Here is a 57,671-nt window from a genome sequence, read left to right on the forward strand (position 1 = left end):
CCTGCTGCTGATTGGTCTAGTCTGTCTGCTGTATGCACTCTATAACGGCATGATCAGCGAACGTGTGTTATCCATGTTGAATACGGAAATCTCCTTTAGCACACTCTATAAATTAAAAGATTTCTGCTCCATGGCATGTCTGGGTCTGTTGACCTTTTACTTCTACCGATTCAAAACAGGCATCCTGTCCGGTCTGCTTACGACGGTGATTCTGATCATCTTCGGAGCTTACTTATGTATGGTCGCACTCCTGCCAATCTCAGTCTATGGGCTTGTTGCGCCTTACGTCGTCGTGATGTACACCTTGATGCTGCTCTGGTTGCTGTATCAATGCGCATCACAGTTTCTGACGAGTGAGAAGGGTGAACGACTGTCTGCTTTTCTGTGGTACGCGGCTCTCTTAAGCATCACACTGTACTGTCTGGACATTAACCTCTTCTCCATCTCACTTAAGGAAAATATGAACATCGGGCAGGTCTCGATTGTCCTGTTCAGCATCCTGATGCTGTTTCTGGCGGTCCTTCGATTCTTCGAGTCATATCGTACGGTACGCGCTCTCAAGGACCAGTTACTCTTGCTGGATAAAGTAAAGGACGACTTCCTGTCCAACACTTCGCATGAGCTCAAAACACCGCTGAATGCGATTGTCAACATCAGTGAGAGCCTGCTCAAAGGTGCCGAAGGCCCGCTTACCGACGATCAGGCCCATAACTTGGCGATTGTGACGGGAAGCGGCAGACGATTAACCTACCTTGTCGATGAATTGCTGGATTATTCGAAAATGAAACATGGCGACATCCCGCTCCACCGGTCTTCGACCGATCTCTACTCGTTTGTCGAATCGGTCTTGCGGATGCACTCCTTCCTGCTTGGCGCGAAAAAGGTGGAACTCATTAACCACATCCCGGCGCATTTCCCGCCGATCTATGCAGATGGCAACCGACTGATTCAGATTTTACATAATCTGATTGGTAATGCCGTCAAGTTCACGGAACGTGGCACGGTTAGCATCCGTGCTGCGGTTGTTCAAGGCAAAGCGGAAATTCGCATTGTCGATACGGGTCGCGGCATCGGTAAGGATAAGCTGGAGCATATCTTCCTGCCGTTCGAACAGGAAGCAGATACCGGTCCAGCCGTTGCTGGGGGTACGGGTCTTGGACTAAGCATTACGCGCAAGCTGGTCGAACTGCATGGCGGAACCATTCATGCGGAATCGGAACCCGGCATGGGGGCCACGTTCATCCTGACCTTTCCTCTCGCAGATGGCAAAGGAGAGAAACGATCCAACGTCATGCCACTTACGATAGCTCCTACAAGTCATGGTAATCAGCTACTAAGGTTCGAAGAACCAACGATTGTGGAAGGGCATCTCAACGAATGGATCATCGTTGTGGACGACGACTCGGCTAATTTGCAGACCATCGTGAATCTCTTGAAGTTGGAGGGGTACAGTTATGCGGTAACCTCACGTTCCCCTTCTGTAATGGAACTGCTCGACCAGCTTCCTGCCGTACATCTGGTCATTGCCGACATCATGATGCCGGACATGTCGGGTTACGAATTGCTGGAACGGATCAGGGAGCGCTACTCCCCTTCCGAGCTGCCCGTGCTCATGCTGACGGCGAGTAATAAAGCCAACCAGTTGAAACTGGCCTTGGAGAAAGGGGCCAACGATTTTGTATCCAAACCGTTCGAATCGGAGGAACTGCTGGCCCGGATCGGCGGTTTGACCCGGATGAAAACGTCTGTTCAGGCCGCGCGAGATGCCGAGATCTCCTTTTTGCGGTCACAGATGAACCCGCACTTTCTATATAACGCCCTGAATGCCATCGCCGAATTGTGCGTAGATGCACCGAATCGGGCAGAACAATTGATTTTGCAATTATCGAGTTACTTAAGGCGCAGTGTGCACTTTAAACATCTCGACTCCAAAACCAGCCTGATGAACGAACTGGAGATGATTGAAGCCTACGTTGCCATTGAACAAGCTCGCTTTGGCTCACGGCTGGAGGTCATTATTGATGTCGATGCGGACGTGAACCGGAACATGGATATTCCACCCCTCACGTTACAGCCGCTGATAGAAAACGCGATTCGTCACGGCCTGATGTCCAGCATTGCCGGGGGTCGCGTCATATTGTCCATTCGTAATCTGAATGATACGGAAACACGTTTCACCATCGAGGACAACGGAATTGGCATCACTAAGCAACGAATGGACGAAATTCGGCAATCCACGGACGGCAGCAATGGCGTGGGCCTATGGAATATCTCCAGTCGGTTGAACCTGCTGTATGGCAGACACCTTCAGATGGAAAGTCTGGACGGCGAGGGAACACGGATTACATTTGATCTTCCAAATCAACGTATAAGCACAGATGGGAACGGGGGGTATGAACATGATAAAAGTCATCATCGTGGATGATGAGGACCTGTCGCTGAAGCGACTGAATCGTATTTTGACAGAAAGCGGAGAAGTTGAGGTGTGTCGTGCATTCCATGACCCGGAGGAAGCTTGCGAATATGCGGCGGAGAATAGCTTTGATGCGGCATTTCTGGACATTACAATGCCTCGTATCTCGGGTATGCACCTCATTGGTGAACTGCGTAAACATCACCCTTCGCTCCCCATCGTGCTGGTGACCGGATATGAGGAGTATGCCGTGCAGGCTTTCGACAAAGAGGTGATCGATTACGTCATCAAACCGGTCACCGCAGAGCGATTAACCCGCAGTATCAATCGGTTGCAGGAAAAGCTTCACAAGTCCGTGACAACTCCCGAACCAGCGGTGCCTGAACTCAAACTGAACGTTCGTCTCTTCGGTGAATTCACCGTGTTCGGCGGAGCCGGAGCAGATAATCCCATCAAGCTTAGAACGCCCAAAACGGAAGAGTTACTCGCATTTTTGCTCTATACCAAATCGACCACCCGCGATGCGCTGGCCGATACGTTGTGGAAGGACCTCAGTCCGCAGAAAGCCTGGACCAACATCAATTCCACACTTTACTACGTGCGACGAGCCATCGGTGATAACAGTGACGTGCCAATCATTCTTAAGGACAGGAATGGCATCCGTATCGACCGGGAAGCGATCAACTGTGATCTGTACGAGTTCGAGGTCTTGTTCCGGCAGATGCGTCAGGCCTCGGCACATCGACCCGAGCTCTTCGAGCGGATGGACACGTTGTATACGGGTGAACTCCTGAAAGGAAGGCACTATGAGTGGGCTTTCGCTTGGTCCAGACAGCTGGAACTGGATTTCATTATGACGATGGAAACTGCTGCCCACTATCACGCGAAGGCAGGCGAGCCGTTACGGGCGCTGTATTATTTTGAACGGATCCTCCAGATTGATTCAATTCGGGAAGATATTCATCGTGAGATCATCCTGTTGTATCTGTCCCTTGGACGAAGAACAGAAGCGCAGCGACAGTATCTGGTTCTGGAGGAATTGCTCAAAGAGGAGCTTGGCTCCAGTCCGGCGGCGGATATCAAACAACTCCTGCGACATTCTTGAAACAGCAAAAAAGCCCATGCCTTGGCGATGCTGAACTGCTCCCAGCATAGTCTTCTATGGTCTACTATGACAGGGCGTAATTCAGCGTCGCTTTAGGCTTGGGCTTTTTTTCAATAGATGGACGTGCATTGGTTCTGGTCCGATGATTTTACATCATCATGATCTACAATTCATTACTCATTGATAAGTTTTTCTGTATTAAGCGTAAACCCTTCAATCACAACATCTTCGTCCACTTCGATCATGATGCAACGTCTGCCTTGATAATTCACCTGTTTCACATATCTCAAGTCTTGCGGGCTAACCGAAATCGTAGCAACCTTGGTTTCAATCTTAATCGACTTGGACGTAAACTTCGGCATAACACTGGTTGCTTTCATCTCATAATTCTTGTTGTCAACGATGGTTTCGAAGGCACGTTCCACTTTCTCCGTTGTCACATCCTCTACACCGCTTGCGGTCAGTACACGTTCCAGATCTTTATAATCCAGCTTCGGAGGTTCTTCCTCATGGGACTCTTCGTTAATTTCGATCACGCGGTTGATCTCCTCATATACATGCGCAATGGTAGCTGAATCGAGCTGTTCACCGGCCACTTCCTTCACGATATCTTCGAAGATCGCACGTTCTTCCAGTGCGGTTACGGATCTTTCTCCATTCAGAACATTTTCAACAAAATGCGGGTCCGGGAAATTGGATTTCCCTGTGCAATATAACACCCGATTCACATCGGAGTAGTTGTCGGTCACGCTAGGGTACAAGAATCCTTGCTCTGGCGTGCTTAATTTGATAATCGGATCTACAATAATATTGTATTTAAATTCTCTCTCCACGTAATCAAACAATAGCGTTTTCCGCTGTTTCTCCGTGGAATTCACGCTGCACAGAATGAACGGATGGGCAAACACCTCATTCTTCTCACTCTCTTCTGTGGCTTCGTTTCTAGCCTTGGTTGGCAGATAATACTGTCCACGCACAAACGTAGCTACCATATCCCGCTCATACTTCGCATCTACCAACATTCGATCTACAAGCAGCAGCATCAGATCCTGCCATTCGTCCGGATCACCCGTGACCAGAGCCTGGTGAAGCAGTACCTGAGCCGGGTCCTCCGCCGCTTCCTGGAACTTCAACTCAAACAGCTTCTGATCCAGATCACCTGTCAGCAGCTTTTTGAAATTGCCCATATACAGCTCCTGCTTCTCTCTGTCCACCAGTTCGAACGGGTGACGCTCCCAGTGATAGACCTCGTTGGTTTCCTTCGTAATATACACGTTGAGAATATCGTAAATATTCAGTAGATCGTGATCGAGTTTAAACTGCTTGCGTATATGCGCGACTTCTTTTTTATTCATATTGGATTCGGCAACTCCTTAGATATGTTTCTGGCTTTATTAGTATAAAGGATCGACAGAGAATTTGTTGACTAACTTGTTGCTTGACGGTTACTAGATTTCAGTTACACACGTACGTAATATTCTCAACAACACAAAAAGGGAGACACTCTTTACATGCATACGAGCACCTCCTGTATGTGTTACATCCCTGATGTTCAAGTCTATCACATTACAGCGTTTACGATTAACATCTTACATATTTGCGTTTAAACCCCGTCCGCCCTTTATCCACTGCCTTTTGGATATTCTCTGAGGCATTCAGCAGCTTGCTCTTGGGCATGTCCTTGTTCACTTCGACAGGTCCCACAGCCCTGGCTGTCTCCACCGCCTGATCGTGCAACGGTTGATAGGATGTTGCAACGGTATACAGGAAGTTGTTCATCGAATATTTTGTTCGTTCCGGAGATTCGTGAATCGTATTTTTCACTTGTTCCAGCATCTCCATCAGTTTATTCTCGGAAAATTCAGCATCCTTTCGACTGCCGAGCAACCAACAGTAACAGCTCCATCCTGCTGACATTTTCAGCTCATCTCCGCTCGCAATCCACTTATCCGAAACTTCTTGAGCAATTTCCGTCTCAGCCAACGTGACGGCAACGATGAAGTCAGCGATCATGTAAAAATATGCAGCATCGATCCAACGGTCAAAATCAGCTTCTGTCATGGCTTGAGGATCAGCAATCACGCCTGCAAAGTACATCGCATCATAATTCCCCGTCGCGTATAGTTGCTCTGCCAGTGGCTGATCCTTTTTGATCTGCTTTGCCATGGGTTTCATCGCTCCGGTTGCCACGCCAAATAACGGTTCATGCGCACCGTTGGAGATATAGATTTTTTTCGTTCGTTCTTTACCCAGCACTTCCAGCTCTTGCATCACTTCATCCAGATTCACTGCGCGACACTCCCCATCCTATCAATTATATATCTGATCTTCCTGTATGAACCGAATCGTATTCAGATTTCCCTGTTAGATTCCCTGTTGCTCTGACATCTTTTTCGAGTATTATCACTGATCATATCATTCATACCATGGTTTCGCACAGATCCCTGAAAAGATAGATATAACTTCTGCGCAGACAGACATTTGTCCTTTCTTGCGTTTCTTCCGTGATCTTTTGAATACCTGCCCAGAGTCTTATTGGAAGTGATCATTCCCCCCAGCATAGCAGAGCAACATATGTCCATGTCCAAGCAACGTTACGCTATGGCAGGAAACATCGCTCATCGTTTATGTTCAATTTAGTATTGTTAACGAAACCAAGATGAGAAAGGATGCGAGATGATGAGCAACAATCAAGTGTTAGGCTTTGCCCCTGCTCTGGGCTGGAATTCGTGGAATACCTTTACGTGGGATATTAACGAACAATTAATTCGGGATGTCGCTGATGTGTTTGTATCGGAAGGTTACCTGGCAGCTGGCTACGAGTATATCGTCATTGATGATTGCTGGAGCCTGAAGGAACGGGATGCGGGAGGCAATCTGGTCGCTGACCCGGAGAAATTCCCGAGTGGAATGAAAGCGCTATCTGATTATATCCATAACAAAGGACTAAAGTTTGGCATGTACTCATGTGTGGGCACACATACTTGTGCCGGGTATCCGGGCAGCTTTGAGCATGAATTCCAGGATGCCGCCCTTTTTGCCGAATGGGGCGTTGATTATTTGAAGTATGATTACTGCTTCAAGCCGCGGCATATCTCAGGCGAGCTGCTGTACAAACGAATGAGCCTGGCGCTCAAAAACTGCGGACGTGATATCCTGTTCTCCGCCTGCAACTGGGGAGCCGATGACGTATACGATTGGATTCGGGAATCGGGTGCTCATATGTACCGCTCCACCGGAGATATCCGCGACAATTGGGATTCAGTGAAGGAACTGGCCCTGTCCCAACTCGGAAAACAAAGCTACACCGGCTCTTTCTGCCATAACGACATGGATATGCTAATCGTTGGTATGTACGGTGGAAGCAACAATGATTATATTGGCAGCATCGGCGGATGCAACGACATCGAATATAAAACCCACTTCTCCCTCTGGTCCATGATGGGTTCCCCATTAATGATCGGATGCGACGTGCGCAAGGCTAACCAGATTACCAAAGATATTCTCCTGAATCCTGACCTGCTTGCCATCAATCAGGATGTAGAAGCGCGCGGAGCATACCGTATTAAACCAGAGCCGCAATGGTTTCACACAGACGATGTATTTATGCTGGTGAAGGTACTCACAGATGGCGATCTGGCTATTGGTTTCTTCAACCTGAGCGACAGCCAGCGGGAATTGTCATTGCAATTCTGGGATATGGGTCTGCCGTACGCTTCCGGTTACGCCCTGTCTCTGTATGACTGCTGGGAACATCAAGAGCTTGGCGTGTTCCGTGAACGCTTCGCTCCGGTTGTCGCAGCACATGATTGCCTCGTCGTCCGGGCCAAACTGGTGAAATAGATGGCTCAACATCGCCTGTGCACTTCCTGTCAGGTTCCGCTCTCTTCAGATGATGTGGGCATATACCTCAAATTGATCTCGCGCTCTGCCCAGCAATTTCTATGTATTGATTGTCTTGGAGTGAAGTTGAACAGCGGACGTGAGCCTATTGAGAAGCTGATACGTTATTTTCGAGAGTCCGGGAACTGTGCCCTGTTCCGCTAATGTTATGCCTTGGTTCGGTGCAGCATCATGTACGCTGTTGGCGTATGTGAGGTTGCCTTCTTGAATACTTTGGAAAAGTATAACGGGTCATTATAGCCGACAGAGTATGCTACCGATTGAATCGGAAGACCTGACGTCTTCAGCAATTCACAGGCACGCTCGATTCGGCAGGATGTAATATACTCCAAAACAGACTTGCCGGTTGCTCCTTTAAACAGACGAAACAAATAGCTGCGCTCCAGATTAACTGCCTTTACGATCTCCGTAACAGTCAATGTCGGCTTCCAGTAGTTCTGCTCGATGTACTTTCTCGCCAGCCAGACATAGTCCTTGGCGTCCACCTGCGGTTCCTTCGGATAATATTCCATATAGTAGGATAACAGCAGACGCAAACGCGCATCCGCTCGCAGCAATTCATAGGATGATGCACCTGCGTTCCAGGCAAGGTGGTACAAAGGCTGCAATGTCTCCGGCGAGATCGGCACCACCGGTTGTACCTCTGAAAGCTGCGTCAGACCCAGCAATCTCCCGGCATCTTCACCGCTAAACTCCACCCAGACATACTCCCATGGATCTTGCGGATCTGGATAATAGTAAATCTCTTTTTGCGGAAATATAACAAAGCTTTCCCCCGTGACTAGCCGAAAAAAGCGGCCACCCGTCTCCAGCGTCCCTTGGCCGCGGATAATATAGTGCAGCGCATAAACGTCACGCACGCCTGGCCCCCATTGGTGAGTGTTGGCTGGCTTGTGACCACCGCTGATAAAATACAAATTACTGGCTCTACTGCTCTCATGCCAAATCGGATTCACCCTTGATTACCCCATTTCTACAGCTACTCGGTTCTCGCGTTTGGTTTATCTTAATATCATTGATCAGATGTTCGGTAACGCTTACAAGCTAAATCCAGAGAGGAGATTGTTGTTATGCTTAGAATGGTTAAGGTAGAACACGGACAAGTGCAAGGACTGCCCGCGGCGGACCCGCGGATTACCAGCTTCAAGGGAATTCCTTTTGCCGCACCTCCTGTAGGTGAGAATCGCTGGCGTGCCCCGCAGCCGCAGTCGAACTGGGAAGGTATACTGCAAGCTTTCCATTTTGCCCCTATCTCCATGCAAGCCCCAACAGTCATCGATGAACACAATATCTATACCCGCGAATGGGCCGTTGATCCCGACCTGCCCATGGACGAGGATTGTCTATATCTGAATGTCTGGACACCCGCCAAGCGCTCGGACGAGAAGCTGCCTGTCTTTGTCTGGTATTTTGGCGGGGGCCTGCAAGTTGGCCATACAGCCGAAATGGAATTTGATGGCGAACGAATCGCTCGCAGAGGTATTGTCGTTGTAACGATTAATTATCGACTGAATGCCTTTGGTTTCCTGTGTCATCCCGAGATTAGCGCCGAATCTCCCCATGCACCCGCCAACTTCGGTCATCTCGATCAACAAGCAGGCACGCAGTGGGTCAAACGTAACATTGCCGCCTTTGGTGGTGATCCGGACCAGATCACCATCGGTGGACAGTCGGCAGGCGGAGGAAGTGTACTCAGCCAGATGACCTCTCCGCAAAATAAGGGCTTGTTCCAGCGAGCCATCATTATGAGCGGCATGGCTACGGAGTTGTACCCGAAGGTCCGCGTACCTTCTGTCCGCTCCACACTGCGGGATGCAGAGCAGGCCGGGGTTGCATTTTTTGACTTCCTAGGGGTGTCTTCCCTGGCTGAGGCGAGACAACTTGATGCCGAGTATCTCCGTGACAAAGCACTGGAATACAAAAGCTTCTGGGGAACCGTCATCGACGAACAATTCTGCGCAGGTGATCCGTTTACCCGCTTTGTTCAGCAGGAGCGCGAGGCAATCCCCGTAATGCTTGGGCATACGTCTTCCGAATTTTGGACCCGTCCCGCCGCAGCCAATCTGGAAGAACTGAAGCAGATGGCTGTGGAGCTGTTTGGCGAGGATGCTCCTGCCTTTTTGCAGCGATGTGAGGCTGATACCGGTCAAATCGAGCATGCTCTGCAACAAGCATCGGTCCGTATGATCCAACATGCCATTCTGCTCGCCATCCGTGCGAACAGCGGTCATGCGTCTGAAACGCCTCTCTACTATTATAACTTCGACGCCGAGATTCCGGGTTGGGACCAACCGGGCACCTTCCACTCCGTCGATCTGTGGTTCTTCTTCGAGACACTGGCCAAGTGCTGGCGGCCTTTCACGGGCAAACATTATGATCTGGCCCGCCAGATGTGCAATTATTTATCCAATTTTATTGCTACAGGTGATCCAAACGGTTCGGACTCCACCGGAAAGCTGATGCCACATTGGATTCCTTGCACTACGGAACAGCCGTATCTCATGGAATTTGGCGATCAGGCTCAATTACAGCAAGCTGAGCCCGGACCAATGCTTGCATTTCTGATTGAACAATATTTCAAGAAACAGAGTGCACCTGTTGTTTAAAACATGAAGTTTGCCCTCTCTCGATATATACAAGAGCCATGCTGTTGCATGGCTCTATCTGTCTAGTGTGGATGGTAGAGCAATGTTCTTGGCCTATGCCTATTTAGCGCATCATTTCAAGAGATCCGTTATATATGAGTCTGTGTTGATTTATTGAAGATGACGGGTAGCGTAATCTGTAGTGAAAAGATGTCTTCTTCCTGGGACACCGTCAACGTCCCGTTATGCTGCTGGATCATTTTCTGACAACTAACGAGCCCGATTTCGTTGCTATCTTTCTTTTTGCCAACATGTTTAATCTTATTCTTCACCTCAAGAATGACCCATTGTTGCTTCAAAGAAATTTGGATATGCACGGGATACATTGGATCTGCGTATTTTCGAATATTTGAAAATATATTATCCATTACGCGACGCATGGCGACCAGATTAATTTCCAGCAAAAACTCCTCATGATCTGCATCGGTCTGAACCTGCACATCGATATCGTCCATAACCACGAATTGCTCATCGATGAGTTGATCAATAAGCGCTCTGCCCTCATACAACTCAAAATCTACTTCCTCTTCTTCAGCGGCAGAGGATACCGTGAAATATTCGAATAGTTTGTCCGACAGCACTTTGATCTGATAGGCTTTCTCCCGGCTATTATGAATATACTTTAACAGATCCTCATGTGTCTTATATTTGTTGAGCTCTATGATATCCATATATCCTAATAGAATCGTGAGTGGCGTTCGCAAATCGTGGGAGATCGCCGTAATCAATTCACGGTTAGCCATCCTGACCCTCTCCTCACTGCCCAGCCGCTCCACAAATGATTTCCTCATCTCATCAATACTCTGGGCCAGGGATGACAGTTCATCTTTTCCGGATATCGTAATCGCATAATCCAAATTTCCACCTTCGAGTATTTTGATCTCTTGTTCAAGCACGCCAATATAAGATGTTTTCTTATTAATCATCAGTAGAAAGGAGACAAGGAACACAATGGCTGCTATGAAAACACCAATAATCAGAATGAGGTTGTAGTATTGGTACTCATAAAAGCTAACCAAGTAGATCTGGGCATCCTGATCCGCAAAATGGATGGTGGTGATAGGTATTTTCGATGGCACAAATTGAGTTAACAGCTCTTCATTAATGGCAGGATCAATCTCCGTGTTGGAGGAAAATATCAATTGGTCTTTTGCAAAAATATACAGATTTAAGTAGCGCTCATGACTTATCCAATCAGACAATTGCTCATGATCACGGGTTGATACGTTCTCGTTACTCACAAATGCTTTGAATCGATCAAGCGCATCCTGCTGCCTGTTCTCTACAAAAGTGGATTTGCTTAAATAACTATCCAATACAGTCTCGCCAACAACTTGTAAAATGACGAATGCACTTATGGAAATGAGCAAAGAAATGGCAACCGCCAGAACCAGTTTAATCTTGAGCTTTTTCCCCATTAATAATCTATTCAATTTTGTACCCCTTCCCCCAAACGGTCTTCACATATTTAGGGTTCTGCGGGTCATCCTCCAGTTTGCCTCTCAAATTACGAATATGAACCATGACCGTGTTATTACACGTATAAAAGTAAGGTTGCCCCCAAACACTCTCATATATATTTTCCGCTGAGAACACCTTTCGTCGTTTCTTAGCCAACAGCAGCAAAATCTGGTATTCAATTTCAGTTAGAGCAATTTCCTTCTCCCCAACAAACACGGCTTTGGAATCCTGATGGACAATAAGATCTTTAACAACAATTTGGTCCGTTTCTTCGGTCTTCTCTTTACCCCGATATACATAATACCTCCGCAGCAAAGCCTTCACCCTCGAAACGAGTTCTGTATAGGAAAAGGGTTTGGATAAAAAGTCGTCACTGCCTGAGGAGAAGGCTAATTGTTTGTCAGAATCCTGCGTTTTCGCCGTGAGAAACAGGATCGGTGCACTTGTTTTTTCACGAATCTCCAGACATGCCTTCAGACCCGATTTATTGGGCATCATCATATCCAAGATAATGAGATCCGTCTCTTCGTTTACTTTATCAATCGCATCTTGACCATCTATCGCTTCAATCACTTCATAATTTTCGCTCTCTAACAAAATCCTTACAATTTCACGAATTTCGCTGTTATCATCAGCAATTAGAATTTTCTTGCTCATCTGATCCCTCCGTCTAATTTCAGTATAATATGCGCTATTAGTGACTACCAGCAAATACAATCGACTTAAGAATTCTTCAGAAGTTATGTAGGTAACTCTTAATAATTACGTCTTACACTGTATATATGTAGAGGTCATTAGACAAAGGGGTCGTCAGCTATGCCACAACCTTCGAAAAAAGTAATGATTAACCTATTGTTGGGTATGTTCATCATGTTATCCATTGGTCTATTGATCTATTATTCTCCTGCCATTATTAAAATCATGTCTTCCATGGACAACTTTAGAGCGTATATTCATTCAACAGGCCACTGGGGTCCGGTCATGTTTATTTTATTCCAGATTCTTCAGATCGTGGTTGCCCCTATTCCAGGAGAAGTGGTACAAGTCGCAGGCGGATATATATACGGTACAGCCATTGGTTCATTGTATACAACAGTAGGTTTGATATTAGGCTCAGCGATGGCCTTTTATTTCACTCGATTTATCGGTCGCACTTATATTTCACGACTACTGCAAAGGAAAAATGATAAGTGGATGTCGTTTATTCATGATGAAAGGAAGTTCTCCGCTTTTTTATTTATCTTTTTTGTGATTCCCGGCTTGCCCAAAGACATGCTTGTATTTGTTGCCGCTCTTACAACGATTAGTTCGTTTAGATTCTTCACGATCCTGATTGTCGGTCGTCTGCCGTGGATCATCGCATCTGCCGCTGTGGGGTCCAAAATTCATATGCAACAATACACGATTGCCATTATTATTTGTATTATCGCTGTGATCGGATTCGTGCTCGGTTATATCTATAGAGAAAAATTGATGGGATTGTTCTCCCGTTCAGACAGAGCCAAAGCCAAAACCAAGCCCATAGCCAAAAGCAAAGTTATACCAAGCTATAGTAAAGAATAGTGCGTTTGGTAGAATAAAAAGAAATACTACACAAACAAAACCAATCTATTGATATAAAAACTGGAGGTATATCTCATGCAAAACCTTGAAACCAATCGATTAATCCTGCGAAATTTTACCGCAACGGACGCAGTCGGACTGTTGGAATACACGGCAAATCCCAGAGTGAATTGTTTTATGGATCAACGAATTTCAACATTGGAAGACGCGGCGGCAGAGGTCACCAAAAGAAGCAGTGACGATGCCCACATCGCGGTCTGCCTGAAAGACAGTAACGAACTGATCGGCGAGCTGTTTGGTATGAGGGAAGGTCGGGATACGGATACGGATACGGATAAGGATTCGAATTCAGATACGTATAGTATTGGTTGGAATTTTAATGGCAGGTTTGAAGGGAAAGGGTACGCCAGTGAGAGCGCCAGTGCTTTCATCGAGCATCTCTTTATGGAACAGGGAATAAGAAGACTGTATGCCTATGTCGAGGATGATAACTTCCGTTCCCAGAAACTGTGTGAGAAGCTGGGCATGCGCCGGGAAGGTCTTTTTTTGGAGTTCATTTCATTTGTCAAAAATGAGGACGGTACTCCGAAATACGAGAATACGTATCAATATGCTTTGTTGAAAAAGGAATGGCTGGCACAGCGTGAATTACAGAAATAAAGAATAACAAGCCTCATCATTCGTTTAAAAAAGTTATAGAAATGATAACGTACCCAGATGTACGTTCACAATAAATACGGCGGCTTCTCCCTGAATAGATTCCAGAGGAAAAGTCGCCGTATTATTATCATATCAAACACTATTGAACGGGTAATCGTTTAGATGCCACAATACATTCAGCTTGAACTTAGACAGTGCTGCCCCAATATTGCTTCGCAATCTTCTGTCCCTGATCAATCTTCGCCCATTGCTGAGCTTCGCTTAATTCGTTACCGCCATCGCAGGATGCAAACCCGCATTGATGAGACAGCAGCAGACGATCCTTATCGATAATTTTGGATGCTTCGTCCAGCAAACGGACAACACGTGCTTCATCATCGAGGGTACTTGTTTTGGAGGAAAGCAAACCTAATACCACTTCAGTTTCAGGTCTGTCCTTGAATACTTCCAACGCTTCAAGCGAACCCGCACGATCATCATCCCACTCCAGGAAGAAACGGTCATACTTCAATTGCTTCAGGAACAGATTGGCGATTTTCACATATGATCCACCGCCCATGTTGCGGGAATCATAGTTTCCGCGGCAGTTATGTGTCCACATTTTCAAGCCAAGGCTATGACCAAAGTCAATCACAGTGTTGTTAATGTCAATAAATTCGGTAGCCAGACCCTGTACTTCATCTTGATTGATATGCTCCCCTGTAAACGGAGAGTTCGGGTTGTCGTCTGCAAACAGTTCCCATAAGCAATCATCGAATTGCAGAATTTTACCGTCCACTGCAGCGAATTCCTCCACGAATTCCTTATATGCGATCACAAGACCCTCTTTGAGCTCCTGTTTGTTCTGATAAACGGAATCCGCACCGCCAATGTTATCCGACCAGGAAAGCTCACCGAAAATATGTGATGGCGATGGCACGCAAAGTTTCGTTTGTTGCTCGCCAGCCGTGTCTTGCAGTTGTTGGAACAACTGAATGAAATGATGATTTTTTCCGCTCAATTTGTCAGTGATGCGCAGTCCAATATCTTTGCGTGTTTCATATTTCGAAGTTCCGTCCACATCTCTGAAAAAATAGCCATGATCCGCGATGTAACGCTTCACGCCGCCAAATCCCCATACAAAGTCCAAATGCCACATCGATTTGGAAAATTCGCCATCGGTAACCACGGACAAGTTATGTTCGATTTCCTTTGCGACAACTTGTTTGATTGCCTCCGTCTCGCACTTCTCATATCCTTCATAATTTTCATAGAACGGATATTGGATATCATCGTTATGCTCAATTTGCGTTTTATATTTCAACAGCTCATCCGGCCGCAATAAACTTCCTACGATCTGGAACTTGTCAGTCATGTAAATTACCCCCTCGTTGTATACAATGATCATATCACGTCGAGAGCAGTTAGAAGGGATACTTAAAAACCATAACTGGTTATAGTTAAAAGCTATATCAAAAGTTGTTCAATGTTACAACGTACTACGCCGTATTTCATAGAAATACTGAACGGCTGAATGCTTTAATTTGACCTGTTCCGACATGTTCAGAATTCGCTTTTTGCCAACGCGTCTGTCCATTAAAGCCAGAATATTGAACAGGATATCCTTGCTCTCCAGATTATCCTCTATAGAAGTTGATAAATATGTGGTAGCGGCAACGGTAAAATTCGATTTACTGAGTGCGGTCTGAGCCACCAAAAGCTCTTTGGCATGTACAGAGATTTTTCTGCTTCTTGCCATAACCTGAAGACGATCCTCGGGAATATTACCTTTGGACTCTAGGCGGATAACTTCAATCTCTTCATCGATCACAGGAATCACGATATTCGGATCGTTCTTGATCTCCTGCTCCGTCTGATACCATCGGATTGGGGTTGTTGTATCACTCATGTTGAGTACATTCTTTTTATCTACAGTAATATAACAATTGCCTGATTTATCAGGTGAATAGCGATAGCTGGTAGCACGGTACTCCACCCGTCCAACCAACGCAGGACTAAGAAAACTCTCCAGTTGTTGCTTCAATTTGCTCCAGGACATAAATCCTCCTATTATCAAAAGCCTACCGCATGAATTGCGGCGATCATTCAAATATTTTTCAATCCGTCTCCAGTATCAACATTCACCTAAATTATAACATAGCAAATCAAATTGACGATGGAAGAAACCCAGTTATTGGTTTTGAATTCCCCTATGTGATAAAATTGCAGAAAATTATCTACTTACTATTAAATCATCATAGCCTACCATTGGAACTTACGTTGTTATTCACAAAGGAGAGGAAGAGTGTAATGGCTACGAAGAAAGCAACCTTACCTGCTCATATGGAAAAACTCGTTAAAGATAATGATATCGCAACCGTAAAAGAAATTTTCGAGCAATGCGAATGGGATGCACGTGGGGGTTATAGCAAAGGTACGGCCCTCAGCTTTCGGCATATTTCGGATGAATTGGTCCGCTGGCTGGTTGAACAAGGGGCAGATATTAATGCACCCGACAAATATCAACGCACGCCTTTACATGCCCATGCCTCACACTGGTCAGGAAATGTACCCCTGTTCCTTGAATTAGGTGCGGATCTGGACGCTGTGGATTACCAAAATGAAACACCGTTACATGCAGCGGTCAGTGGGTATCGAACCAAAGTGGTTCAAGAGTTGGTAAACCAGGGCGCTACGATTAACGTAGAAAATAAACAGGGTAATACGCCATTAGCTAAGGGGTTAGTCAATTGTAGGAATAGCGATATAGTTAATCTGGCAGAGATTGCCGCAATTCTTCTGGATGCCGGAGCATCGGTCACCCCGGATATGAAAGAATCGGTGAAGCGGATCGGTAAGGATTTTGAATTCGTCCGTGAGAAGTTCAATAAGGACAAGGTCGATGGAGTTTCAGACGCGCTGATCAAACTGTACCGTCTATTTGATGTCGAGCCTGTAGCGAATCGGATCATGCACGATGGAACTGCACCCATTCAGGTAAAGGCAACCACCTGGCCCAAGCAGCACCAAGAGCTGTGGGAATATCTCATCCCTGCTCAGGGCCACGCTCAAACGGTGCAGGGAGAGGTCATTCGCATCACAGGACGTGTGTCCCATGAAGTATTAGATAATGGCGGAGGAAACTGGGATGCGGAGTATCGCAAGATGCTAGATGCGCTAATTCGTTATCTGGGCACTGGAGCGCCACTCGCCCCCGCACTTCTCCAAGAGGCAGCAGACTTGGCCAGCAAGCTTCATAACGGATACGATTTTGATGCGCCTGCCAGATTATCCGAGTTGGCGGTATTATGGGTGCTTGCCAATCCTCAGCCGGTCACTATAGAGAAGCCAGAGTATACGCGTTAAACAGCAAAGCAAAAAAAGAAGCGGAAGAGTTACCGCTTCTTTTTTTGCTTTTAAATCTACCTGAATCATACTCCGTATCCATGATTACGTCTTACTCTACTCCACCTGTTCATTACTTTCAAACTCAATGAGCAATTCGCGTACTTTAGAAGTGGTTTTGGCGTTCATCAAGCTGTTTCTGAGCTCACTAGCACCGCGGAAGCCTCGAACATAGATTTTGAAAAAACGGGCCAGCGGGCTGAACGAGCGCGGTTCAAGCTCAGAATATTGATCATGGAGATCCAAATGCAGCCGTAGCAGATCAAGCAATTCCTTACTGCTGTGTTCCTTCGGCTCCTTCTCAAAAGCAAACGGATTCTGGAAGATACCGCGTCCAATCATAATACCATCCACACCATATTGCTCCGCGAGTCTCAGGCCTGTCTCACGGTCAGGAATATCCCCATTAATCGTCAGCAGTGTATTAGGTGCTATCTCATCACGCAGTTTCTTAATCTCCGGAATAAGTTCCCAGTGAGCGTCTACTTTGCTCATTTCCTCTCTCGTACGCAGGTGAATAGACAGATTCACGATGTCCTGTTGCAAAATATGAGTCAACCAGTCGCGCCATTCATCGACCTCAGTAAATCCGAGACGCGTTTTCACACTGACCGGCAGCCCTCCGGCTTTCGCCGCCTGAATAATCTCCGCCGCAAGGGCTGGGCGGCAGATCAAGCCACTTCCTTTTCCATTCTCCGCAACATTCGCTACAGGACAGCCCATATTGATATCGATGCCTTTAAAGCCTTCTTTCGCCATACCGATACTCATCTCACGAAAGAATTCCGGTTTATCTCCCCAGATATGAGCCACAATCGGCTGTTCATCCGCTGTAAACGTCAACCGTCCACGCACACTATGGTGCCCCTCCGGGTGACAATAACTCTCTGTGTTCGCAAACTCCGTAAAAAACACATCCGGTCTGCCCGCTTCACTTACGACATGCCGAAACACAACATCCGTCACATCTTCCATGGGTGCCAGTATAAAAAATGGTCGCGGCAATTCACGCCAAAAATTTTCCTTTGTCATCTCAAAAGCTCCTCTATACATTCCAGGACAGTCTTTGTCCTCATTAATAGTTAAAATAGTAAACTCGTAACTCATGCAACTGCTGGCCTATCATTTACATGATCATTCGCAGTTTCGTTGCAATTCACATTATGGTGTCCTAGCTTCTTCTTCACTTATACCATGCAAATGAACTTCCTTCAAACAGCAGTATCTGTTACTACTTCCATTAGACCTTCAGATTATTGAACGTTCGATGATCTCAAAATTGCCCTTTCCCGATTTTATCACGTCTTTATTAGATTTTCAGCCCGATTGCACTTGCCGAACTGGAAAAGCTCCTCTAAAATGAAGCTCGACAGGCTTTTAACCTGCAAATCGAGATTTTAAGGAGGCCTGAATGATATATGGAAATTTCACTGGATATGATCAAAGACAAAGTCGAATGCTTGCAGGCTTATGACTTCCGTGAACTCGAACGAGCGATCGAAGAGCGAATCGGAATGAACAAAGCATTAATGCTGCGCGTGAAGCAGGTTCAACATCAAGTAACATTTGACCCTTTTCGCAACAAGATGTTATATAGTGCAATCGTGCATTTTGCCGTAGATTAATGGACCAAGATTCTCAATAGTGAAAAACAGTTCACTGACGCAATTGCATTTAAGCATATCCTATAAAGCATGCAAAAAAGAAGACGCGAACTCGCTCGCGTCTCTTTCCGTATCATACTCCACTTTCTCTTGTTACAAATCTTGCTTATCCAACAACAACTTATAAGCAGAATTGTCACCTGTAATCATATTTTACATAGTTAAATACGGGATCGTACCACTACACAAACAGTCATTTTTGAGGATTAAGGGGGTAATACCATGCAAGAATTAATATTTATGAAGAATTATAAAAACAATGAAGTACTGCGCAAAAGTTTTTTCGAGCTTGCTGTCAACACGTTTGAGATCAATTTTGAAGATTGGTATCAACAAGGATACTGGGGCGAGCGTTACATCCCTTATTCATATGTCGATGGAGACCAGGTTATTGCCAACGTTTCCGTTAACATCCTTGAGCTCATCATTCACGGTGAGAAGAAAAAAGCGATTCAAATCGGCACGGTGATGACACATCCTGATTATCGGGGGAAAGGACTCTCTACACGTTTAATGAATAAAGTTTTAGAGGAATACGAGAACAAGTATGATTACATGTACCTTTTTGCCAATGAATCGGTGCTTGATTTTTACCCCAAGTTTGGGTTTAAACCTGTGGAAGAACATCTTTTTTCAATAAATTATACGGCAAAAAAATCACCTGAACCTGCGAATATCCGAAAACTAAATGTAACTAACGCGGAGGATTTACGTCTTATTCAAAAATTGGCATCGGAACGATTACCTGTTTCTCAGCATTTCGCAACCCATCATGCTCAAGGAATTTTCATGTTTTATTGCCTGAATGTCTTTAGTGATGATATCTATTACTTGGAAAACGAAAACGTCATTGTTATTTATCAGAAAGAAAACAATCATATTGAGCTCTTCGACGTTGTTAGCTTAAACGAAATGAATATGAACGATATTTTGGATGAGATCGCAGATGATGATACGGAGAAAATAACTTTCCATTTCACGCCAGATGCAACAGAACATATCGTTCTAAAAAGTACAATCACCAATGAAGGTTTATTTGTAAGAACCCATGATGAACATCTCTACCCTGTGCACGTTAAACATCCGATTACTTCGATCGCTTAATGATTGATTTAATAATGCCTACCACCAGCCACACTTTAAATAAGACCAAAAAGGAGCAGGATTCCCCCTGCTCCTTCGCTATGTGAAACTTCTTTCTCTCATCAAACGTAAATTCACAAGGTATAATCAACTCAGATGACCGTTCAGCATGATCTTATGACCATCATAATGAAGGAGGGGACATTCGTGGCGTTTATCCCGCTAAACTGCCCCAATTGCAACGGAAGAATTGAATACAAGAAGGATGAAGTTTTAAAGTGTCCCTATTGTGAAACAGAGCTTTTATTGAAGCAAAATCATGTCTATTACGTAGACCAGACCATTAATCATTACCACGGAACACCCCCAAAGGCAACGCCGAAACAGGCTGTCTCCATAAAGCTAATGCTGATACTGATGTTAGTCTTGGCTGGCGCCATCGGTACATTTTTTTATTATAGCAACAGTTCCACATATCCAAAAACAGAAGCCAATCTGCCTGTGCGCAAGATGCCCGAAAGCGAGGTTCTGCTCTCATTTTTGCGAGATATCTTTGATAAAGGGTCCGCCTTGCCAACAGAGGAGGAATTAGCTCGTATTCGCTATTTAACCGTAGAGCATTCGGAGAATGATCAGTGGAAGTTTACATATAGTCTCTCCGATCCCTTCAGCGATGAACAGGCCGAGAAGATCACTTATATTACTCAGGACAAGAAACTGAATAGCCAGCGGATTGATCAGAGAGATTTTGAAGCTTTTACGGGACTGACTACATTGGACCTGACAAATACCTATGAAATATCCCAGACGGACCAAACCACTTTGGACCATATGCCCGGATTAAAAAGTTATGGAGGCGCTTTTAACGAATCCTTTAGTACGTTTTCGGGCTACTTTGGCGACAAGTCTAAAATAACGGAGCTTTCCACTCAGCTTCGCAGCAATCAGGAATTGGCCCTGCTACTGGAGTTCCCTAATCTGAGCTCTTTATCCATTACCTATGTGGATGAGTCCGTAACGGATTTTTATCTATTGAATAAACTGCCGCTCAAGTCCCTGTCGCTCACCTTTGTCGATGAACTCGGATGGTTATCGTCCATGACCGGGCTGTCATCCTTGTCCATACAATACAGTGAAGCCACAGACCTGCAGCCGCTGTACGCCCTGACCCAGCTTCAGGAGCTTCAGTTGTCCTATTTATCAAATGTAAAGTCCATAGACTTTGTGCAAAATATGCCTGCTCTACAAACGCTAGATATTGAAAATGTAAACTTCTCCAGTCTGGAGCGCTTGACCGACAAGGCCTCTATTACTACGCTGCGCCTGGCTTCTCTAAGTCAGCTTGGTTCGGTAAAAGCCATCAATAGCCTGTCCTCATTGCGGGAATTAACGTTGTCCGGCTACTACGAGAATGCAGAAGCGCTGACACTGTCTAAAGTAGAGCGAGTGGAAATCCCAAGCTCTTTTCTCCCCGGGCTAAAGGCCCCGGCTACAACCAGTCTGACGCTCCGTGGCGGAAGTGGAGAGTTGAATTTGGCGGCGCTGGGGAAATTTCCGAAGCTGGAGCAACTATCGCTCTGGGAGATCGATGAAATAACCCGTTTTGGCGCATTGGACGGCTTGTCCCGTCTAGAGACCTTAAACATTTACGACTCGTCACTATATAAGGAGAGCGATGCTTTATTTCGTTTGAAGCAGGTGAAATCTTTGATGTGCTCCGAGTGCAGGCTGAACTTTGAGCAAAAAACGGCCGCGGAGAACAGCGTGCTTGAACATCTGACCTTAGAGCAGTCATATTTCAGCATAAACAACACCTCAGTTACTGAAGTTGACCAGATGATGCCTTACTTTGCCAAACTGTCCGCTCTGCGTTCCTTCACTCTGCAAGACAGCAATTTGGCTTCTCTCGAATTCATGAGCAACTGGCAGGCCGTAGAAGAGCTTCATCTCGAGAACAATGCCATTTCCAATATAGAGACCCTAAGCCAGCTGCCTAATCTGCAAAAAGTATATCTATCCGGAAATTCCGTACAAAACAAATCCGTGCTTGGTACGAGTGTGCACGTATATTAATTACCGCATGGATAATGGGGAGTTTTAGAATACTGTAGTAAGTAGTAAGTGGATGGTATTGAAACAAAGACAAAAAGGGGCTCCCCTTATGCAGTTCTTCCTGCATGGGGAACCCTTTTGCTGCTTTAAATCAAGTCCGAAGCCTTCAATATTCTTTGGACGATAGCTGCAACCTCAGCACGGGTGATGTTGGCATCCAGAGATCAGTCTCCCCATATAAAGGGATCTTGACGAAACAAAAAAGCGGCTGCCTGATCGGCAACCGCTTTATCGGACATGCTTATTAAATGTCGTAGTTATTCGAAGGACTGTGATCGATAACGGATTGCACGACTCGTTTAACCACGGATTTCGCGGCATCCTGGGCGGACATTCCGCCGATCTCGTCCGCGTTAACTTCGATAAATCCTTTGCCCCCGATGATCTCTCGAGCTGTCTCAAGTTCGCCCGCACTGATAGAATCATGGGATACCAGTGAGATCAGGCCGGCGTCGTTCAACACCTTTGCCATCTCCGCCGTGCCGCGGAGCGTTTCTCCACTGACGCTCTCCAGCAGCATCGTATGGTAACCGGATGACATTAGTCGCTTCTCCACTTCCTTGGCGAGAGCTACCGTATCCGAGCCAGCAAACCAGACCGTGAACGGAGATTGTCCTTTCTGCTGGGCGCGAACATCTCTCGTGATCCCCGTATCCAGCGTGGCATATCGGCTTTCTCCCTTCAGAGCTTGATCAATGACTCCGCAAGCAGACGTCATGTTGGTGACACGATCAATGAGGATAAAACCTCCGATGCTCTTATTGTGCTCAAAGGAATCGAAGACGATCTGATCCGACAGTGTAAATTCACACTTGGCCAATTCGTTCTTAACAATTTGATCGGCCGGAACGGTATGGCCCGTGTTAATGTCAATTTTATGGGTAATCGCCGTTACTGTGCCTGGAAGAGTCTTCGTTCCGACCTTTACCCAATAATGCTTGCCCGGAGTCAGGACGGAATCGTCCATCCACAGGATCGTAGAAGCGAAGCTGTCAGCTTCTTGGACTTGATTGTCTATCGTGAGCACGCAGCCCCGCGAGACATCAACTTCGCGGTCCAATTGTATCGTAACCGGTTGGCCGGCATAAGCCGAATCCTGAGCTTGGTCCGTCACCAAAATCCGCTTAACCTTGGCTTTCTCCCGACTTGGCAGAGTCATGAGTTCGTCTCCGACCGAAATCTTTCCAGCCTCGATCTGGCCCTGGAACCCACGGAACGTATGGTCCGGTCTGCTTACACGCTGAACCGGCATCATGAAAGGCTTCGTATCATCGGTAGTATGAACATCTATACTTTCCAAATACGGCAATAAAGCTAACCCCTCGTACCAGGGAGCATTCGGCGACTGGGTTGTAATGTTGTCCCCTTCCGTAGCGGACACGGGAATGACCTGAATGCTCTTGATTTGGAATTCAGACGTCGTTTGGATGAACTCTTCCTTAATCGCCTCGAACGTCCTCTGATCGAAGCCGACCAGATCCATCTTGTTCACAGCCAATACGAGATGCTTGATCCCCATCAGGGCGCAGATCCGGGCATGGCGTTTGGTCTGGGTAATGATGCCTTTGGTAGCGTCCACCAGAATGATGGCTAGATCGGCAAAGGAAGCGCCTACAGCCATGTTGCGCGTATACTCTTCATGTCCCGGTGTGTCCGCCACGATGAAGGAACGATGAGACGTCGTAAAATAACGATATGCCACATCAATGGTAATCCCTTGTTCGCGTTCGGCCAGCAAACCATCGAGGAGCAGCGAGTAGTCGATTTTTCCGCCTCGGCTTCCCAATCGACTATCGAGCTCAAGCGCGCGTTCTTGATCGGCAAACAGCAGCTTGGCCTCATAGAGCATATGTCCGATCAGCGTGGACTTGCCATCATCCACACTTCCGCAGGTAATGAATTTAAGTAGACTCTTCATGTTAGAAATAGCCCTCCCGTTTGCGTCGTTCCATGCTTCCCGCCGCTTCTTGATCGATAACCCGGCTGGTCCGTTCGGAAGATAACGCACCCAATGTCTCTTCAATGATCTCATCCAGCGTAACGGCATCGGACTCAACTCCGCCCGTGAGCGGGTAACAACCCAACGTGCGGAAGCGAATCTTCTTCATCTCTACCTTCTCGCCAGGCTCAAGCTTTATCCGCTCGTCATCCACCATGATGATATGCCCGTCACGATTAACGACCGGTCTTACGTCCGCGGAGTAAAGCGGAACGATATCGATGTTCTCCCGACGAATGTATTGCCAGATATCCTTCTCAGTCCAGTTGGACAGCGGAAAGACTCGAATGCTCTCTCCCTTGTTGATTCGCGTGTTGAACAGCTTCCACATCTCCGGACGTTGGTTCTTCGGGTCCCACGAGTGATTCTTGTTCCGGAACGAGAAAATCCGCTCCTTCGCACGCGACTTCTCCTCATCACGTCTTCCGCCACCAAACGCAACCGTGAATCCGTATTTATCCAATCCCTGCTTCAGGGCTGTGGTTTTCATAATGTCGGTATATGCGGAACCATGGTCGAAGGGATTGATTCCTTGCTGAATAGCCTCTTCATTGGAGTGCACGATCATTTCGATACCAAATTCCTTCGCCTTTCGGTCGCGGAATTCAATCATTTCCTTGAATTTCCAGGTCGTATCGATATGCATGAATGGGAACGGCGGCTTCTCGGGGTAGAAAGCCTTTAGGGCCAAGTGCAGCATGACTGAGCTGTCCTTGCCGATGGAATACAACATGACCGGTTTCTCGCACTCCGCTGCTACTTCTCTGATAATGTATATCGCTTCAGCCTCAAGTTGATCCAGATGTGTTAATTCTTGCATGGCAAGGCGGCCTCCTTTTTAATCCTCACTAAAACCATCGTATTTATAAACTTATCCTATCAGATTCCATCTTTATTGCAAAGTGGAAAAAAGCAAAATTTATGATGTCTATGTGTTGGATCGACAATATTCAGCATTGAGTAGCGGTTCCTCCTATAATAAAATCGCCTGAACGAATGATTTGTGCTGAGCTGCAAATGGAATCGGTTGGTTAACGATCTATATTACAATCATGTTGAGGGCCATGGAATTTGAAAAAGCTGGCGCCTGTAAAGTACAGAGAGCAGCTTCAATGAGTTGCCTAGTTTTTTTCAAAATGTCCTTTAAAATCAATTACATGTTCCAGATCCGGGACAGAATCACCACTGCTTCAGCGCGGGTCAATGATTCAGTTGGTGCGATTTTGCCACCTTTTCCGTTGACGATTCCGCTTCCTACAAGGGAAGTTACACTATCCACAGCGTAAGTGGAAATGGTTGCAGCATCGGAATAAGGAGCCAGATTCCCGCTGCCGGCAGATGGCTTACCTGCTGCTTTCAGGGCTTTCGCCGTTAGAACCATCATGTCTTGACGGGAAATGCTGCTGCTGGGTTTGAACGTGTTGTCTTCGAATCCAGAGGCGATTCCCAGCTCTATGGCAATAATCACGGCCTGTGCATAGTAAGCAGTAGGCTGTACATCGCTGAAGGCTGCCGTATTCGTGCCCGGACCCTTCAATTCAAGGGCTCTCACCAGCAAGGTGATAAAGTTAGCTCTCGTGATGGAAACTGCAGGCGCGAAGTCATCCGATACGCCTTTAATAATATAGCGAACAGCCATTGCTTCAACGTCTTCTTTTGCCCACAGGACATGCTGTACATCGGCAAAAGACTTCGTTACGTAGGCTACGGCATACGTGCTAAATTCCGTTGTCTTGAACACAACCGATCCGGATTTAGCCTCATATCGTCCACTTGGTACGGTTGCAGCTTTCCTTGACTGTCAATATTCAGGATCACCAATTGATGTGGATTGGCAAGTTCTTGGCCAGCAGGTGTGTACGGCACAGATACCGTTACAGGCGCCGCTGGAAAGCACGCCTGAAGCAGACTGTCTCTATAAAGGTAATGCTGATACTGATGTTAGTCCTATCTGGCGCCATCGGTACTTATTTTTATTATAGCAACAGCTCCACCTATCCAAAAACAGAAGCCAATCTGCCTGTACGAAAGATGCCTGAAAGCGAGGTTCTGCTCTCATTTTTGCGAGATATCTTTGATAAAGGGGCCGCCTTGCCAACAGAGGAGGATTTGGCTCGTATTCGCTATTTAACCGTATAGCATTCGGAGAATGATCAGTGGAAGTTTACATATAGTCTCTCCGATCCATTCAGCGATGAACAGGCCGAGAAGATCACTTAATATTACTCAGGACAAGAAACTGAATAGCCAGCGGATTGATCAGCGAGATTTTGAAGCTTTTAAGGGACTAACGGCATTGGACCTGACAAATACCTATGAAATATCCCAGACGGATCAAACCACTTTGGCCCATATGCCGGGATTAAAAAGTTATGGGGGTGCTTTTAACGAATCCTTTAGTACATTTTCGGGCTACTTTGGCGACAAATCTAAAATTACGGAGCTTACCACTCCGCTTCGCAGCAATCAGGAGTTGGCCCTACTACTGGAATTTCCTAATCTGAGCTCTTTATCCATTACCTATGTGGATGAGTCCGTAACGGATTTTCACTTGTTAAACCAATTGCCAATCAAGTCCCTGTCGCTCACCTTTGTCGATAAACTCGGATGGTTGTCGTCCATGACCGGGTTATCATCCTTGTCTATACAGTACAGTGAAACCACAGACCTTCAGCCGCTGTATGCCTTGACCCAGCTTCAGGAGCTTCAGTTGTCCTATTTAACGAACGTAAAGTCCATCGACTTTGTGCAAAATATGCCTGCTCTACAAACGTTAGATATTGAAAACGTAAACTTCTCCAGTCTGGAGGGCTGGTAAAAACTCCATTACTACACTACGCCTGGCTTCTCTAAGTCAGCTTGGTTCGGTAAAAGCCATAAACAGTCTGCCCTCTCTGCAGGAATTAACGTTGTCCGGCTACTACGAGAATGCAGAAGCGCTGACATTGCCTAAAGTAGAGCGAGTGGAAATACCAACCTCCTTTCTCCCCGGGCTAAAGGCCCCGACTACAACCAGTTTGACGCTCCGTGGCGGAAGTGGGGAATTGAACTTGGCTGCGCTGGGGAAATTCCCGAAACTGGAGCAACTCTCGCTCTGGGAGATCGATGAACTAACCCGTCTTGCCGCACTGGACGGCTTGTCCCGCCTAGAGACCTTAAACATTTACGACTCATCACTGTACAAGGAGAGCGATGCTTTATTTCGTTTAAATCAGGTGAAATCTCTGATGTGCTCCGAGTGCAGGCTGAACTTTGAACAAAAGGCGGCCGCGGAGAACAGCGTGCTTGAACATTTAACCTTAGAGCAGCCGTATTTCAGCATAAACAACACCTCTGTTATTGAAGTTGACCAAATGATGCCTTACTTTGCCAAACTGTCCGCTCTACGTTCCTTCACTCTGCAAGACAGCAATTTGGCTTCTCTCGAGTTCATGAGTAACTGGCAGGCCATAGAAGAGCTTCATCTCGAGAACAATGCCATTTCCAATATAGAGACCCTGAGCCAGCTGCCTGATCTGCAAAAGGTATATCTATCCGGTAATTCCGTACAAAACAAATCCGTGCTTGGTACGAGTATGCATGTGTATTAATGACCGCCTGGAAAGGTGGGGAGTTTTTTTGAATACTGTAGTTAATGGGTGGTATTGAAAAAAAAGACAAGAAGGGGTTCGAGAATCATGTATCAATTCTCGAACCCCTTATGTTTATGTTTAGCTTCTAACCAACATCGCTACAGACTCCACATGGAATGAGTGTTGACGGTAGAATAAATTAAGATGTGACTGTATTCACTCATAAGGTCATATTCCATTATAGATGGAAAGGAAGAAGTAAGACTATTGACCCTTTTCGCAATAAAGTGTTATATAGTGCAGTCGTGCATTTTGCAGTAAATTAATGAAAAAACGAAATAATTGAATTTAACTAAGATTGTGCTCGCGTCTTCTTTTCGTACCAATCTCCCAATTTTCCTTGTTACAGATTCTACTTAACCAACATCGCCATCAACTTCACGTGTGATGAGATGTTACCTCAGAGCAACTAGGTACTACATGAAGAGTCTGTTCCCAATGTTATATTGGCAAATTAAATAAACGAAGCTTGAACTGAGTTTGGTTTTGAGAAATACATGTGAATCATACGTTATCAAAACAAATTACTAACATAGATATAAGACAATTAAAAGCGTACTAAAAGTCATTTTTTGTTATTCGAATAATTTGCTAAGATTGTTTCATCGGTACTCTCCTCATTTTGTTTTGCTGAATAACAAAAGCTAATATTTTTTTCGTTTTTAAATTTCTCATATAGGAATGGGCGTAAAATTCTAGACTTATTATCGTTGAAATTGCTTCTTTGAGCTAAACTCCCATCAGATTTGATTCCATTTCTTCTAACTTGATAGCAATATAATTTGTTAGGATTTTCCGAGTCACTTTTACTCAATGAAGATACCATTACTTTCAATTGATCCTCATTTTTTTTATCAATAACTTCTACAGGAATAAACCTCGAAAAATATTCCATAAATTGTTGAAGTATACTTCCAAGATTTTCACTATAACTGATTCCAAAGTACTCTCTAAGTGGTTTTGCATCAACAAATAACTTAGCAGCATTTGCTTCCACTTGTAAACTAATATTCACATCAGTCAGTCTTAAAAACTCTAATTTCAGTAACGCGTAAGCATTCTTCTTTTTTTCATTTTCCGCAAACAACTTTATTAGTACGATAAAGTCTTCGTCATTATATCTAAAAATAAACGAGTCAATTACCCAGCCCTTAGCTTCCATATCTTTCTTTAAATACTTTAGATTTTCTAAAACGTTAGTCATATATTCGTCCCTCTTATCGTTGTTCCCTCGTATAGTAGAAAATAACCATTGTACTCGCTAAGTTAGCGAAAAGACACGTTTAACTAGCCGTTTCTAACAAGCAAAACACTAGATATTCATGTTGTTATAATGAAGGCTTTACCTTCATTTATTCAGTTAAGTTATGTCTACGGCTCCTTCACTAAACTATCCCACTTAGCACAACTGCTGATTCTTTAATAAATCCTCTCCAACAATCTTCTTTTTTCGCCCACTGTGTAACATTTTGATCACCAGCAGATTCTTTTAGATAATTTAAAGCATTATTAGCAATCGTCCGTACAATATCCTCCCACTTATTAGAAAGATCTTGTTGCCTCCATATTTCCATTAAATTTATTTCTTTTCCGTACAAATGACTTAGCATTGCTACTGTATAGTAAATCACGTTTGCTCTATAACCTTTTAAATTCATACTTTCAACAATTCTAGTTACGAATATATTTATAATTCTCCTAGAAATAAGTTGCTTATAGTAGTCGCTATCAACATTTAAAATACTTTTTGTTACTTCACCTTCGTCATTTGTAACAGCACTTTGTTTCCAATATTGGCTATTCATATCCATAAAACGTTTAAAGGCTTCTTCCCCACCTTTACTAGATACATGCGGATATCCTTCCCAAGACATAAAGTATTTTGCCATCTCCACTTTTGTTATTACTTTATCTGATGGGTACATTTTTTTAAAAGCAGTTTGTTCCTTTCCCTTCGAACGCCTACTAATATCAACCATATACTGGCCACGTGCTCGTTCAAAATACCATTTAGACTCTTCTTTACGATTATCTTGTGTAGGAATCCAAACGTTACGAGAATGTTTTTCAACATCTGACATAAAACGAGTATTTGCAAGTAAGTCTGATTTATTGATTTTATTTTGCGTATTAGCGTATTCTGAAATTTTAGCTATCATCTCATCCTCAAGCGCGAGATTATCCAATTGAAGCTCATTATTCTCTCTTATTTCTGGAACATTTATAATAGTGAGTTTTGCTTGTATATAAACTCCTTCTAAATCAACATCATTTTTATAAGCTTGATGAATAGAGGCTGTAGTTTGACCACCATTGACAATTTGCCAACTTGTTAGCTTCTTAACTTCATAGAGATTAGACTCGCCAATTTGTTCAATATCCCCTGCTTTTGCAACACTTGAAATACCATTATTATATGCAATAAATAATTCGCGTTGTTGCGTATCTTTTAATGTATCTCGTATCCCTTTATTTGTGCCTCCGCGTGCTTGTAAAAAGGAACGTACATTTCGTTCTACTAATTTAGGTCCCCAGTCATCATATAGTTTGGCTAAGAGTTTTGCAGGAACAACCCCCACATAACACTCTATTAATCCTTTTTTTGTGTTATTTGGCACATGCATCATTTGTAAGGCTTCACCATATTCCGATTCAAAATGAATATCAAATTCTTGTATACCTTGTTCAGCTTCTGACAATTTGAAAATGCGATCCATATCCCAAATATGTACATTAACTGTTTCTACACCAGGTATAGTTAAATCTATAGGCTTATTCGAAAGATAAAATTTACTTGTAATCACATAAATATTGACTTCTTCAATTTCATCCTTTTTATCTAAAATCATTTTCGTAACATCATAATATTCCATCGAACGATCGGATAAATACAGAATTCCTTCTGCATTTGTATAGAAGCGCTTCGCTTTATTCGCATATTCTTTCAATAACGTCATGTTAGCCACTGGGAGCTCACCTTCTTCGAAAAACGGCTCATATTCCACTACGTACAAATTTAAAGTATTAATATCCTCAAGAAATAAATAACCATTGAGTTGAATCTTCGACTCTTTTTTACCAAAATAAATAATCGCCGGTTCATCCTCAGAATTTATAAATGGTAATACTTCTTGCAAAAAAGGCGTTTGCCGGCTTCCTATCACACGCCCCTTTTGTTCAACCGTGTTAATAAATTCATTAAAGAAGTCTCGTTTTCTTTTATTCTCATTCATTATTATTCTCATCCTTATTTATTCAAATTGAACATATCTTCTATCGAGACCATAAACGTTTTGCAATGTGATAAATCAATTGAATATGACACATTAGTAACACCTATTGGTAAGTTTTTTGAAGTTAATTTAGGAAATTCTTCGGTTGCAATGTATGCTAATTCCTCATGTACAAAAAAGTTGTTTTTATCATAATCTTCGCTTATTACACCACTCTCTACGAGCAAATCATTGAATTTCACTGCTAAAGATGGTGCTCGATCAATTAGCTGTTCATTTATAGTTTCAATAATCCATTGAAGCGATTTACCTACCGAATCATTTACTTCAATCTTTAATACGTATAGAAACAATGTTTCTATAACTGGATTAAGTTCTAATTGTTTTTCATTCGAAATTTTAATTTCATCTCTAATTTTAGGTGCAACTGTTTTAATCTCAATTCCGATATTCTTACTTACAAAATCTATTCGATTTTTTAACGGACCTTTCCAATTTTCAATAATTAAAGGTGGCTCTTGAGAAAAAAATTCAAGCCATCTATTAATGTAATAAAGCTCACCAAATAGTCCCATTTCCTCTTCAAGTGTCAATTGGGCATCCCATTTTTTCTTAAAGAAATTATGCCAACGATCTAAAACTTCATATACTATTGTATATAACGGTAGCTCTTCCTCATTTAAAATATGATCCACTAAATTTTGTAGCACTCGTTCAAAAATCTCTTCACTGTCCTCTACATTCTGAGAAACCACTAAAAAATTTTTATCTTTTAGTGGTCCAATTCGTGAAAAGTATTCTTGCCCTATGTTAACACCTCTCCATTTCGGGAAAGACTTCAATTGATCTTCATCCCAATCTTCATCTGTAATATCTATATAAATACGTCGTTGAAAATTTAGTAAGTCAATCCCAATTAATACAAATGGTTTTTGAAAGTATACTGGATCTAAGCGGTAAATATCACTTGACTCCTCATTTTTTGACTGCTCGATCAGCAACTTAAATCTTTCTGAGATATTAATCAACAGAACCATCCTTTCCAACTGTATTATTGTAAATATAAACCCCTTCTTTCTTAATTCGTTCTATTGGATCGAGGTCTTCACCTGGAACTTTTATTATATCTGGAAATGAGAATGCCAGCCCTATAGGCACTAGATTTTCATTGAAATCGATATTCAATTTCTTAAATGGTTTTACTTGTGGATGTAAGGGATAAATCAAAAGAAGCGGATTTTCGTTCATCCTTAACTTTATATTTTCTCTTTTATCTTTAGTTCGATTTTCAAAATCAATAAACTCTTGGTTAGCTGCAACAATAGCACCCAGGTCTACAATACCTATCCCTTTGCTTTTATCCTGATCAATACTACGAACAACAGCACTTTCAATCGATAATTTCCCTAAACTAACTTTCCAAGGAGTAATTCCATTATCAATAGCCTTCTGTTTGTTCAATGTATCCTGTGTTATATCTACTACAGCGATATTAAATTTTTCTAACAGGTTTTCTTTATTCATTTTACTAATATAATCTGCGATTTTTTTGCTATTAACTATTCTTGCTGAAGAAATAGTTATATATTTTTTCAAAAAATCGATAACAACTTCACTAGGAACATCTTTAGCAATATGGTACTTGGTCATTTTATTAATCGTTTTAAAATCTTGTTCAACATTATTGATGAGCTTAACCGTAGCCTCCATATTCTTTTTATAAAATTCCTTGTTTTTTTCAAAGCTACGTGTTTGTTGCATGGTTCCGGTGTATGTTATAGGAGACTCAGCCGTACCCATTTTTGCTGGACTCGTAACTGTCATTGTTTTATGTGATAACATTTTTATTGCATATCCTTCTGGTGTCACATCATACTCAACCATTTTTTCAAATTCTTCTCTTAACTCACTCATGACAACAGCAAGATATTCAAAATTCTCTGCAATTTCTTCACTAGTGTAAATACGGCATAAGTCCATATAGCCGGTACGAAAGCCAAACCAACGTCCCATCTGCATTAATGTGTCATACATAGAACTACTACGATAATAGTAGGAAATTGTCAAACCTTCCAATGTTAAACCACGTGATAATTTATTCCCTCCAATTGCAATTACGTACAATCCATTTTCTTTGTATTTATCATACTCAAGAGCATCTTCACTCTCCCCGTTAATTTCCATCACTTCAACCTTGCCTGCTACAACCTTGATTTGTTTATAGATTTCTTCCCAAGCAATGCTGCTGAATTGTTGTGACGAATTGAAATTATTTTGTACTTCTAAAAAATCATCCTCATACAATTTTTGAAGTTTACTTATATATTCACTTTTCGAGTTATAAATTAAGTCATTGGATAATTTTTTATAGAACTGATTAATAACACTGCACATAGAGTTTTGAACATCAGTAAGTCTTGATGTATGGATTAGCATTGATTTATGGTCGCTAGTTTGACCTCTTATATTTCTAATAGCATTTGAAAGTAAAAAGGCTAATATAGCTTCCTGCATAGATTTGGGAACTTCCATAAATAACCCCGCATCATCTTTTGTTCTCATACTATCTAAAATAGCTATATCTTCTGAGCTTAAGTGCCTTATAAACATCGGTTTATTATCTTCTTTATAACCGGTTGTATTGAAATATTCATCTGGTCCACAGTAACCCTCAGGTTTAGGTAATGCGCTAACAAAATCTTTTGGATAGAGGTCTTTCCCTACATCGATATGGTTTGCATCTGCTTTGATTAGTAGATTAGCGAATGGCGTAGCTGTATATCCGACATAGGATTTTTGATTAAACAAACTTAGAAGTTCTCTGATTAGCTGATTAATTTTGCTAGGATCATCAGTATGTTTTCCAGACGAATCAACACTAGCTTGATCTGCCTCATCATCTATGATTAATACTGGTGGACTCATTTGTGAAAGGTTAATACTTTTGCTTAACAATTCTATTAATTTAGGTAGCACATCTTTTTGTTTTTTTACTACAAGTAGAATTGGCTTATCTAAATTTTTAATACCGATTGCATTATTAGTAGATATGTCATCTTGCACGGTAGTCCAGGTCTCTATTTGTGTCCCCCCCGTTTTAACTAATGCCACCCCTTTTTTTTCACCAGTGATTATATCGACATTACCGACAACTTCTCTTTCTAAACGCAACTGCGTTTGAGCACGTAAATCATTGTGCATACCTGCTAACACAATTACTAATTTGTACCCTATATCAAATGCTTTATTAATTAGGCCTGTAAAGTTAGCTGTCTTCCCTGATTGTACATATCCTAATACTAGCCCACGCTTATCGAAGTTTTTATTACTTTTGGGATCTCCGATGCTCTTCAAGATTTCATTTGTCGTCAAATCTATACTGTCAATCGTCGGTTTAGACCAGTACTTAAACTCTTTCAAGTATTTTTCATAACGCGGCCAAAAATATGAATAGCTAGGATGTGTATTCTCAAACCATGGTTCATTTTCATTACTTCTCATAGTGTAAGCTTTACGCACATTTATATTGTCATACTTTAAATACGTTTCTAAGGCTAAACTTTCTAGCTCACTTTTGTCCATTTTGCCGTAAATCTTTATAATTTGCCCCTCTGCAGCATCAATTGCTTTTTGAATCGGATTATCAAAACCTGAGTTCTTAAAGGCGGTGTATAAGTTATCAACAACACCAAAATATTCACGTCTAATATCTTGAATCATTCTTTATCACTTCTTTCTCAATTATAGTTTTAATTATATGAATCTCTATACCTTCAAAACCAGCCATCATAGAAATTGTTTCTGCCACTTTTTCAATATCTAATTCTATGCCCGTGCTAAATAAAATTTCCGCATAATCAATTACTAATTTCTTTGATTTGTCATCAATTTGTTGTCCTTCTTTTTTCACCATATTCCAAGTCTTTAAGAGGTTATTAGGTGAGCCTAATTCGACTAGTTTAAGATATACATTAATCTTTCTTCTTAAATCATGATCAACAGCCTTAAGAATTTGGGTTAGTATAGGGTGTGTCTTATTTAAAATATATGTACTATTAATATCATCAGTTGCAAATTCCCAAGTATTTAAAGTCCCTTTGATTTTTTCTCCTGACCGATTAGCTTTTGTGCGATACAACATTATTTCCTGTGAAATCTGTCTATAATATTTTGCTATCGCTTGTAAATCTTCTTTGGCATCATCAGGAACAGAAACTGTGGATTTTTTAACATCAATTTTCCAGTCGTCATCAGCCTCATTTGAAAATTCAATTTTAATTCTGACTAATTCTGAGGAAACATCCTTTGGAAACATACCGAACCAATCACCAAAACTAACCATTCTGTTTTCCCTATAAATATAAAAGCCTTGTTGATCGCGCCATCCTTTTACGCCACCTGCATATTTATAATCAGTTTGATTAAAAGTAGTCGGATGAGGTAATACATAGGGAGTAACTCTAACTAACTTTTTATTCACTCTTATACTTTGCTCCTCCCCTTCAATACGTCTTGGGTTCCCTTCTAGAAATGGACTCCAAGATTGTAAATTATTGTCATTAATTGTAATTGATAATCCTTTTTCTAACATAACATGAAAAACCATTTCTAAATATATCTGTATGCGCTTGACTTTGGAATAATAGCTTTCTTGTCTCAAAACTTTATGAGTACCGGAGCCAGAAAATCGGTCTAGTTTATCTATAAAAACAATAGTTCCGCTATTCCCTAGTACTTGTCCTATTTTTTTTCTAATGTCACTTGGAATTGACTTATACAGTAGCCATTCATTCTTATCACTGACATAATCTAAATCCCAACAACGCTCAGAAATTATTTCATCTTTTTTTGAAATGACACACAATCGTTTCCCCATTGAAAACGAGGCAGTTTTCAATCCCATTCCAAAACGCCCAAGCTCTTCTTTAGCCCTTTTGTCTCTAGGATCCTTTGAGCCAATCGTCATTGCTTGTTGCAATTCTGCATCTGTCATACCTATTCCATTATCCTCTATTTTTATAAAACCATTCCCTAAATCATATTCAAATTCAATGTGAATACTGTCGGCTTTTGCATCAATAGTATTATCCACAATATCAGCAATTGCAGTTTGTGCATTATAACCAATATTTCTAAGAGCTTGAATTACAGGTGCTGCAGACGGTTGTGTATTAATTGTAGACATTATTTCCACCTAGCTTTTTTACTCTTATATTACTCTAATAAAATTATAAAGTAAAAACAGTTAACTTCTACATCGAAAGAATGATGTAGTCTTACGACAGAAACCCAAATCATACCCATAAATATCATCATTTTGTTCCAAGATTCCACAACGAGTAGCTGATGTCATCTCATCAGGTGAAGCAAGAACTACCACATCCCTGTTAGTGAGTATAACTGATATAAAGAAACCCAATAGAGGATACTTTTTTTCAAAGTACTCTCTATTGGGCCTCAGTTTATGAAGGCTATGCAGTTTACATATTTTATGGAGTTGAAATTGTCTCCCTCGGTTTTATAATATCAGCTAATAGCTCTATCTCAGATATCCCTATATATTTTAGCACTTGTTCCGCAACTGCTCTCCCCAAAAGAGGGGGAACAGCATTTCCAATCTGCTGATACTGTGAATCTTTAGTTCCCTCAAATATAAAATAATCAGGAAAAGACTGAATTCTCGCAGCTTCCCTAATACTGATAGCTCGTATTTTCCGTGGATGTATCCACATTGATTTTCTTACGTTCAATACAGTTCCAGAAGGCTTGTCATAATGAAGACGTTGGTAAACTGTATTCTGTGTTCTCCCTGGATTAGAATATGTTTGCTTATATGATTCATCTAGATCATGAAAGTTTTGTCCTGGTTCTAACATTTTAAATCTATCAAGTGCTGTCTGTCTTGTTTCAGTCATGATATGGTTTCTTACTGTATCTACACTGCCGCTCAAGTATTGTATCAAAGGATTAGTTTTTTTAGATAACGACTTCTCAAGCGGACTGTCTGCATCCATAATTGTATACGGGGTCAATTCCTCAAGATCTTCAATAGCGTCTTTTACTGTGTAAAATTGATCCGGATTGTGTATGATTGGATTAGGTAATTCAACATTTTGCTCTAAGACAAACTTACTCTTAACACCAATTAAAAATAATCTTTCTCGAAGCTGTGGCACACCAAAATTCGCCGCGTTTAGAATGAGATGATTTTCATTTAGAACATACCCTAGCTCTCTAAATTTAGCAACTAAATAATCTAAAACTCCATATGTCTGCACTTGAATATATACAACTTTATTTATAGTTACTATATTTTTTATCTCAATATTATTTGATATGATTTCATTCGTTCTCATCAAAATTCTCTGAACTTCTATTATTTCTTTTAGATAACTGATGATTAAATCTGTATCTGATTGATCTAGACCTTTATTTTGTATTTGTTCCCGAAGTAATCTCCATTTTTCCATATATCTAGCGGACCATAATTCTTGATGTAGCTCTTCCCATCTAAAGAACATTTTCTCTAGTTCAATTTCCACTTTCACCAAATAGGTACTAAGGTCTTTCTCTTTTCTTCCAAGTTGTCTTAATCTTAAAAAAACATTTTTGTCCTTTAATATATAATTAGATAGATCAGCCTTTTCTAAAATTTTCTCCTTTAGAAACACTATCAATTCTTCTGTTAATTCTGTTTCTTTCCCTATAGCAATTTTTTCTTCAATAAGATTCAATCCTAGATTCTCTACCAAATTTTTATCTTCTAATGAATAAAAAAATTTATGCTTAGCAGATTTCATAGATTTTACGTTCTCCATTACAAAGGCATCAGGATTTAGCATTTCAATTGTTTTTACATATTCTTTGACTAACTGATTATTAGTTGAAATTAATTCTGTCTTTTGTCGGTTCGCATTTGAAAAACCTTGACATGGCGGTCCCCCAAAAACAATATCCACACGATCTCGTCCAAATTTATTACATTCACTCATTATTTGTTCTAACGAGTTGTTTTTATCGTCATTAAGACTTATAATATCATTGAAAATCTTCACACCTTTATGGTTTCTCTCATAAGTTTTCTGCGCATATTTATTATTTTCTACTGCGGCAACAATTTGTACTTGTCCTGTTTGTAAAAATCCCAAACTTAAGCCTCCAGCCCCGGAGAACAAATCAACTGCTAAAAGTTTATCATTCCTCATAATTTATCTCGCTCCTTGCCTACGAACATTCGTTCCTTATATAAGCAGCTTAACATCTCTCTAGAAAACTTTCAAGGATACGAGTCGTAAAATCATAAAAACTTATATATAAAAAGATAATTTTTAAGAAAGCATATTAACTATGGAATCTCACATATCCTTCTTCATTCTAAATTATAGAACCTGTACTTTTTCCCCAATTACTTTGAAAACATTTTTTCCACACAAAATATTCCAGATGAATTCATATATCAAGTTACAACTATTCCCTTGCTGCATAGTAAATTATCAAGCAGTATCAGAATATTGAAACCTTCTTTCTCTTCTCCCTATAGTTGGTAAAGTTCTCTCCTTCCTTAGGTGAAAAAAATCCCCCACTAGTCAACAGTATTCAATTCATTTCACTGTCTACCGTGAGGGCATAAACTCTTGGGGTTAGTTGCTTGTCTATAACACACCCTTATATACCAACATCGCAACCGACTCCACATGCACCGTATGCGGGAACATATCCACCGGCGTTACCTCAACCGTGCGATACCCGCCATCCTCCAGCACTCTTAAATCACGTGCCAACGTACTCGGATTACAACTCACGTACACAACCCGCTCTGGCTTCATCTCTAGGATCGTTTCCAGCAAACGTGGATCGCAGCCCTTCCGCGGTGGATCGACAACGATGACATCAGCTTCGATGCCTTGTTCTTTCCAGCGTGGAATAACGTCCTCGGATGCGCCAACTTCAAACTTCACGTTACGCATCTCGTTCAAGAGCGCATTGCTGCGAGCATCCTCAATCGCTTCAGGTACAATCTCTACCCCGTACACCTGATCTGCATGTTGCGCCAGGAAAAGAGAGATCGTTCCGATGCCGCAATAGGCATCAATTACGGTTTCTTTGCCGGTCAGTCCGGCGTACTCTACCGTTTTCCCGTACAGCACTTCCGTCTGCACCGGATTCACTTGGTAGAACGAACGCGGAGAGATCGCAAACTGCACATCGCCAATAAAGTCATAGATGACATCACGTCCCCAGAGAACGCGGGTCTCATCGCCAAAGATAACGTTGGTCTGTTTTTTGTTCACGTTCTGGCAGATGCTCGCCACATGCGGAATGGCTTCACGGATACTGCCAATCCATTCGTCTTTGTACGGAATATCTCGACCATTCGTAACCAGAACAAGCATCATCTCGCCTGTACGGAACGCCTTCTTCACAACCACATGGCGCAGCAGGCCGCGACCTGTCTCTTCGTTATAGGCGCTGATTCCAAAATGACTGCCGATCTCTTTCACCTTCGCAACCACTTCGTCGTTATGCTCATGCTGAATAAGACAGCTCTCCATATCGATGATCCGATGGCTTCCTTTAGCGTAAAATCCACCTACCAAGCCACCCTCGGCTGCACCGATAGGTACCTGTGCCTTATTCCGATAGCGCCATGGCTCGTCCATACCCATCGTAGGCAGTACGCGAATGCCCTGCTCCGTATCTTCTTCGTTCATGACACCTTCAAGGCGAAGACGAATACGATTGCTGCCGATCATTTGCACTTCAGATGTAGCCGGTCCAGTTGTCTGATTTGCATCACCAACTGTGGCGTCATCCTGCACACGCTGTTCGGCGCCCTCTTTATCATCCTGCTCGTTGGATGCCAACGTCTCTGCATCCTCCACCATCACGTTCAACTTGCCAATCCGCTGCAAATTATCGACCACCAACTGGCGTTTCCACGCAAGCTGTCCGGCATAGCTCATATGCTGGATTTGGCAGCCGCCACACTGATCATAGATCGGGCAAGGCGCGGACACACGATCCGGGCTTGGCTTCACGATCTCCAGCAGTTTGGCATAGCCATACTGCTTCTTGGTCTTCAATACGCGCACACGTACAGTTTCACCTGGAAGCGCACCCTGCACAAAGAGCGTGTATCCATTCGCACGACCTACACCCTCACCGTCATGGTTCATGCCAATGATGTCGATGACGGTCTCTTCATTTTTGCTAACGGGCAGACCTTCAATTGGTGCAGATTCACGCGCTCTCCCTTTTGGACGAACGGCAGAAAGAGATGCGCCTTGTGGCCGCACCTCTTTTCCCTGCTGACGTGGTGATGGACGAGATGATTGACTTGGCTGACGGGACGCTGAAGCGTTCCCTTGCCCCTGAGAGGCAGCCGAATTCCGGCGGTTTTTTCCACGACCGCTGCGGTTCGTATTAGACAACGTACATTCACTTCTTTCTTTTTAGTATTTAACGATACAACATCAGATGATGACGCAAATTCGTAAATGTAGCTGGCAATGTTCCACCCAACTCTCCATCAAGGTTCAGTTGGACATATCCCGGTGACGTAACTTCCATATGACTCGTCTGGAAATGAACCACTTTCTTGTCGTTCAGATGTTCCCCACGCAGCGCAAGCGTTACGAGGCGGATCATATCAGCCAAATTACATTTCCTCACGCAAATGACATCGAACAGACCATCATCAATGGTTGCACCTGGAGCCAACTTCTCAAATCCCCCGACCGAATTGGTATTGGCGATGAGGAATAACATGAATTCATCATGAATCTCTTCCTGACCGTCGGCGCGAATAATCAGCTCCTGAGGAGACAGACTCGCCATTTTCTCAATACCCTTCATATAATAGGCCAGTTGCCCAATCATCGTTTTCAGACGACTCGGTACTTCATAGGTCAGTTCAGTCAATGAGCCGCCACCCGCGATGTTGATAAAATATTTATCATTCGCTTTGCCCAGATCGAGCGGGCGAAGCTGCTGGTTAATGACTAGATCCACGTAATCTTCCCACTGTCTCGGAATGCCGAGTGCACGTGCAAAATCATTCGTCGTTCCCAAAGGAAACACACCCAGCGGAGGACGGTTCTCCCGCTCGGCCATGCCGTTGATAACTTCGTACAATGTACCATCGCCACCAGCAGCAATAATCATGTCATATCCGCGTTCAATCGCAAGTTCAGCTTCGCGGGTTGCGTCACCTTCACCCGTTGTTGCGTGACATGAAGCTTCGATTCCACCTTGATCCAAACGCTGCAAAATATCAGCCAGACGTTTCTTCATTTCTTCCCGGCCTGAGGTCGGATTATATATTAAGCGAGCTTTTTTCATCTCATACGCCACCTATTCCACATTATCCATGAGTCTATACGGCCTCATAATTTTACATTGCATCAGTCCACAAAAAGGAAAATCTTTAAAACAACAATGAACTTCCGTTCATTCTGCTCTAATCTTTCGTCTTACCTATATCTATGCATCAGGAATTCCGTCTCATTCCAAAGCCTTTAACTCCTATCATATCATCAAATGTAAAGATGTCCTAGCCTGCAATCTATAAGTATATATTTTCATATATGTATCCACAGATTCTTCCACTACCCAATAAACCTCCTGCACCAATCCTGAATCTGTCCCACTACCTTTTATGTAAAATAGTCTCATTAATCAACCATTCTACCCGATTGGACAGGAATTAGTCTTCGATTTCGATGATCTTCATATGATTATGACATAGATATGCTACAAATTTACAAATCTTAAGATGAAAAGATAAATAACATAAACCTTTTTCCAATATAGTTTTAGTGCACCCTCAACTTAGCAACACATCATACCCGTGAAGGAGAATTGTGAATGAAAAAAATCGTGTTAATGCTCATGGTTTCGCTTATGGCATGTATTCCTTGGGTCACGGTAGTTGAAGCAGCAGCAATTAATCATGATCAGGTTGTCGGATTTCAGGAAGTCTCCCCAGTCACCGTGACACAACAAGCAGCCAAGCGTTTTCAGCCTTTTCTGAAAGTCTACCATGGTTGTGTGCCTTTCCCCGCAGTGGATCAACAGGGCAATACCAGTGCTGGCTTGAATACATCCGGGTCATCGAATGGAAACTGTAGCTCAAATACAGGGCAGATCTACTCCCGTTCCGCCTGGCACAATGGGGTGTGGGCCATCATGTATTCGTGGTACTTTCCCAAAGACTCCCCCTCCCCTGGACTCGGCCATCGTCATGATTGGGAAGGTATCGTCGTGTGGGTAGATAATCCGGCAGCGGCCAATCCCCAAATCCTCTCCATCGCGTATTCCGGTCACGGACAGTTCACCAACGTCACACCGAGCAATACCAATACACAAGGTAACCATCCGTTAATTTCCTATAATAGTACCTGGCCACTGAACCATGAGCTTGGCGTCACCAACGTTGTCGGGGGAACACAACCTTTAATCGGATGGGACGACCTGACTTCTGCGGCACGAAATGCGCTCAATACCACGGACTTTGGCAGTGCCAACGTGCCTTTCAACGATAACAATTTCACCAACAATTTAAATAAAGCCTGGTTCAGATAAGATAAAAAAAGAAAATCCCCTTCATGTGAAGAGCTCACTTGAGGGGGATTTCGTTATGAAGGTATCGTAGTATCCCGGATACCTGTATCACTTCTTCAGCCAACCTCAAAATCCGATTTTTCTGCCTGCACGCAGCTGTTTGTACCAGAAATACACCGTGCAGCCCACACAATACCCCAGTAAAGCCGCGCTTGCAGCCGCGAGAAGCATGACGGAGAAGGCATAACCTGCGATTACCCAGCCAACCGAGAACGAGATGAGTGACAGAGACAGGAAGAGCACAGCCAGAATATTGTTGAATCGCTGCAGTTCCACCGCCTGCGTCTCTGTCCCTTTACCAGTCAACACAACTTTCCCAATTAGCACAAACAGATTAAGCTTGCCACTGGAAGCCAGACCAACCACCTGAATGATCCAGAGTGCGCCCAGAACTACAAGTGGATTGAACACAAACGAGAGTAACACAGCCAATACAATGCCGACTTGGTTCGCTTTCACATAACGCATGGGCACTTCCCTCATTCTCATATCACCTTATCCCCATTTTATTAGTTGGTTTTATTGTAGTCGTTATGGGGTCAATGAGCAAGAGTTCACTTCATTATAGGATAGTAAAATCTCTTTTCAGCACGTCCCAATGGGGAGTCGGGATGCCTGTTGTCTTTTTCCAATCGGTAAATGCATGATTTAACGCCTCAATCTCTCCAAAAGAACCCGCGACCAGCTTATGAACCGGAAGCACACTATAGATCTTCAACAGAAGGTACAACATCCGTTGATGCTTGCGAATCATTTTAGCCTGAATCTCCGGTATTATCGTTATGCCCATAGCCTCAAGAACGCTGAAACCCTCATCCATCGCCCCAATCATAAGTTGGATTTGTTTTCTGTTCCCGTCCAACTTGATCAACTCACGTTTCTCATTAAAGCTCACCGCATTAAGCATCAGAATCGGCACAATATGGCTTTTCAGCCAGGCATCAATATCACTCAGAACATTTAGCTTGTATTTCACATGTTGGAAAGCTTGATCCAGCAAAGGTTTAAAGTTTATATCACCGTCCAGACTGCCAATCACCATTTGTCCGCTGCCTCCACCGATCGATAACATGCGGTCCTTGTCCCGCCTTCCTCCACTCACCTGGAATCCAAACGCGACCTGTTTTGCCACCTTACTGTTTTCCTCCAAAAAGTTTTGCATGCTTCGTGCATCTGCATTGTTTCCCACAATCACAATATTGCTACTCTGATTCTCTGCCAGAATAGGTAACACAGAAGGAAAATCGTTATATTTCATGACAACAAAAATCAGATCATATTGGTCATTCATCTCCAACGTTCTGGCTACCCGAATCGGATCAACTGTCGTTTTGAATTGAAAAACATGCCGGATAACGATCCCATCCTTCTCCAGCTCCTCTGCCCGCTTCCCTCTAGCCAGAATAGTGACATCATTGCCGCCGCGCACGAGAATATGCGCCAGTTGACTGCCCAAAACACCTGCCCCATACACTAATATCTTCATTGGTTATCCCTCTATTTCATATTTTAGCAATATTCGTTGCTTTATGAACATTTGTTGATAAAATAAGAGTATCAAAGCATCTGCCGTGCTTCAATCGCTAAAATATCCGTTTTTGTTGAATAATCAACGAATGATTCCTTATTGTTGAACACCATCATAGGAGGGGCCATGGACAGACGAGTACTCAAGACACGAAAGGCGATAATCGAAGCTTTTGTGGGGTTACTGGAGGAACAGGATTTCGAGCAAATTACGATAAACGACATTGCTGATCGAGCTAATGTAAACCGAGGAACCATCTATTTGCATTACGCTGACAAGTTCGATCTGTTGGATCAATGCATTGAGACCTATTTGCAGCAGTTGTTGGATGCCTGTATGATCGAAAACTCTACTACAACACCCGTTACCGCCAAGGATGCACTGCTCCGGACCTTCCGTTATCTGGAACAGCATGCCACGACCTATACCACACTTCTAACTAAAAAAGGTATTCCCGCGTTCCGCAGTAAGTTGATGACATTGTTGGTTCAGGGAGTGGAGGAACAAATGGATGCCTGTGGCATCCAGGAAGGTATGAAAAGAGAGATTACCATACAGTTTCTTGCTTCCGCTGCAGTCGGTCTCTTGGAGTGGTGGATTATGAATTCCATGCCTTATCCGGCCGAGGAGATCGTTGACCAATTAATAAATTTACTGGAACTACATCTGCAACTGCACGCACCCATTAATGGATAACCTAATTCTCGTTCGAGTGATCTATAACAAACAAAAACCACGTCCTTCGACGTGGTTTTGATATACTTCAAGAAGAAGCTTCAACCTCATTACATCTCTCCAGCAAAATCTGGATCTGACGCTCCAGCCACTGCCCAAGCAATGGATGTGGCAACAACGTCTCACCACTATATTCATAATCCAGTTCCTTCAGCCGGTCCGGGATTACGTTCCTTGTGAAGTAACCGGCACTCAAAAACAGCGGCGCCACAATAACTCGGTTCCCCCGCTCTTCACTCCAGTACTTCACTTTATCGTACACACTCTCCGGATTCAGCAACGCATAATCCGTATGGGCTACACCACTAACTTCCTGCACAAGCTCTGCAAGGGAAGAAATTCCGGCTTCCCAACGTTGACGAAAACCATCATGAATACTCCCGTGTCCGACAAGTAGAATCGTTTCCTCCTCCGGTTGCTGCGACAGCAATCGAACTTTGTCCCACACCATCACGGCAATATCCGGATCATTATCCACTGGATAACCGAAGTGAACCCTAGCCTTCACATCGAACGGTTCCAGATCCGTTTCGCGATCAGGTGTTTCCTTTGCACCCATGGCATATTCAATCTCATCCACATGTGTACTCCCGGACGAAACAAATAGAGGTACGACCAAAATATCGGTTACACCTTGTCCTTCCAGTCGGTCGATACCGTCCTGGATCAGGCGTCCTTCCACAAGTTCAAGAAAACCGGCTTCTACTGGTAATGGAATAGGCAGATTCAACCGGGAGATCGCGTCATCGACGGATTCCACCCAGGTCTGCTCCTGTGAACCGTGACTGATGATGAGTACACCCGGCTTCTTCATGTTAGCGTCCCAGGCGTTCCAGCGTCATTTTATAACCATCATTGCCGTAATTCAGGCAGCGTTTGACACGTGAAATTGTAGCTGTACTCGCACCTGTCTCTGCTTCAATCTGGTTATACGTATTGCCTTTACCCAACATGCGAGCCACTTCCAGCCGCTGGGACATGGATTGGATCTCGTTTACGGTGCAGAGGTCATCAAAGAAAACATAACACTCTTCAATATCTTTTAGCGTCAAAATAGCCTCAAATAGTTGTTCAATACTTTTATCATTTAGCTTTTTCAGCTGCATTTCATCATCATCCCCTAGCGGTTACTGTGTACCTACATTGTACTCACCCTGAGTTGGTATTTCAAGCGTTACCGATTTCACGCACTACAGAATAAAAATACATGTTACCGCTTACAAAAGGTACTATTGTCCTCCCCTCGCGTACATCGAGCGAAATTTCCGCGCTATTTCCCAGTTTTCACCTGTATATATCCGATTACTTATGTAGGATTTCACCCCTGCTAAATGTTACAATTTTGTGTCTAAACTGTGTTTCACTCTCCGGGAACCTGCCATCATACCATGCGCCCAAATCCGCAAATATCCCGTTTTTCGGGATACCCGCCTACGCCGTCTCTCCGCGAATGACATACAGTATAACAAAAGGGAGTTCCACTACCGTATATGATGTACATCTGTCATAAAACTTGTGGAACGCAATTCCGAAATCCAATATAGAAGGAACGTGATCGTTCATGCCACAGCATTATTATCACCGCCAGCCAGCACAAGGGCAACGTCCGTCTTCTCATGCTCATCGGCAGGCACGTACTTCTGCCTATATGCCGCCCGGTATGGTTCCGCGGTCTTTGAATGAAGCTCAGATTCAACCGATGTACCCTGGAGTAGAGCCACATTACCCAGGCTTCGGTGAAGTCGAAGCATCTGCAGTCGTACCCTATGGGCAAGGTATAGCTGGCGGGAACTTGTATGGAGGCGCAGCTCAGGTTGTTCCCCCAGCTCCGGTACCGGCGCCTGCTACGGGCAGTTCCAGCTTTTCATTAGCCAACCTCGGTGAGTTAAAAGGAATGATCGACCGCTTCGGCGGTATTGATGGGATCATGAGTGGAATAGGCAAAATGCAGAAGGTTGTCGGTGGTATCCAACAGATGGCTCCGATGATGAAACTTGTTATGGGCATTCTGCCTTTTGGAAAAGGAAAATCAAATAACAGCGCAGCTGATGCAGACTATGAAGAATATACACCGCCCCGGAGACGCAAAAGCAAACGTCGGAACAAAACAACGAATGTTCCACGTCGCCGTAATACAACTCCAGTCCGCCGCAAATCCAATACCACCAAACGCCGTCCCAAAAGTCGCAAAGGTTAAATTTTATCCAGGCACCCCCATACAAAAGGTGGGTGCCTTAACACCATTCATTAATATATCAAAATTTTCAGGAACCTATGTTCTTATTTCTGTAATTTGAGGTATACTGGATAATAACAGAAGGAGGCGGACCATGGAACTTATCAAAGACAAATACACTCCCGCATTAATCGATCGGACCGGTGAACTCTTGCGTCAATCCTACCCGAAGCTGGATACACAGCAATTTCACGAATTGGTTTTCGCTGAAGGTTGGGAACAGTTGGAATTCAAAGCGCGCATTCGCCGAATCACACTGGCTTTGACTGCAGTATTGCCCGACAATTATGAGGAAGCATTACACATTATTGAACAAGCCGCTCCGAATATGAGAGGCGTTGAATATCTGTTTGTACCGGATTTCATCGAAGTGAACGGACTTGACCCAGAGGATTACGAGTTATCCATGAAGTATCTGACCCTTTTCACACCTTATTCCAGCTCCGAGTTCGCGGTACGCCCGTTTATTAAACAATATCCAATCCAAACGATGAAACATATGATGGCTTGGGCAGATAGCAACAACGAGCATATCCGCAGACTTGCCAGTGAGGGCAGCAGGCCACGTTTGCCTTGGGGTGCCAAACTCCAGAACTTTATCACTGATCCAACACCTGTACTTCCGATTCTGCATGCATTGAAACAGGACGAGTCCCTCTATGTTCGCAAAAGTGTTGCCAATCATCTGAATGACATCTCCAAGGACCACCCCGAACTGGTACTGGATCTGGTCACGACCTGGTACGGACAACATGCACACACAGACTGGATTGTCCGGCATGCCAGCAGGTCATTACTGAAGAAAGGACATCCTAAAGCACTAAGTCTTTTTGGTTATAACGAGCAGGATTCAATTCACATTGAGCAGCTTCAGCTTGTCCAAGATACGATTGGCATTGGCGAGGATCTTCATTTCTCGTTTGATGTTGTTAATGAAAGCGGTGAGTCACAGATGCTGCGAATTGAATATGAGATGGGTTATATGAAGGCAAACGGCAAACAGGCTCCCAAACGATTCAAATGCTCTGATAAAATGTACCCGACAGGCAGAACCAAGGTAGCCACCAAACAATCGTTCAAAATCATTACAACGAGAAAATACTATGCTGGACTACATACGCTAACAATTGTGGTGAATGGTCAAGCGGCAGCTACAACTTCTTTTGTCCTTGAAGTGGAGTAACCGAAAGGATTCGCAAGTTATACACAGCTCGTTTCAGCAAAAACTTATTCACATGTGGATAGATAATTTCTAGCACATCTACAGAAGAATCAGAAAGGCCACCTGGCAATCTTCTCCCGACAGTTCTATTACTGCCCGAGATCTTTGCTCAGTGGCCTTTTTCATGAAAACCGAAACGCCTGACTCTAAGCCTTCTGAAAGAAAGCTGCAATCGGAGTCATAAGGTATCACATTTTCTACTTGAACCATCCCCGCTTCACAAACCAGGCCACCATGCTGCCGCCAAGGACAAACATGAACAATAACACCGCTCCATACCCAAACTTCCACTGAAGCTCAGGCATATAGGCAAAGTTCATGCCATAAATACCGGCGATTAGCGTAAGCGGCATAAATACGGTCGTAATCACCGTAAGTGTCTTCATAATCTGGTTCATCCGGTTGGAGTTCAGGGAAATATAACTGTCACGCAGATCGGCTGTCATCTCCCGATCAGCTTCAATCATATCCGTCAGCTTCAATAAATGGTCATAGATATCGGTAAAATAAGCCGTATGTTCGCCTGTTCGCTGCACATGCTGGGAATTGACCACCCGATAGAGCAGATCCCGCATCGGTACTACCGTTCGTCTGAGCTTCAGCAATCGAGTCCGCAGATCAAACACCTGGTTCATCAAGTCCTCAACGGACTCTTGTCCACCCCGGTTCTCCAGTTCAGCCAGTTCATCCTCAATCGCAAATAAAGACGGAAAATAATGATCGACCAACTTGTCCATCACGGTATAGGCTGCTGCCACTGGACCTCGCGCCCAGATGGTTCGTTCATGTGCATGGTGCAACAACCGTTCCCACGCTTCATCCACTTCCTCTAATACGCCATGATGAAAAGACACTAGGAAGTTAGATCCGAGAAACAAGTCAACCTCCTCGGCTTCCAGTGTGGACGGGTTCAGTGCATGCAGCACAAGAAACTGCAGATTATCATAATAGTCGAGCTTGGGCCGCTGCAACACATGCAGACAATCCTCTATGGCTAATGGATGAAAATGAAAATATGTATCCAGCAAACAGCTTTCCTCTTCCGTTGGCTGGTTAAAATCCGCCCATACCCAGGCGTAATCATTCAGATCCAACTGTGTAAGTGGTACGTTAACGGAGACTTGGTGTTCTCTTGTAATGGCGAGTGTACGAATCATAAATCAGATCACATCCTTGTCCTGTATCTTTACGTTATTGTACACAGGTACCTTCAAACTCGACAACAAAAAAAGCCAACCCTGTTGGCTTCTCTCATTTCCCTATCCACAGTTCCCTGTATCCACAGGAATATCTTCTTTTGGTTTATCATTCCACGGATGGCTATCCACATATCCAGCCTGTCCACACGTTCATGCACAGGCGTCTCTTGATTTTGGTTGTATAATTGTCCACATATCCCGATATTCACACAGTTATGAACAGTTTGTCTGGTAACCCCGAATTCGTTCGGGATCACTTCTCTCTTTAGAAAATGATCCAGTACAACAATCCTGCCAGTCCCGCAGTAATTGGAATTGTAATGAACCACGTAATAATGATCCGTCCAGCAAGTCCCCATTTCACAGCAGAGAAACGTTTCGCGGAACCCACACCCAGAATAGCTGATGTGATCGCGTGCGTTGTACTAACTGGAAGGTGAAGCAACGTTGCTGTGAAAATAACGGAAGCAGCTGACAGATCGGCGGCGAATCCGTTAATCGGTTCAATTTTAAAGATTTTGGTACCCATCGTTTTGATGATTTTCCAACCACCAATGGATGTACCCAGAGCCATCGCGGTTGCTGCTGAGATTTTAACCCACAGCGGCACTTCCAGATGATCTTGTACACCTGCTGCAACCAAAGCAAACGTAATAATCCCCATCGCTTTCTGTGCATCATTCGTACCATGTGTGAAGGCTTGCAGTGCTGCCGTGAAAATCTGTACCGTACGGAAACCTTTATTCACGTTATGAGGACTGCGTTTGGCAAAAATGTATTTAAGAATCGTCATGACCACATAACCAATGGCAAATGCAATGAGAGGTGATAATAACAAACCTCCGACGATATCAATGAATCCGCTCCACTTCACTTTGTCGGATCCTGCGCCAACAAGCACGGCACCTGCAAGGGCTCCGATAAGTGCGTGTGATGAGGAAGACGGAATACCAAACCACCATGTAACCAGGTTCCAGATAATCGCAGCGATCAAGGTGACTATGACGACCTCGATCCCGTTATCCAGCGTGGTGGGGTCAGTTACGCTCCCCCCAATCGTCTTCGCAACGCCTGTAAACATCATCGCACCGACAAAGTTCATTACCGCTGCCAAAAGGATCGCGCGACGTGGCGTCAGTGCCCGTGTCGATACTGAAGTGGCAATGGCATTGGCCGTGTCGTGAAAACCATTGATGAAGTCAAACGCCAGTGCAAGGAAGACGACTATACCTAATACCCAAATCGTTGTTTCCATTATTCTCTGGCTCCTTAAGAATTACGCATGATGATGGATTCGAGCACATTCGCTACGTGTTCACAAGCATCCGTTGTTGTCTCAAGACGTTCGTAAATTTCCTTACGTTTGATCAATTCAATCGGATCAGGAACGGTAGCGAAGAGGTTCTTGATACACATGCGCAACACTTCATCACCCTGATTTTCCAGATCATTCAATCGAATCGTGTACTCACGAATCGCCAGCAATTTTTTCTGAGACAGCAAATGAATGGCCTTCTGAATTTCGTAAGCCGATTGGCGCAAAATTTCAGCGAATTGAACGATATATTCGTCTGGGTCAGTCAGTTGGTACATATAGAAACGGGAAGCCGTTGCTTCGAGTCCGTCCAATACGTCATCAAGTGTCGTTGTCAGCTCCATAATATCATCGCGTTCGATCGGCGTGATAAACGTTTTGTTGAGTTCCGTAATGATTGTGTGAACATAGTCATCACATTGGGACTCGTACTTCTTCATTTCATTGGCAAAAAGAGTCACATCCTGAAGGTTGGAAACATGCTGGGAGAAATAATCTGCCGCTTGAACAACCGTATCTGCCATGTTCTCCAGTGTCTCAAAAAATATATCCTTCTTCTTCTTAAGCTTCATAGCTCTATCCCCTTTACGGAAAAAATTGCCGATAACCGATGAAACATGAAATGACAACCTTTGATATCTTATCATATTTGTTTCATGGTTTGTACAAAAGGTGTGATCCTTTTTTATATTCTTATCACATTAATCTGAAATGAATCTTAATTATTTGGAATAATGGTAAATTCAAGTCAAGATTTTACACTGCGTTTACAATTCGACATCAAAACACAAAACCGACACGATTCTACTTTTCATGCCAAGGTACAATATGATGCCTTTTAGGACGACATAATCGGTAGATATTTCATCGTTTTCTTTCATTACATCCTTCTATTGGACAGCCAGCTTCACATGACTAGAAAATTCCGGTTGATTGGGAACAATGCTGATAAACGTTTTACCTGGCACAAGAGCCACTTCACTGCCATCCTGAACAAAACGGATAATATCCCCCTGCTTTTTCACCCATTGCCCACGAATCATCTTGCCCTTTTGGAACAACATAGCTTCCCCGCCCTGTTCCAAATTAACGGACAACCGACCTACACTATCGAGCACCCTGTGATCTGCACCTGCCACAATGATGTTCGCTGCGCCAAGTTGAGTCCCATTATCCAGATCCTGATCTGCCTTACCATTCACCATTCTCATATATCGTCCACTAACTTCATCATAATCATACGTCACCCGGTAACTATCCAATAAATAATGGATATCGAATTGCTTCACTGCCTCTCCAGTGGATGTCGCGCCTTCTTCGTTATAGATGTATACGGGAGACTTGAAATCATGGCTATAACCCTTGATATCTGCCCCTTCTCTCAGCTTGTCCGCTGAAGTATACAGATTATGTGGGGCTTTACGATCCGAGGAACGCCAGAAGTAAAGTCCACCATTCGAGATTTCATCCATATGCTGTTTCTGCTGCCTTTGCAAAATGGAATACGCCTCCGGACTGCCTCCGGCATGAACAAGTACCCCATCATAACTCTCGCCGAGCTCAATCAAATATGGACGTATACTGCGAACGGGTCCAACCGTCTCAGCACCGCCTTCACTCTGGAAGATGGCTATGAAACGGGTAATGCCTCCCTCTGCGAGGACTTCAAGAATGATATCAGCTGAACTTAGACCCGATTGGGGCCGAGCCGCTGGTGCATTATTAATCATGACGGCGAGTGGTCGACGCGTAATTGCTTCATCTACAGGCAGACCTGTCAGAGGTGCTGTATAGAGAGACGTATTGGACTCCTCCACAGTCTGTTCTTCTTGTACAGGTGCAGGTGTCGGTTCTGGCTGAAGTGGCATCTGCGCCACCTCCTGGTTTTGGCAGGCAACAAGACTCAATGAGAGAATAAACAGGGATGCAGCCGATGCTGCTTTGTTCCATTTCAAAAGCTTCAATATAGGACCTCCTGAACGATATGGCCTGGTTCTAAGTTGTGATATATGTCTCATGTGGGCAACCATTTCACGTATTTCTTTCCATTTAATCACACCCCATCCGATTTGTCTGCGCCCAGGAGGCCTTGATACAGCGAGAAATTCACATTTGAAACAGCGAATCGCGAGAAAAATATGTCCTAAATGTGAACTTCTCAAACCTTACTTAAAATTTGAACTAGATTGTGATTTTAATCACAAACAAAACAACTTTTGGACTATACAATAAAGACATCAAAGGTGATCACTTAGAAAAAACAAAAACAACACACACTAGATTCCATGAAGGAGTGGTTCATATGTTCAGCACAAACCAATGGCTTAGAGAAAACAAAGTGGCAATGTGGATTTTAACAGTACTTCGGGTGTATATCGGTTATGATTGGATGACTCACGGATGGAGCAAATTAACTGGCGGATTCGAAGCTGGCGGGTTCCTTGCAGGAGCACTGGAAAAAACAACGGGTGATCATCCGGCAGTTCAAGCATGGTGGGGAACATTCCTTGAGAAATTCGCAGTACCAAACGCAGGACTGTTCGACTTCGTTATCCCTTTGGGTGAATTCCTTGTAGGTTTGGGTCTCATCCTTGGCTGCTTCACTACACTGGCAGCACTGATGGCAATGGTCATGAACTTCGCGTTCCTCTTCTCGGGAACAGTAAGCACAAACGCTCAACTGGTTGTAATGGAAATCTTCATCGTTGTTGCTGGTGCAAATGCAGGTAAAATCGGTCTGGATCACTGGGTACTGCCTTACCTTCGCGGATTGATCACTCGTAACAAAGGTAATCACCCAAAAGACACACCAACGATTAGCCCAACTCATAAAACAGCTTAAGCAATCATTCATAGAATTCTCAGCCCTGCTCCCAATCCCCCTGGAGAGTAGGGCTTTTTACTTTTCAAGATCACCCTGAATGCCCTCACTGACTTGCTCATCCAGAGAAAACCGTATTATGATGAACATAAAGTTGAACTTCAAAGGAGTATACGATAATGCCGACCCAGCGACGTCTTGAGACCGATGCGGACTTCCAGGAAGCCATGAATATGAAGTATAAGGTTCGCGTTTTTAAAGATAATCACCAGATTGACTCGGGTGGTATAATTATCCGTTTTGACAGCAACACCGTAGTTGTACAATCCAGTGTCAGTGAGCTCGCTTACCATTCACGTACAGACTGTGAATTGTTCGAAATCCGAAAATAAAGACCTAAGGCATGAATAAGTCCTTGTATTGAAAGAAGGTTCCTTTAGCCCATCAAGGGCGTACAGGAACCTTCTTTTGTTTATATATTGTAATTGTATACATTAACACACGTTATTCGTACCCAACTGGCTTCAAACACCAATATCAGGCTGTTGTCTGTTCCAAGTTACACGCCGTCTCCAAACTGCCAGCAGTTCAAGCTCAGCGTTCCATAAGGGTAAGACTGGAATAGACGCTTCGCTGATCGGGACATATCCGCTGTACCCATAGCATAGAACAAAGGTGCAAGGTGTTCTGTACCATACGACGGAACTGCCGCGCGTGCATGAGGGGCTTTTTTCTCATATTGAAACAGTTCTCTTGTGTTCCACTGCTCCAAGCGCTCCCCGATCCAGTTATCAAATTCCACCGCCCACTCTTGTGGTTCATCCGTATTGCCCAGCAATCTTAAATTGTGAACCGTTCCACCACTGCCAATGATCAGCACATCATCATGACGCAGCTGTTCCAGCATTCGGCCAATATCATATTGTTCCTGCGGCGTACGCAGCGAGTCTACCGATACAGCGATCACAGGGATATTAGCCTCAGGATACATATGGAGCAACGGTACCCACACACCATGATCCAGCCCTCTGCCACGAATCGGCTGATGTGCCAGATTGCTGCGGGTGAACAAAGCACATATCTCGTTCGCCAGATCTGGCTGCCCAGATGCAGGGTATTCCATCGTATACATCGTAGAAGGAAATCCATAAAAATCATGCAAGGTCTGATGTGTATCATCCATTGTCACGGACGGTTCAGGACAATCCCAATGCGCCGTAAATACGACAATGGCTTTCGGAGCCGGCAGCCTGTCTCCAAGCTGGTTTAAGAAGTAAGTGTAGTCATTGCTCTCCACCGCCAGAGCGGGAGAACCATGCGCAATGAAAAGTGCGGGTAATGTCATTGCTGCCAACCTCCAGACACGGATAGAATGCTTACTCTTCTATTTTACCCCTAAGAAGGCGCTTTTCCAAGCTGACATCCCCAAACAGTTGTAATCCTGCCACTTATATCATCCAGTGCTGCCAATCCTGCTCGATCTTCTGACGTTCGCCCAGCCACTCTCTGGTACGTGTAATGAGCTGTTCACGCTCTTTGCCTGAAGAGAAGGTGTGATCGCCCTGGAAGATGATCTCCTTGTCACAGCGGCCTTCCTGACGCATCCAGAATACCTTTTGATATAGAAATGCATAGTCTACAGGGATAATCTCATCTGACGTGCCATGTACGACAAGAACATCACCACTAAATTTGACTGCTTCCTGGAATGGCTGTTGTTCAGCGAGAGACTCGAAGAAGGTTGGTGTGAATTTGTATCCGAGATAATCAGCCGCACCCAGTTTCACGCCTTCATCGTATATTTCCCGTCCCGTAATCTTCACGATATCATTGAATGGATAACCCACGGAGGACCACATCACCAGGTTCTTGACACGTTTGTCGCGCACAGCAGTTAGTAATGCAACGGCCCCACCCAGACTATGACCAATTAGCGTAACGCGCGTAGGATCTACATCACTGCAATTCACCGCGTAATCCAGCACCGAACGGGTCTGTAGCACCATGGACTCCAGTCCCTCCGCTCCATACTCCCCACTGCTCTCTCCGCAACCGATATAATCGAAACGTAGGACCAGATAACCGTCTTCAGCCAGCTCCCGTGCAGTCTTTACAAACAAACGGTCCACGCCGATCCGACTACCAACGAAGCCGTGGCAGATGACTGCCAGAGGTACACGTTGCTGACTCTTCCCCTCCTTGATATCTTTCACAACCGGATAATGAATCGTGGCTGTTAATTCTTCCTGCCCATGACGGATAATGATCTGACGTTCCATACCGATTTCCCCTTTCCACGCTTAGCCTGTGGTATTCCATTTATTAAATATATATAATCCGATAAGTTTAGTGTGTATTAAGATGTTATTCATATATTATCATCCCGTACCCTGCAAGTCAACGTAAGTAAGAACCCTTTCTACGTCGAATACTAATCTACCTTTTATCGGTTGATAAGCGCAAAAAAATGAGCCACGCTGGTGACAGCTGGCCCCGATGTCTTTTGAATTTCAAACCATGTGTTGCAGAATCGTTATTCGTAACTTCTATGGAACATCTCGTGGGTCTCCACACGTCCATTCCACTCATGCTCATGACTCGAATCACTATTGTCCCAGAAACTTCTTCCCCTCAAATTGCCATCTGTCAGTTCTTCTGCATACTCCGTGTCCTCCAGATTCTCCTCAAAGGATACAACCTCGTCCACAACTCCACGGGAGTTGCTGTTCAGTAGCAGCTTCCGCGTCAAATCTGTTTGTTTGTCCATAACAAGCACACTCCAATCTTGGATTTCTGTTGGAAATGCTACTATTGTGATGGAATTAGCTGTTCTTTATGCATACTTCACACAATCGTTAGATCTGGAAGGCATGAGGGATTTTTTTCACATGAACGGGGAAAATAAACGAACAATCATTAGCAGCATATGCCTCGGAATCCTTCTGCCGAAAGGAATGAATGCATGGAACATCTACTCGAATGGATTCAACATCACGGTAAACTGGTGCTGTTATGCACCTGTGTCATTCTCGCCTGTGTGTGGATATGGGCCAACCGTGAGCAGCTTTTTTATAAGGAATGACTTTGCGAAACGAGAGCCCTTCCCGTATACTAAAATACCGTCAGGGTCTTCAGACAATTGGAAGATCAGAATGTGTGTAGACAGGGGGAGCAATCATTGGGGATTTCCTATAAGAAACTGAGAGAAATACAGAATCGGCAAATAACCGAGATGAGTCGTATGACACCTGAACATGTGAAACTGTATGACGAGATCAGCATAATTGCACGTCAAGCGCCAGCGGACGAGAGAACACAGGAAGAATGGATTCTCTCCGCAGGAAAAGCGATCGTACAGGCTCAGCGGGATAACAAACCCGCTCGCGAGTTATACGGACCTGATCTGGAACAAGACATCCATGCACAGCTCGGGATAACAGATACAGCATCGGAGAAGAGGGCTGCCGTTGAGGTGGGTAAATCCAGCCCAACCCGTGGTCATAGTCCATCAGCTTCATCGCAAAAGAAAGCCACCGTTGCAGAACCACAGCCAACGGACAATGCGGAGCCAGCGAAACGGACACCGAAGTGGTATGCCATGATCGCGTGCGCGGCTTTGTCTTTTGTCCTGTTGATTCAAGGATGTGCAGGATTGTTCGTGGGTTGGACTGGCGGGGATACGGAACCGTTCCAACACATCAGTCTGTTCTCCCTGATCGTTGCAGCCGTTGGCGGAATCGCATTGGTGGAAATGCTTCGCCGCCTTGCTGAGCGACCGGACGATGAAGGAGCAGACAGAAATAAGGTACCTAAAGTCAATATTCGGGGGATCGTCATCTACATCGTGGTCGTGGTACTCGTGCTGTTTGTGGGGTATCCACTACGTGATAAACTTCCCGTCTTTGCACTTGCGCCGTGGGTGAGTGCAGTGATCGGCATTGTGGGGCTTGCAACGTTAAGGCCTTTATTTGGTCAAAAGAAAACAGCATAACACGTTATACTCGATTAAGGGACTTCACGAACTCGTGAGGTCTTTTTCCATTTGGAGCTGGTTCCGATGTTTGATTCCTTTTCCCGGTGTCTCTCCGAACTCCCGCTTGAACATCCGGATAAAATAGTTCACTTCCATGCCAACG

52 protein-coding genes (2 of these 52 cut by a window edge) are annotated in these 57,671 nt (G+C 43.9%); 21 read left to right on the forward strand and 31 right to left on the reverse strand.

Translation table 11 applies throughout. The annotated features are described in order from the left end of the window. Together ACE3K2_RS14380 and ACE3K2_RS14385 are read left to right on the forward strand one after the other, a co-directional pair. A protein-coding gene (locus tag ACE3K2_RS14380; RefSeq protein ID WP_421891371.1) for an ATP-binding protein crosses the window boundary here: on the forward strand, positions 1–2,425 show its 3' portion. The gene continues 728 nt to the left of window position 1, outside the view; only the last 2,425 of its 3,153 coding nucleotides appear in the window; its start codon lies beyond the left edge, outside the window; the stop codon is at positions 2,423–2,425. After that, a complete protein-coding gene (locus ACE3K2_RS14385) occupies positions 2,400–3,518 on the forward strand; it encodes a response regulator (RefSeq protein ID WP_421891374.1) in 1,119 nt (372 codons plus the stop codon). The genes ACE3K2_RS14380 and ACE3K2_RS14385 overlap by 26 nt, the downstream gene beginning before the upstream one ends. A 173-nt stretch (positions 3,519–3,691) precedes the next feature. Here ACE3K2_RS14385 and ACE3K2_RS14390 read toward each other — a convergent pair whose 3' ends face one another. Then, complete coding sequence (locus tag ACE3K2_RS14390) at positions 3,692–4,873, reverse strand: DUF4317 domain-containing protein (RefSeq protein WP_421891377.1); 1,182 nt, start codon at positions 4,871–4,873, stop codon at positions 3,692–3,694. Positions 4,874–5,099: 226 nt separating this feature from the next. Continuing rightward, positions 5,100–5,807 (reverse strand): DNA alkylation repair protein, encoded by a 708-nt coding sequence (locus tag ACE3K2_RS14395; protein ID WP_421891379.1) that lies wholly within the window; start codon positions 5,805–5,807, stop codon positions 5,100–5,102. Between the two features lie 387 nt (positions 5,808–6,194). Here ACE3K2_RS14395 and ACE3K2_RS14400 point away from each other — a divergent pair, with 387 nt between their 5' ends. Beyond that, a complete protein-coding gene (locus ACE3K2_RS14400; RefSeq protein ID WP_421891382.1) occupies positions 6,195–7,361 on the forward strand; it encodes a glycoside hydrolase family 27 protein in 1,167 nt (388 codons plus the stop codon). After that, on the forward strand, positions 7,362–7,565 hold the full coding sequence (locus ACE3K2_RS14405) for a hypothetical protein (protein ID WP_215074806.1): 204 nt from the start codon (positions 7,362–7,364) through the stop codon (positions 7,563–7,565). Between the two features lie 2 nt (positions 7,566–7,567). On the opposite strand, the gene ACE3K2_RS14410 is transcribed toward ACE3K2_RS14405, so the two are convergent. Continuing rightward, the gene (locus ACE3K2_RS14410) at positions 7,568–8,377 is read right to left on the reverse strand and encodes a helix-turn-helix domain-containing protein (protein WP_421891385.1); all 810 of its coding nucleotides are present in this window, start codon (positions 8,375–8,377) and stop codon (positions 7,568–7,570) included. Positions 8,378–8,491: 114 nt separating this feature from the next. Between ACE3K2_RS14410 and ACE3K2_RS14415 the strand changes: the two genes are divergently transcribed. Then, entirely contained in the window at positions 8,492–10,027 is a 1,536-nt protein-coding gene (locus ACE3K2_RS14415) for a carboxylesterase/lipase family protein (protein ID WP_421891388.1), read from the forward strand. Positions 10,028–10,155: 128 nt separating this feature from the next. Here the strand turns inward: ACE3K2_RS14415 and ACE3K2_RS14420 are convergent, their stop codons facing one another. Then, positions 10,156–11,499 carry a histidine kinase dimerization/phospho-acceptor domain-containing protein gene (locus ACE3K2_RS14420; protein WP_421891391.1) on the reverse strand — a complete coding sequence of 448 codons (1,344 nt, stop codon included), beginning with the start codon at positions 11,497–11,499 and terminating at the stop codon, positions 10,156–10,158. Then, positions 11,492–12,184 carry a response regulator transcription factor gene (locus tag ACE3K2_RS14425; protein WP_421891394.1) on the reverse strand — a complete coding sequence of 231 codons (693 nt, stop codon included), beginning with the start codon at positions 12,182–12,184 and terminating at the stop codon, positions 11,492–11,494. The genes ACE3K2_RS14420 and ACE3K2_RS14425 overlap by 8 nt, the downstream gene beginning before the upstream one ends. A 159-nt stretch (positions 12,185–12,343) precedes the next feature. Between ACE3K2_RS14425 and ACE3K2_RS14430 the strand changes: the two genes are divergently transcribed. Together ACE3K2_RS14430 and ACE3K2_RS14435 are read left to right on the forward strand one after the other, a co-directional pair. After that, on the forward strand, positions 12,344–13,090 hold the full coding sequence (locus ACE3K2_RS14430) for a TVP38/TMEM64 family protein (protein WP_421891397.1): 747 nt from the start codon (positions 12,344–12,346) through the stop codon (positions 13,088–13,090). 75 nt (positions 13,091–13,165) lie between these two features. Beyond that, positions 13,166–13,750, forward strand: a complete 585-nt coding sequence (locus tag ACE3K2_RS14435) for a GNAT family N-acetyltransferase (RefSeq protein ID WP_421891400.1) — start codon at positions 13,166–13,168, stop codon at positions 13,748–13,750. Positions 13,751–13,937: 187 nt separating this feature from the next. Here the strand turns inward: ACE3K2_RS14435 and ACE3K2_RS14440 are convergent, their stop codons facing one another. Beyond that, positions 13,938–15,104, reverse strand: a complete 1,167-nt coding sequence (locus ACE3K2_RS14440; RefSeq protein ID WP_421891403.1) for a cobalamin-independent methionine synthase II family protein — start codon at positions 15,102–15,104, stop codon at positions 13,938–13,940. A 114-nt stretch (positions 15,105–15,218) separates the two neighbouring features. Then, positions 15,219–15,788 carry an SF0329 family protein gene (locus ACE3K2_RS14445; protein ID WP_421891407.1) on the reverse strand — a complete coding sequence of 190 codons (570 nt, stop codon included), beginning with the start codon at positions 15,786–15,788 and terminating at the stop codon, positions 15,219–15,221. Positions 15,789–16,039: 251 nt separating this feature from the next. On the opposite strand from ACE3K2_RS14445, the gene ACE3K2_RS14450 reads away from it, so the two are divergent. Then, entirely contained in the window at positions 16,040–17,095 is a 1,056-nt protein-coding gene (locus ACE3K2_RS14450; protein ID WP_421891409.1) for an ankyrin repeat domain-containing protein, read from the forward strand. Positions 17,096–17,191: 96 nt separating this feature from the next. Here ACE3K2_RS14450 and ACE3K2_RS14455 read toward each other — a convergent pair whose 3' ends face one another. Beyond that, on the reverse strand, positions 17,192–18,166 hold the full coding sequence (locus tag ACE3K2_RS14455) for a tRNA dihydrouridine synthase (RefSeq protein ID WP_421891412.1): 975 nt from the start codon (positions 18,164–18,166) through the stop codon (positions 17,192–17,194). Positions 18,167–18,552: 386 nt separating this feature from the next. Here ACE3K2_RS14455 and ACE3K2_RS14460 point away from each other — a divergent pair, with 386 nt between their 5' ends. From ACE3K2_RS14460 to ACE3K2_RS14470, 3 genes are all read left to right on the forward strand, one after another. Beyond that, positions 18,553–18,759: a DUF2536 family protein gene (locus ACE3K2_RS14460; RefSeq protein WP_036668351.1), complete on the forward strand. Its 207-nt coding sequence runs from the start codon at positions 18,553–18,555 to the stop codon at positions 18,757–18,759. 261 nt (positions 18,760–19,020) lie between these two features. Then, positions 19,021–19,902: a GNAT family N-acetyltransferase gene (locus tag ACE3K2_RS14465; protein WP_421891414.1), complete on the forward strand. Its 882-nt coding sequence runs from the start codon at positions 19,021–19,023 to the stop codon at positions 19,900–19,902. Positions 19,903–20,088: 186 nt separating this feature from the next. After that, entirely contained in the window at positions 20,089–21,954 is a 1,866-nt protein-coding gene (locus ACE3K2_RS14470; RefSeq protein WP_421891416.1) for a leucine-rich repeat domain-containing protein, read from the forward strand. Positions 21,955–22,237: 283 nt separating this feature from the next. On the opposite strand, the gene ACE3K2_RS14475 is transcribed toward ACE3K2_RS14470, so the two are convergent. From ACE3K2_RS14475 to ACE3K2_RS14485, 3 genes are all read right to left on the reverse strand, one after another. After that, positions 22,238–23,911, reverse strand: a complete 1,674-nt coding sequence (locus ACE3K2_RS14475) for a GTP-binding protein (RefSeq protein ID WP_421891419.1) — start codon at positions 23,909–23,911, stop codon at positions 22,238–22,240. 1 nt (position 23,912) lies between these two features. Continuing rightward, positions 23,913–24,812: a sulfate adenylyltransferase subunit CysD gene (gene cysD, locus ACE3K2_RS14480; protein ID WP_062836250.1), complete on the reverse strand. Its 900-nt coding sequence runs from the start codon at positions 24,810–24,812 to the stop codon at positions 23,913–23,915. 333 nt (positions 24,813–25,145) lie between these two features. Further along, entirely contained in the window at positions 25,146–25,733 is a 588-nt protein-coding gene (locus tag ACE3K2_RS14485; RefSeq protein WP_421891422.1) for an S-layer homology domain-containing protein, read from the reverse strand. A gap of 197 nt (positions 25,734–25,930) precedes the next feature. On the opposite strand from ACE3K2_RS14485, the gene ACE3K2_RS14490 reads away from it, so the two are divergent. The 3 genes from ACE3K2_RS14490 (at position 25,931) to ACE3K2_RS14500 (ending at position 27,582) form a co-directional block, all read left to right on the forward strand. Then, entirely contained in the window at positions 25,931–26,131 is a 201-nt protein-coding gene (locus ACE3K2_RS14490; RefSeq protein WP_421891425.1) for a hypothetical protein, read from the forward strand. 10 nt (positions 26,132–26,141) lie between these two features. Next, on the forward strand, positions 26,142–26,810 hold the full coding sequence (locus tag ACE3K2_RS14495; RefSeq protein WP_421891428.1) for a hypothetical protein: 669 nt from the start codon (positions 26,142–26,144) through the stop codon (positions 26,808–26,810). Positions 26,811–26,901: 91 nt separating this feature from the next. Next, the gene (locus ACE3K2_RS14500) at positions 26,902–27,582 is read left to right on the forward strand and encodes a leucine-rich repeat domain-containing protein (protein WP_421891430.1); all 681 of its coding nucleotides are present in this window, start codon (positions 26,902–26,904) and stop codon (positions 27,580–27,582) included. Between the two features lie 607 nt (positions 27,583–28,189). Here ACE3K2_RS14500 and ACE3K2_RS14505 read toward each other — a convergent pair. The 8 genes from ACE3K2_RS14505 to ACE3K2_RS14540 form a co-directional block, all read right to left on the reverse strand. Continuing rightward, on the reverse strand, positions 28,190–28,828 hold the full coding sequence (locus ACE3K2_RS14505) for a DUF6037 family protein (protein WP_421891433.1): 639 nt from the start codon (positions 28,826–28,828) through the stop codon (positions 28,190–28,192). Positions 28,829–29,009: 181 nt separating this feature from the next. Then, entirely contained in the window at positions 29,010–30,857 is a 1,848-nt protein-coding gene (locus ACE3K2_RS14510; protein WP_421891436.1) for an AIPR family protein, read from the reverse strand. 14 nt (positions 30,858–30,871) lie between these two features. Next, on the reverse strand, positions 30,872–31,885 hold the full coding sequence (locus ACE3K2_RS14515; RefSeq protein WP_421891439.1) for a PD-(D/E)XK motif protein: 1,014 nt from the start codon (positions 31,883–31,885) through the stop codon (positions 30,872–30,874). Beyond that, a complete protein-coding gene (locus ACE3K2_RS14520) occupies positions 31,878–34,577 on the reverse strand; it encodes a Z1 domain-containing protein (RefSeq protein ID WP_421891441.1) in 2,700 nt (899 codons plus the stop codon). The genes ACE3K2_RS14515 and ACE3K2_RS14520 overlap by 8 nt, the downstream gene beginning before the upstream one ends. Next, positions 34,561–36,042 carry an ATP-binding protein gene (locus ACE3K2_RS14525; RefSeq protein ID WP_421891443.1) on the reverse strand — a complete coding sequence of 494 codons (1,482 nt, stop codon included), beginning with the start codon at positions 36,040–36,042 and terminating at the stop codon, positions 34,561–34,563. Before ACE3K2_RS14525 ends, ACE3K2_RS14520 begins: the two co-directional genes overlap by 17 nt. Positions 36,043–36,346: 304 nt before the next feature. After that, a complete protein-coding gene (locus ACE3K2_RS14530) occupies positions 36,347–38,062 on the reverse strand; it encodes a DNA cytosine methyltransferase (protein WP_421891446.1) in 1,716 nt (571 codons plus the stop codon). 447 nt (positions 38,063–38,509) lie between these two features. Next, the gene (gene rlmD, locus ACE3K2_RS14535) at positions 38,510–40,288 is read right to left on the reverse strand and encodes a 23S rRNA (uracil(1939)-C(5))-methyltransferase RlmD (RefSeq protein ID WP_421891449.1); all 1,779 of its coding nucleotides are present in this window, start codon (positions 40,286–40,288) and stop codon (positions 38,510–38,512) included. A 28-nt stretch (positions 40,289–40,316) separates the two neighbouring features. After that, positions 40,317–41,198: a diacylglycerol kinase gene (locus ACE3K2_RS14540; RefSeq protein ID WP_047840512.1), complete on the reverse strand. Its 882-nt coding sequence runs from the start codon at positions 41,196–41,198 to the stop codon at positions 40,317–40,319. Positions 41,199–41,723: 525 nt separating this feature from the next. On the opposite strand from ACE3K2_RS14540, the gene ACE3K2_RS14545 reads away from it, so the two are divergent. Then, a complete protein-coding gene (locus tag ACE3K2_RS14545; protein ID WP_421891452.1) occupies positions 41,724–42,440 on the forward strand; it encodes an NPP1 family protein in 717 nt (238 codons plus the stop codon). A gap of 105 nt (positions 42,441–42,545) precedes the next feature. Here the strand turns inward: ACE3K2_RS14545 and ACE3K2_RS14550 are convergent, their stop codons facing one another. Beyond that, entirely contained in the window at positions 42,546–42,968 is a 423-nt protein-coding gene (locus tag ACE3K2_RS14550; protein ID WP_421891456.1) for a DUF4395 domain-containing protein, read from the reverse strand. A 73-nt stretch (positions 42,969–43,041) separates the two neighbouring features. Continuing rightward, positions 43,042–43,965 (reverse strand): ketopantoate reductase family protein, encoded by a 924-nt coding sequence (locus ACE3K2_RS14555; protein ID WP_421891459.1) that lies wholly within the window; start codon positions 43,963–43,965, stop codon positions 43,042–43,044. Between the two features lie 168 nt (positions 43,966–44,133). On the opposite strand from ACE3K2_RS14555, the gene ACE3K2_RS14560 reads away from it, so the two are divergent. Then, positions 44,134–44,703: a TetR/AcrR family transcriptional regulator gene (locus tag ACE3K2_RS14560; protein WP_421891462.1), complete on the forward strand. Its 570-nt coding sequence runs from the start codon at positions 44,134–44,136 to the stop codon at positions 44,701–44,703. 67 nt (positions 44,704–44,770) lie between these two features. On the opposite strand, the gene ACE3K2_RS14565 is transcribed toward ACE3K2_RS14560, so the two are convergent. Beyond that, entirely contained in the window at positions 44,771–45,556 is a 786-nt protein-coding gene (locus tag ACE3K2_RS14565; RefSeq protein ID WP_421891465.1) for a sirohydrochlorin chelatase, read from the reverse strand. Position 45,557: 1 nt separating this feature from the next. Then, entirely contained in the window at positions 45,558–45,848 is a 291-nt protein-coding gene (locus ACE3K2_RS14570) for a YerC/YecD family TrpR-related protein (RefSeq protein ID WP_017690665.1), read from the reverse strand. 455 nt (positions 45,849–46,303) lie between these two features. Between ACE3K2_RS14570 and ACE3K2_RS14575 the strand changes: the two genes are divergently transcribed. Further along, complete coding sequence (locus tag ACE3K2_RS14575) at positions 46,304–46,939, forward strand: tyrosine protein kinase (protein ID WP_421891470.1); 636 nt, start codon at positions 46,304–46,306, stop codon at positions 46,937–46,939. A gap of 133 nt (positions 46,940–47,072) precedes the next feature. Further along, positions 47,073–48,161, forward strand: a complete 1,089-nt coding sequence (locus ACE3K2_RS14580) for a DNA alkylation repair protein (protein ID WP_421891473.1) — start codon at positions 47,073–47,075, stop codon at positions 48,159–48,161. Positions 48,162–48,397: 236 nt separating this feature from the next. Here ACE3K2_RS14580 and corA read toward each other — a convergent pair whose 3' ends face one another. The 4 genes from corA to ACE3K2_RS14600 all read right to left on the reverse strand — a co-directional run bounded on the left by corA (position 48,398) and on the right by ACE3K2_RS14600 (position 52,678). Further along, entirely contained in the window at positions 48,398–49,357 is a 960-nt protein-coding gene (gene corA / locus ACE3K2_RS14585; protein WP_421891476.1) for a magnesium/cobalt transporter CorA, read from the reverse strand. Positions 49,358–49,664: 307 nt separating this feature from the next. Continuing rightward, entirely contained in the window at positions 49,665–50,654 is a 990-nt protein-coding gene (locus tag ACE3K2_RS14590) for an inorganic phosphate transporter (RefSeq protein WP_062836232.1), read from the reverse strand. A gap of 14 nt (positions 50,655–50,668) precedes the next feature. After that, positions 50,669–51,286 carry a DUF47 domain-containing protein gene (locus ACE3K2_RS14595; protein ID WP_062836231.1) on the reverse strand — a complete coding sequence of 206 codons (618 nt, stop codon included), beginning with the start codon at positions 51,284–51,286 and terminating at the stop codon, positions 50,669–50,671. Positions 51,287–51,604: 318 nt separating this feature from the next. Beyond that, a complete protein-coding gene (locus ACE3K2_RS14600) occupies positions 51,605–52,678 on the reverse strand; it encodes a DUF3048 domain-containing protein (RefSeq protein WP_421891479.1) in 1,074 nt (357 codons plus the stop codon). Positions 52,679–53,016: 338 nt separating this feature from the next. Here ACE3K2_RS14600 and ACE3K2_RS14605 point away from each other — a divergent pair, with 338 nt between their 5' ends. Both ACE3K2_RS14605 and ACE3K2_RS14610 read left to right on the forward strand, forming a co-directional pair. Further along, positions 53,017–53,556, forward strand: a complete 540-nt coding sequence (locus ACE3K2_RS14605; RefSeq protein ID WP_339304151.1) for a DoxX family protein — start codon at positions 53,017–53,019, stop codon at positions 53,554–53,556. Positions 53,557–53,714: 158 nt separating this feature from the next. Then, positions 53,715–53,927: a hypothetical protein gene (locus ACE3K2_RS14610; protein ID WP_017690673.1), complete on the forward strand. Its 213-nt coding sequence runs from the start codon at positions 53,715–53,717 to the stop codon at positions 53,925–53,927. A gap of 167 nt (positions 53,928–54,094) precedes the next feature. Here ACE3K2_RS14610 and ACE3K2_RS14615 read toward each other — a convergent pair whose 3' ends face one another. From ACE3K2_RS14615 to ACE3K2_RS14625, 3 genes are all read right to left on the reverse strand, one after another. After that, positions 54,095–54,880, reverse strand: a complete 786-nt coding sequence (locus ACE3K2_RS14615) for a DODA-type extradiol aromatic ring-opening family dioxygenase (protein WP_421891483.1) — start codon at positions 54,878–54,880, stop codon at positions 54,095–54,097. Positions 54,881–54,983: 103 nt separating this feature from the next. Beyond that, the gene (locus ACE3K2_RS14620) at positions 54,984–55,814 is read right to left on the reverse strand and encodes an alpha/beta hydrolase (protein ID WP_421891486.1); all 831 of its coding nucleotides are present in this window, start codon (positions 55,812–55,814) and stop codon (positions 54,984–54,986) included. A 254-nt stretch (positions 55,815–56,068) separates the two neighbouring features. Continuing rightward, positions 56,069–56,302, reverse strand: coding sequence for a hypothetical protein (locus ACE3K2_RS14625; protein WP_421891489.1), 234 nt, complete (start codon positions 56,300–56,302; stop codon positions 56,069–56,071). 411 nt (positions 56,303–56,713) lie between these two features. On the opposite strand from ACE3K2_RS14625, the gene ACE3K2_RS14630 reads away from it, so the two are divergent. Beyond that, a complete protein-coding gene (locus ACE3K2_RS14630) occupies positions 56,714–57,526 on the forward strand; it encodes a hypothetical protein (RefSeq protein WP_421891492.1) in 813 nt (270 codons plus the stop codon). Positions 57,527–57,550: 24 nt separating this feature from the next. On the opposite strand, the gene ACE3K2_RS14635 is transcribed toward ACE3K2_RS14630, so the two are convergent. After that, on the reverse strand, positions 57,551–57,671 hold the 3' end of the coding sequence (locus ACE3K2_RS14635) for an AraC family transcriptional regulator (RefSeq protein ID WP_421891495.1). It continues 785 nt past the right edge of the window; the window shows 121 of its 906 coding nt (coding positions 786–906); its start codon lies beyond the right edge, outside the window; it ends in the stop codon at positions 57,551–57,553.

This window comes from Paenibacillus sp., from assembly GCF_048976745.1.
In the GTDB taxonomy this organism is placed as follows: Bacteria; Bacillota; Bacilli; order Paenibacillales; family Paenibacillaceae; genus Paenibacillus.

What these genes read in the sequence shown, in the direction of transcription:
- ACE3K2_RS14465 (WP_421891414.1), top strand. Translation starts at nt 19,021, where the DNA reads ATGCAAGAATTAATATTTATGAAGAATTATAAAAACAATGAAGTACTG.
- ACE3K2_RS14435 (WP_421891400.1), top strand. Translation starts at nt 13,166, where the DNA reads ATGCAAAACCTTGAAACCAATCGATTAATCCTGCGAAATTTTACCGCA.
- ACE3K2_RS14610 (WP_017690673.1), top strand. Translation starts at nt 53,715, where the DNA reads ATGCCGACCCAGCGACGTCTTGAGACCGATGCGGACTTCCAGGAAGCC.
- ACE3K2_RS14570 (WP_017690665.1), bottom strand. Translation starts at nt 45,848, where the DNA reads ATGCAGCTGAAAAAGCTAAATGATAAAAGTATTGAACAACTATTTGAG.
- cysD (WP_062836250.1), bottom strand. Translation starts at nt 24,812, where the DNA reads ATGCAAGAATTAACACATCTGGATCAACTTGAGGCTGAAGCGATATAC.
- ACE3K2_RS14615 (WP_421891483.1), bottom strand. Translation starts at nt 54,880, where the DNA reads ATGACATTACCCGCACTTTTCATTGCGCATGGTTCTCCCGCTCTGGCG.
- ACE3K2_RS14405 (WP_215074806.1), top strand. Translation starts at nt 7,362, where the DNA reads ATGGCTCAACATCGCCTGTGCACTTCCTGTCAGGTTCCGCTCTCTTCA.
- ACE3K2_RS14385 (WP_421891374.1), top strand. Translation starts at nt 2,400, where the DNA reads ATGATAAAAGTCATCATCGTGGATGATGAGGACCTGTCGCTGAAGCGA.
- ACE3K2_RS14440 (WP_421891403.1), bottom strand. Translation starts at nt 15,104, where the DNA reads ATGACTGACAAGTTCCAGATCGTAGGAAGTTTATTGCGGCCGGATGAG.
- ACE3K2_RS14490 (WP_421891425.1), top strand. Translation starts at nt 25,931, where the DNA reads ATGTTAGTCCTATCTGGCGCCATCGGTACTTATTTTTATTATAGCAAC.
- ACE3K2_RS14565 (WP_421891465.1), bottom strand. Translation starts at nt 45,556, where the DNA reads ATGAAGAAGCCGGGTGTACTCATCATCAGTCACGGTTCACAGGAGCAG.
- ACE3K2_RS14495 (WP_421891428.1), top strand. Translation starts at nt 26,142, where the DNA reads ATGATCAGTGGAAGTTTACATATAGTCTCTCCGATCCATTCAGCGATG.
- ACE3K2_RS14625 (WP_421891489.1), bottom strand. Translation starts at nt 56,302, where the DNA reads ATGGACAAACAAACAGATTTGACGCGGAAGCTGCTACTGAACAGCAAC.
- ACE3K2_RS14475 (WP_421891419.1), bottom strand. Translation starts at nt 23,911, where the DNA reads ATGAAGAGTCTACTTAAATTCATTACCTGCGGAAGTGTGGATGATGGC.
- ACE3K2_RS14415 (WP_421891388.1), top strand. Translation starts at nt 8,492, where the DNA reads ATGCTTAGAATGGTTAAGGTAGAACACGGACAAGTGCAAGGACTGCCC.
- ACE3K2_RS14390 (WP_421891377.1), bottom strand. Translation starts at nt 4,873, where the DNA reads ATGAATAAAAAAGAAGTCGCGCATATACGCAAGCAGTTTAAACTCGAT.
- ACE3K2_RS14425 (WP_421891394.1), bottom strand. Translation starts at nt 12,184, where the DNA reads ATGAGCAAGAAAATTCTAATTGCTGATGATAACAGCGAAATTCGTGAA.
- ACE3K2_RS14450 (WP_421891409.1), top strand. Translation starts at nt 16,040, where the DNA reads ATGGCTACGAAGAAAGCAACCTTACCTGCTCATATGGAAAAACTCGTT.
- ACE3K2_RS14520 (WP_421891441.1), bottom strand. Translation starts at nt 34,577, where the DNA reads ATGATTCAAGATATTAGACGTGAATATTTTGGTGTTGTTGATAACTTA.
- ACE3K2_RS14400 (WP_421891382.1), top strand. Translation starts at nt 6,195, where the DNA reads ATGATGAGCAACAATCAAGTGTTAGGCTTTGCCCCTGCTCTGGGCTGG.
- ACE3K2_RS14430 (WP_421891397.1), top strand. Translation starts at nt 12,344, where the DNA reads ATGCCACAACCTTCGAAAAAAGTAATGATTAACCTATTGTTGGGTATG.
- ACE3K2_RS14530 (WP_421891446.1), bottom strand. Translation starts at nt 38,062, where the DNA reads ATGAGGAATGATAAACTTTTAGCAGTTGATTTGTTCTCCGGGGCTGGA.
- ACE3K2_RS14460 (WP_036668351.1), top strand. Translation starts at nt 18,553, where the DNA reads ATGGAAATTTCACTGGATATGATCAAAGACAAAGTCGAATGCTTGCAG.
- ACE3K2_RS14445 (WP_421891407.1), bottom strand. Translation starts at nt 15,788, where the DNA reads ATGTCCTGGAGCAAATTGAAGCAACAACTGGAGAGTTTTCTTAGTCCT.
- corA (WP_421891476.1), bottom strand. Translation starts at nt 49,357, where the DNA reads ATGATTCGTACACTCGCCATTACAAGAGAACACCAAGTCTCCGTTAAC.
- ACE3K2_RS14525 (WP_421891443.1), bottom strand. Translation starts at nt 36,042, where the DNA reads ATGTCTACAATTAATACACAACCGTCTGCAGCACCTGTAATTCAAGCT.
- ACE3K2_RS14560 (WP_421891462.1), top strand. Translation starts at nt 44,134, where the DNA reads ATGGACAGACGAGTACTCAAGACACGAAAGGCGATAATCGAAGCTTTT.
- ACE3K2_RS14595 (WP_062836231.1), bottom strand. Translation starts at nt 51,286, where the DNA reads ATGAAGCTTAAGAAGAAGAAGGATATATTTTTTGAGACACTGGAGAAC.
- ACE3K2_RS14580 (WP_421891473.1), top strand. Translation starts at nt 47,073, where the DNA reads ATGGAACTTATCAAAGACAAATACACTCCCGCATTAATCGATCGGACC.
- ACE3K2_RS14540 (WP_047840512.1), bottom strand. Translation starts at nt 41,198, where the DNA reads ATGAAAAAAGCTCGCTTAATATATAATCCGACCTCAGGCCGGGAAGAA.
- ACE3K2_RS14605 (WP_339304151.1), top strand. Translation starts at nt 53,017, where the DNA reads ATGTTCAGCACAAACCAATGGCTTAGAGAAAACAAAGTGGCAATGTGG.
- ACE3K2_RS14590 (WP_062836232.1), bottom strand. Translation starts at nt 50,654, where the DNA reads ATGGAAACAACGATTTGGGTATTAGGTATAGTCGTCTTCCTTGCACTG.
- ACE3K2_RS14555 (WP_421891459.1), bottom strand. Translation starts at nt 43,965, where the DNA reads ATGAAGATATTAGTGTATGGGGCAGGTGTTTTGGGCAGTCAACTGGCG.
- ACE3K2_RS14550 (WP_421891456.1), bottom strand. Translation starts at nt 42,968, where the DNA reads ATGAGAATGAGGGAAGTGCCCATGCGTTATGTGAAAGCGAACCAAGTC.
- ACE3K2_RS14620 (WP_421891486.1), bottom strand. Translation starts at nt 55,814, where the DNA reads ATGGAACGTCAGATCATTATCCGTCATGGGCAGGAAGAATTAACAGCC.
- ACE3K2_RS14455 (WP_421891412.1), bottom strand. Translation starts at nt 18,166, where the DNA reads ATGACAAAGGAAAATTTTTGGCGTGAATTGCCGCGACCATTTTTTATA.
- ACE3K2_RS14510 (WP_421891436.1), bottom strand. Translation starts at nt 30,857, where the DNA reads ATGAATGAGAATAAAAGAAAACGAGACTTCTTTAATGAATTTATTAAC.
- ACE3K2_RS14545 (WP_421891452.1), top strand. Translation starts at nt 41,724, where the DNA reads ATGAAAAAAATCGTGTTAATGCTCATGGTTTCGCTTATGGCATGTATT.
- ACE3K2_RS14575 (WP_421891470.1), top strand. Translation starts at nt 46,304, where the DNA reads ATGCCACAGCATTATTATCACCGCCAGCCAGCACAAGGGCAACGTCCG.
- ACE3K2_RS14505 (WP_421891433.1), bottom strand. Translation starts at nt 28,828, where the DNA reads ATGACTAACGTTTTAGAAAATCTAAAGTATTTAAAGAAAGATATGGAA.